52 protein-coding genes, 4 tRNA genes and 1 pseudogene are annotated in these 54,446 nt (G+C 49.4%); 28 read left to right on the top strand and 29 right to left on the bottom strand.

What is annotated here, in order from left to right:
• The first annotated feature begins 63 nt into the window (after nt 1-63).
• The 5 genes from HMPREF3052_RS11065 to HMPREF3052_RS11050 all read left to right on the top strand — a co-directional run bounded on the left by HMPREF3052_RS11065 (nt 64) and on the right by HMPREF3052_RS11050 (nt 2,712).
• Nucleotides 64-139, top strand: a tRNA-Gly gene (locus HMPREF3052_RS11065).
• Between the two features lie 36 nt (nt 140-175).
• A tRNA-Cys gene (locus tag HMPREF3052_RS11060) sits at nt 176-249 on the top strand.
• A gap of 10 nt (nt 250-259) precedes the next feature.
• A tRNA-Cys gene (locus HMPREF3052_RS11850) sits at nt 260-337 on the top strand.
• A 21-nt stretch (nt 338-358) separates the two neighbouring features.
• Nucleotides 359-448, top strand: a tRNA-Leu gene (locus HMPREF3052_RS11055).
• 347 nt (nt 449-795) lie between these two features.
• A complete protein-coding gene (locus HMPREF3052_RS11050; RefSeq protein ID WP_283126986.1) occupies nt 796-2,712 on the top strand; it encodes an LTA synthase family protein in 1,917 nt (638 codons plus the stop codon).
• A gap of 99 nt (nt 2,713-2,811) precedes the next feature.
• Here HMPREF3052_RS11050 and rfaD read toward each other — a convergent pair whose 3' ends face one another.
• From rfaD to lpxK, 12 genes are all read right to left on the bottom strand, one after another.
• Nucleotides 2,812-3,816 carry an ADP-glyceromanno-heptose 6-epimerase gene (gene rfaD, locus HMPREF3052_RS11045; RefSeq protein ID WP_070749855.1) on the bottom strand — a complete coding sequence of 335 codons (1,005 nt, stop codon included), beginning with the start codon at nt 3,814-3,816 and terminating at the stop codon, nt 2,812-2,814.
• A gap of 140 nt (nt 3,817-3,956) precedes the next feature.
• A complete protein-coding gene (gene rfaE1 / locus HMPREF3052_RS11040) occupies nt 3,957-4,919 on the bottom strand; it encodes a D-glycero-beta-D-manno-heptose-7-phosphate kinase (protein WP_070633408.1) in 963 nt (320 codons plus the stop codon).
• A 41-nt stretch (nt 4,920-4,960) separates the two neighbouring features.
• Nucleotides 4,961-5,632, bottom strand: coding sequence for an NAD(P)H-binding protein (locus tag HMPREF3052_RS11035; RefSeq protein ID WP_070749854.1), 672 nt, complete (start codon nt 5,630-5,632; stop codon nt 4,961-4,963).
• A gap of 13 nt (nt 5,633-5,645) precedes the next feature.
• Nucleotides 5,646-6,377 (bottom strand): orotidine-5'-phosphate decarboxylase, encoded by a 732-nt coding sequence (gene pyrF, locus HMPREF3052_RS11030; RefSeq protein ID WP_070749852.1) that lies wholly within the window; start codon nt 6,375-6,377, stop codon nt 5,646-5,648.
• 110 nt (nt 6,378-6,487) lie between these two features.
• Entirely contained in the window at nt 6,488-7,135 is a 648-nt protein-coding gene (gene adk, locus HMPREF3052_RS11025) for an adenylate kinase (protein ID WP_070749850.1), read from the bottom strand.
• 71 nt (nt 7,136-7,206) lie between these two features.
• On the bottom strand, nt 7,207-7,725 hold the full coding sequence (locus HMPREF3052_RS11020) for a hypothetical protein (protein WP_049351207.1): 519 nt from the start codon (nt 7,723-7,725) through the stop codon (nt 7,207-7,209).
• Nucleotides 7,726-7,746: 21 nt separating this feature from the next.
• Nucleotides 7,747-8,505 (bottom strand): 3-deoxy-manno-octulosonate cytidylyltransferase, encoded by a 759-nt coding sequence (gene kdsB, locus HMPREF3052_RS11015; protein ID WP_070749849.1) that lies wholly within the window; start codon nt 8,503-8,505, stop codon nt 7,747-7,749.
• Nucleotides 8,502-8,684 carry a Trm112 family protein gene (locus tag HMPREF3052_RS11010; RefSeq protein WP_049329252.1) on the bottom strand — a complete coding sequence of 61 codons (183 nt, stop codon included), beginning with the start codon at nt 8,682-8,684 and terminating at the stop codon, nt 8,502-8,504. The genes kdsB and HMPREF3052_RS11010 overlap by 4 nt, the downstream gene beginning before the upstream one ends.
• Nucleotides 8,685-8,938: 254 nt before the next feature.
• On the bottom strand, nt 8,939-9,364 hold the full coding sequence (locus tag HMPREF3052_RS11005) for a DUF2059 domain-containing protein (RefSeq protein WP_283126985.1): 426 nt from the start codon (nt 9,362-9,364) through the stop codon (nt 8,939-8,941).
• Nucleotides 9,365-9,412: 48 nt separating this feature from the next.
• Nucleotides 9,413-9,829, bottom strand: a complete 417-nt coding sequence (locus HMPREF3052_RS12115; protein ID WP_283126984.1) for a hypothetical protein — start codon at nt 9,827-9,829, stop codon at nt 9,413-9,415.
• Nucleotides 9,814-10,077: a hypothetical protein gene (locus tag HMPREF3052_RS12110; RefSeq protein ID WP_283126983.1), complete on the bottom strand. Its 264-nt coding sequence runs from the start codon at nt 10,075-10,077 to the stop codon at nt 9,814-9,816. Before HMPREF3052_RS12110 ends, HMPREF3052_RS12115 begins: the two co-directional genes overlap by 16 nt.
• Before the next feature lie 64 nt (nt 10,078-10,141).
• Nucleotides 10,142-11,152: a tetraacyldisaccharide 4'-kinase gene (lpxK, locus tag HMPREF3052_RS10995; protein ID WP_070749845.1), complete on the bottom strand. Its 1,011-nt coding sequence runs from the start codon at nt 11,150-11,152 to the stop codon at nt 10,142-10,144.
• A gap of 181 nt (nt 11,153-11,333) precedes the next feature.
• Between lpxK and xseA the strand changes: the two genes are divergently transcribed.
• The 3 genes from xseA (at nt 11,334) to HMPREF3052_RS10980 (ending at nt 14,397) form a co-directional block, all read left to right on the top strand.
• Nucleotides 11,334-12,683, top strand: a complete 1,350-nt coding sequence (gene xseA, locus HMPREF3052_RS10990) for an exodeoxyribonuclease VII large subunit (RefSeq protein WP_070749843.1) — start codon at nt 11,334-11,336, stop codon at nt 12,681-12,683.
• Nucleotides 12,684-12,806: 123 nt separating this feature from the next.
• Nucleotides 12,807-13,586 (top strand): CDP-diacylglycerol--serine O-phosphatidyltransferase, encoded by a 780-nt coding sequence (gene pssA / locus HMPREF3052_RS10985; RefSeq protein WP_070749841.1) that lies wholly within the window; start codon nt 12,807-12,809, stop codon nt 13,584-13,586.
• A 1-nt stretch (nt 13,587) separates the two neighbouring features.
• Entirely contained in the window at nt 13,588-14,397 is an 810-nt protein-coding gene (locus HMPREF3052_RS10980) for a sulfite exporter TauE/SafE family protein (protein WP_070749839.1), read from the top strand.
• A gap of 85 nt (nt 14,398-14,482) precedes the next feature.
• On the opposite strand, the gene HMPREF3052_RS10975 is transcribed toward HMPREF3052_RS10980, so the two are convergent.
• From HMPREF3052_RS10975 to HMPREF3052_RS10950, 6 genes are all read right to left on the bottom strand, one after another.
• Nucleotides 14,483-15,163, bottom strand: a complete 681-nt coding sequence (locus HMPREF3052_RS10975; protein WP_070749838.1) for a sulfite exporter TauE/SafE family protein — start codon at nt 15,161-15,163, stop codon at nt 14,483-14,485.
• A gap of 110 nt (nt 15,164-15,273) precedes the next feature.
• Nucleotides 15,274-16,314, bottom strand: a complete 1,041-nt coding sequence (locus tag HMPREF3052_RS10970; protein WP_004520828.1) for an ABC transporter permease — start codon at nt 16,312-16,314, stop codon at nt 15,274-15,276.
• Nucleotides 16,315-16,350: 36 nt separating this feature from the next.
• Nucleotides 16,351-17,406 (bottom strand): ABC transporter permease subunit, encoded by a 1,056-nt coding sequence (locus HMPREF3052_RS10965; protein ID WP_070749837.1) that lies wholly within the window; start codon nt 17,404-17,406, stop codon nt 16,351-16,353.
• A 99-nt stretch (nt 17,407-17,505) separates the two neighbouring features.
• Nucleotides 17,506-18,435, bottom strand: a complete 930-nt coding sequence (locus HMPREF3052_RS10960) for a CobW family GTP-binding protein (RefSeq protein ID WP_070749836.1) — start codon at nt 18,433-18,435, stop codon at nt 17,506-17,508.
• On the bottom strand, nt 18,423-18,896 hold the full coding sequence (locus HMPREF3052_RS10955) for a Fur family transcriptional regulator (RefSeq protein WP_070749835.1): 474 nt from the start codon (nt 18,894-18,896) through the stop codon (nt 18,423-18,425). Before HMPREF3052_RS10955 ends, HMPREF3052_RS10960 begins: the two co-directional genes overlap by 13 nt.
• 113 nt (nt 18,897-19,009) lie before the next feature.
• Nucleotides 19,010-19,834 carry an SDR family oxidoreductase gene (locus HMPREF3052_RS10950; protein WP_070633432.1) on the bottom strand — a complete coding sequence of 275 codons (825 nt, stop codon included), beginning with the start codon at nt 19,832-19,834 and terminating at the stop codon, nt 19,010-19,012.
• Between the two features lie 132 nt (nt 19,835-19,966).
• Between HMPREF3052_RS10950 and HMPREF3052_RS10945 the strand changes: the two genes are divergently transcribed.
• Both HMPREF3052_RS10945 and HMPREF3052_RS10940 read left to right on the top strand, forming a co-directional pair.
• Nucleotides 19,967-20,428: a c-type cytochrome gene (locus tag HMPREF3052_RS10945; RefSeq protein WP_070749834.1), complete on the top strand. Its 462-nt coding sequence runs from the start codon at nt 19,967-19,969 to the stop codon at nt 20,426-20,428.
• A 386-nt stretch (nt 20,429-20,814) separates the two neighbouring features.
• A complete protein-coding gene (locus HMPREF3052_RS10940; protein WP_070749833.1) occupies nt 20,815-23,577 on the top strand; it encodes a TonB-dependent receptor domain-containing protein in 2,763 nt (920 codons plus the stop codon).
• Between the two features lie 150 nt (nt 23,578-23,727).
• Here the strand turns inward: HMPREF3052_RS10940 and HMPREF3052_RS10935 are convergent, their stop codons facing one another.
• On the bottom strand, nt 23,728-24,924 hold the full coding sequence (locus HMPREF3052_RS10935; RefSeq protein ID WP_070749832.1) for an acetate kinase: 1,197 nt from the start codon (nt 24,922-24,924) through the stop codon (nt 23,728-23,730).
• Nucleotides 24,925-25,159: 235 nt separating this feature from the next.
• Between HMPREF3052_RS10935 and HMPREF3052_RS10930 the strand changes: the two genes are divergently transcribed.
• The 9 genes from HMPREF3052_RS10930 (at nt 25,160) to trxA (ending at nt 33,408) form a co-directional block, all read left to right on the top strand.
• Nucleotides 25,160-25,465, top strand: coding sequence for an HLGFF motif protein (locus HMPREF3052_RS10930; RefSeq protein WP_003746064.1), 306 nt, complete (start codon nt 25,160-25,162; stop codon nt 25,463-25,465).
• Nucleotides 25,465-25,653 (top strand): cbb3-type cytochrome oxidase assembly protein CcoS, encoded by a 189-nt coding sequence (gene ccoS, locus HMPREF3052_RS10925; RefSeq protein ID WP_003681462.1) that lies wholly within the window; start codon nt 25,465-25,467, stop codon nt 25,651-25,653. The genes HMPREF3052_RS10930 and ccoS overlap by 1 nt, the downstream gene beginning before the upstream one ends.
• Nucleotides 25,650-26,966, top strand: coding sequence for an MFS transporter (locus HMPREF3052_RS10920; RefSeq protein WP_070749831.1), 1,317 nt, complete (start codon nt 25,650-25,652; stop codon nt 26,964-26,966). Before ccoS ends, HMPREF3052_RS10920 begins: the two co-directional genes overlap by 4 nt.
• 322 nt (nt 26,967-27,288) lie before the next feature.
• A complete protein-coding gene (locus HMPREF3052_RS10915; protein ID WP_070749830.1) occupies nt 27,289-28,269 on the top strand; it encodes a DNA polymerase III subunit delta' in 981 nt (326 codons plus the stop codon).
• A gap of 10 nt (nt 28,270-28,279) precedes the next feature.
• Nucleotides 28,280-28,633: a PilZ domain-containing protein gene (locus HMPREF3052_RS10910; RefSeq protein ID WP_003682949.1), complete on the top strand. Its 354-nt coding sequence runs from the start codon at nt 28,280-28,282 to the stop codon at nt 28,631-28,633.
• 4 nt (nt 28,634-28,637) lie between these two features.
• Nucleotides 28,638-29,423 (top strand): TatD family hydrolase, encoded by a 786-nt coding sequence (locus HMPREF3052_RS10905; protein ID WP_070749829.1) that lies wholly within the window; start codon nt 28,638-28,640, stop codon nt 29,421-29,423.
• A 326-nt stretch (nt 29,424-29,749) separates the two neighbouring features.
• Nucleotides 29,750-31,303: a fatty acid--CoA ligase gene (locus HMPREF3052_RS10900; protein WP_070749828.1), complete on the top strand. Its 1,554-nt coding sequence runs from the start codon at nt 29,750-29,752 to the stop codon at nt 31,301-31,303.
• Between the two features lie 81 nt (nt 31,304-31,384).
• Entirely contained in the window at nt 31,385-32,950 is a 1,566-nt protein-coding gene (locus tag HMPREF3052_RS10895) for an ABC transporter ATP-binding protein (RefSeq protein WP_070749827.1), read from the top strand.
• A 125-nt stretch (nt 32,951-33,075) separates the two neighbouring features.
• Entirely contained in the window at nt 33,076-33,408 is a 333-nt protein-coding gene (gene trxA / locus HMPREF3052_RS10890) for a thioredoxin TrxA (RefSeq protein WP_003681479.1), read from the top strand.
• 62 nt (nt 33,409-33,470) lie between these two features.
• Here the strand turns inward: trxA and HMPREF3052_RS10885 are convergent, their stop codons facing one another.
• The 6 genes from HMPREF3052_RS10885 to HMPREF3052_RS10860 form a co-directional block, all read right to left on the bottom strand.
• On the bottom strand, nt 33,471-33,788 hold the full coding sequence (locus tag HMPREF3052_RS10885) for a DUF2322 family protein (protein ID WP_070749826.1): 318 nt from the start codon (nt 33,786-33,788) through the stop codon (nt 33,471-33,473).
• A gap of 97 nt (nt 33,789-33,885) precedes the next feature.
• Nucleotides 33,886-34,512, bottom strand: a complete 627-nt coding sequence (upp, locus tag HMPREF3052_RS10880; protein ID WP_070749825.1) for a uracil phosphoribosyltransferase — start codon at nt 34,510-34,512, stop codon at nt 33,886-33,888.
• A 148-nt stretch (nt 34,513-34,660) separates the two neighbouring features.
• Nucleotides 34,661-34,972 (bottom strand): Grx4 family monothiol glutaredoxin, encoded by a 312-nt coding sequence (gene grxD / locus HMPREF3052_RS10875; RefSeq protein WP_003681608.1) that lies wholly within the window; start codon nt 34,970-34,972, stop codon nt 34,661-34,663.
• An 87-nt stretch (nt 34,973-35,059) separates the two neighbouring features.
• Nucleotides 35,060-36,310, bottom strand: a complete 1,251-nt coding sequence (locus HMPREF3052_RS10870; RefSeq protein WP_070749824.1) for a glutamate-5-semialdehyde dehydrogenase — start codon at nt 36,308-36,310, stop codon at nt 35,060-35,062.
• 9 nt (nt 36,311-36,319) lie between these two features.
• A complete protein-coding gene (gene proB, locus HMPREF3052_RS10865) occupies nt 36,320-37,123 on the bottom strand; it encodes a glutamate 5-kinase (RefSeq protein ID WP_070749823.1) in 804 nt (267 codons plus the stop codon).
• Nucleotides 37,124-37,387: 264 nt separating this feature from the next.
• On the bottom strand, nt 37,388-38,173 hold the full coding sequence (locus HMPREF3052_RS10860; RefSeq protein ID WP_070749822.1) for an inositol monophosphatase family protein: 786 nt from the start codon (nt 38,171-38,173) through the stop codon (nt 37,388-37,390).
• A 175-nt stretch (nt 38,174-38,348) separates the two neighbouring features.
• On the opposite strand from HMPREF3052_RS10860, the gene HMPREF3052_RS10855 reads away from it, so the two are divergent.
• The 6 genes from HMPREF3052_RS10855 to HMPREF3052_RS10830 all read left to right on the top strand — a co-directional run bounded on the left by HMPREF3052_RS10855 (nt 38,349) and on the right by HMPREF3052_RS10830 (nt 46,477).
• Entirely contained in the window at nt 38,349-39,164 is an 816-nt protein-coding gene (locus tag HMPREF3052_RS10855; protein WP_070749870.1) for an RNA methyltransferase, read from the top strand.
• A gap of 40 nt (nt 39,165-39,204) precedes the next feature.
• A complete protein-coding gene (locus tag HMPREF3052_RS10850) occupies nt 39,205-40,074 on the top strand; it encodes a DUF1853 family protein (protein WP_070749821.1) in 870 nt (289 codons plus the stop codon).
• 35 nt (nt 40,075-40,109) lie between these two features.
• The gene (locus HMPREF3052_RS10845) at nt 40,110-41,369 is read left to right on the top strand and encodes an RsmB/NOP family class I SAM-dependent RNA methyltransferase (protein ID WP_070749820.1); all 1,260 of its coding nucleotides are present in this window, start codon (nt 40,110-40,112) and stop codon (nt 41,367-41,369) included.
• A gap of 303 nt (nt 41,370-41,672) precedes the next feature.
• Nucleotides 41,673-42,902, top strand: coding sequence for a TolC family protein (locus HMPREF3052_RS10840; RefSeq protein ID WP_070749819.1), 1,230 nt, complete (start codon nt 41,673-41,675; stop codon nt 42,900-42,902).
• A gap of 43 nt (nt 42,903-42,945) precedes the next feature.
• Nucleotides 42,946-45,159: a type I secretion system permease/ATPase gene (locus HMPREF3052_RS10835; RefSeq protein ID WP_070749818.1), complete on the top strand. Its 2,214-nt coding sequence runs from the start codon at nt 42,946-42,948 to the stop codon at nt 45,157-45,159.
• Nucleotides 45,160-45,247: 88 nt separating this feature from the next.
• The gene (locus HMPREF3052_RS10830; protein WP_049329225.1) at nt 45,248-46,477 is read left to right on the top strand and encodes an HlyD family type I secretion periplasmic adaptor subunit; all 1,230 of its coding nucleotides are present in this window, start codon (nt 45,248-45,250) and stop codon (nt 46,475-46,477) included.
• A 61-nt stretch (nt 46,478-46,538) separates the two neighbouring features.
• On the opposite strand, the gene pheA is transcribed toward HMPREF3052_RS10830, so the two are convergent.
• A complete protein-coding gene (pheA, locus tag HMPREF3052_RS10825; protein ID WP_070749817.1) occupies nt 46,539-47,627 on the bottom strand; it encodes a prephenate dehydratase in 1,089 nt (362 codons plus the stop codon).
• A 171-nt stretch (nt 47,628-47,798) separates the two neighbouring features.
• Between pheA and tsaE the strand changes: the two genes are divergently transcribed.
• Complete coding sequence (tsaE, locus tag HMPREF3052_RS10820; protein ID WP_070749816.1) at nt 47,799-48,269, top strand: tRNA (adenosine(37)-N6)-threonylcarbamoyltransferase complex ATPase subunit type 1 TsaE; 471 nt, start codon at nt 47,799-47,801, stop codon at nt 48,267-48,269.
• A complete protein-coding gene (locus HMPREF3052_RS10815) occupies nt 48,257-49,504 on the top strand; it encodes an N-acetylmuramoyl-L-alanine amidase (protein WP_070749815.1) in 1,248 nt (415 codons plus the stop codon). Before tsaE ends, HMPREF3052_RS10815 begins: the two co-directional genes overlap by 13 nt.
• A 65-nt stretch (nt 49,505-49,569) precedes the next feature.
• On the opposite strand, the gene HMPREF3052_RS10810 is transcribed toward HMPREF3052_RS10815, so the two are convergent.
• On the bottom strand, nt 49,570-50,181 hold the full coding sequence (locus HMPREF3052_RS10810) for a DUF4230 domain-containing protein (RefSeq protein ID WP_083318835.1): 612 nt from the start codon (nt 50,179-50,181) through the stop codon (nt 49,570-49,572).
• Nucleotides 50,182-50,367: 186 nt separating this feature from the next.
• Here HMPREF3052_RS10810 and ribBA point away from each other — a divergent pair, with 186 nt between their 5' ends.
• Complete coding sequence (gene ribBA / locus HMPREF3052_RS10805; RefSeq protein WP_191620638.1) at nt 50,368-51,711, top strand: bifunctional 3,4-dihydroxy-2-butanone-4-phosphate synthase/GTP cyclohydrolase II; 1,344 nt, start codon at nt 50,368-50,370, stop codon at nt 51,709-51,711.
• A gap of 215 nt (nt 51,712-51,926) precedes the next feature.
• Here ribBA and HMPREF3052_RS10800 read toward each other — a convergent pair.
• Nucleotides 51,927-52,543: pseudogene (locus tag HMPREF3052_RS10800) on the bottom strand (IS5 family transposase); the annotation flags it as partial.
• A 228-nt stretch (nt 52,544-52,771) separates the two neighbouring features.
• The coding region (locus HMPREF3052_RS10795) for a transferrin-binding protein-like solute binding protein (RefSeq protein ID WP_070749813.1) at nt 52,772-54,446 on the bottom strand (1,675 nt) is incomplete at its 5' end.

Genomic DNA, 54,446 nt, shown 5'->3' with positions numbered 1-54,446 from the left:
CGCGAGTTCGAGACTCGTTTCCCGCTCCATCTTGATTACTTGTTGATTGTTCTTTTTCAATATGCGGGAATAGCTCAGTTGGTAGAGCGCAACCTTGCCAAGGTTGAGGTCGCGAGTTCGAGACTCGTTTCCCGCTCCAGTTTCAATACTACAAACACTCCAAAGTAGTTTATTTGGCGAGATAGCAAAGTGGTTATGCAGCGGATTGCAAATCCGTCTACGCCGGTTCGATTCCGACTCTCGCCTCCATCCATTTCATGGCGGGGTGGCAGAGTGTTTATGCTATAAGGGGTGCAACCCTTATATAGGCCGGTTCAAATCCGCGCCCCCGCCTCCAATCTCTCGATTTATTGTCTACGCCCGGGTGGTGAAATAGGTAGACACAACGGACTTAAAATCCGTCGGCCCTAAACCGGCCGTGCCGGTTCGATTCCGGCTCCGGGCACCATTTACCGCTTTTAAGCGGTTATTTTTTTATCTAGTACCCACGCCTAATAATAGAAAAGATAGCCCATTAACAGCTTTGTAGTTATAAATACCCACTATTCTATCTAGGACAAGAAATTCATTTAAACCAGTCTATCTCCTTTCCAAACTCAAATCATCATATCATATGATTTCTATAAAAATTATATGCTAGTTTAAAACCCTTAAAAGGTTATAAAATAACGCCGTTTTAAATACTTATTACATATCTAAAAAATGTCTCGTCTACTTACCTACAAAAAAATTCTATGTAATTCTTTTTCATTATGGCTTTGCACTGTTCTAATTCTTTTTATTGAACGATGTTTAATGTCACAATATTATCTATCAGATGATATCCGTAGTCGTTATTCCGAGGATATTATCCAGCTTATGCTCAAAGGGTTATTATTTGATATCAAAGCTGCTTCTGTATTAACGGCATTACCATTTTTACTGGGATTATTCAGCTTATTAAATTCAAAAACTGTTGTAGCATATGGACGGATTCAAGCTCTATTGTCTACAGTATTGTTATCTATCGTTTCTGCTCTGGCTATAGGGAATTGGTTTTATTATGGAGTCTACGAACGCCAATTCGATGTTTTTATTTTTGGTCTTGCAGAGGAAGATACTGTAGCCGTACTCAAAACTATTTGGTCCGATTTCCCAATTATTTGGGGATTAATTGCTTTAGCCATAGCAGTAACCCTTTTTTGGAAATGTTTTTCCCAAATTAACAGATACTCTTTTTCTGCTACTACTACAAGCAAAGCAACTTGGGTTGCTATCATAATGATACCTATCTTAATCTTAAGTATTGGTATACGTGGTTCGTTTGGTAAATTCCCTTTACGTCAAACTTCCATGCAAATTTCAACCTTACCGCAAATAAATAAATTAGTTCCCAATGCACTAATTTCTTTAAATTGGGCTTTTGCAGAACATCGAAACAGTAATAATTTTATCGAGGTTACCGATTCAGATGGTATTGAACTGATGAATCGTCTACAAAATCAAAAAGCTGATGCCAATTTAAATCGCTTATTTACACAAACTAATAAAAATTTGATTGTTGAACAACATAAGCCCAACGTTGTATTTGCTGTTATGGAAAGTATGAGCACTCACTTGCTTTCTCTAAATACGCCTGAACGAGATCTATTAGGTGAATTAGATAAACATTGGAAAGAAGATTGGGTTTATTCACGTTTTATCTCTGAGGGTGATGGCACTAGCGACTCACTACACCGTTTTTTTATTCGTAGCCCACGCCTTAACCTTAGCCAATCTGCTGCTAAAAATAAAACTTTTCCTGGAAACATGTTTAAACCATATCTTGATGCAGGATATCGTATTGTGTATATCACTGCCGGTAATGGGGGGTGGCGTGATTTTGATAGTTTTCTGCGTCATTTGGGTGTACATGAAATTATTGATGAAAATGCGATCAAAGCACGCTACCCTGAAGCCCAATCCAGCACATGGGGAGTACCTGATGAATTTATGTTCCGATATGCAGAAGACGAGTTGAAACAAGCAAAAAAAAATAATACCCCCGTATTCGTCATGATGCTATCAGTAACTAATCACCCCCCATATCAATTACCTAAACCTAACCCAACTAAAGATTTTCATCTCACTGAGCAAGAAAAACAGCGACTTTCCAGTCTAGCAACAGGAAAAGAATTGAATGAGATTTTTAACACATTCCGATATAGCAACGACCAACTTGGACGCTTCATTAGTCATACAAAATCTATTGCACCGGATACTATTATTGCTGCAACTGGAGACCATAATATGCGAGCAATCAGTTATCCTGCACCTAATGAAATTGCCCTTGGCCACAGTGTACCATTCTATCTTTATGTTCCACCTACTTACCGCTCCAATGCAGAATATCATCCTGAGCGGGCAGGCTCACATAAAGACATTTTGCCAACGTTATATAATCTTAGCCTATCAGAAATACCTTATTATCAAACCGGTTGTAATTTGACTGCACCTACTGTTGATTCCTCATGGTGTGGCTATGGTTATAATCCTGAAGTTTTAATCACCAAACATGGTTTTTATAATTTAAACAATCAGGAGTTCCATCGTTGGGATAATCAGGGGCTGCAAACAGCAGAAGCTGAAATCAGCCAACCACCTGCTGAAGATATACCTTTTATTGAACGAGGTAGTGTTTACACTCAATTTTTAGATTGGCAAATTAACCGTATTGCAACTACCCATCACTAAGAATACAACTAAATTTTTATACTATCTTAGTAAAATAAAACCGACTTACCCAAACAGGTAAGTCGGTTTTATTCTCAGACAACATTACTGTACTATTTATTAAACCAAGTTCTCCAGCATCCATTTAACGTAACGGCTGACACCTTGTTTTACATCCAAGAATTCTTCTTTATACCCGGCTTCGCGCAGCTTGGTGATATCCGCTTGAGTAAAGCTCTGATATTTGCCTTTAAGTGCATCGGGGAATGGGATATAACGGATAAGTTCTTCTTCAACCAACTCTTTCAAACTCATTTCAGGTTTGCCTTCGGCTGCACGGCAGGCGTTGACGGTTGCGGCGGCAAGTTCGTTAAATTGTTGGCTACGGCCTGTACCGAGATTGAAGATGCCTGAAAGCTCAGAATGGTCGAAGAAGTAAAGGTTAACTTTGGCCACGTCTTCTACGCTGACAAAGTCGCGTGTTTGCTCGCCATTGCCGTAGCCGTCATTTGCACCAAACAGATTAACATAACCATGCTCGCGGTATTGGTGGAAATGGTGGAAGGCGACTGACGCCATACGGCCTTTGTGTTGCTCCTGTTGTCCGTAAACATTGAAGTAGCGGAATCCGACAACTTGGGCTGTTAGACCTTCCTTCATACGACGACGCAATACTTGGTCAAACAAGAATTTAGAGTAGCCATATACATTGAGCGGTTTTTCCAGTTCGCGCTCTTCGCGGAATATTTCGCCCTTGCCATACACTGCGGCGCTGGAAGCATAAAGGAATGGAATACGTTCATCCTGACACCAGTCCAAGAGATCGAGCGTGTACTGGTAGTTGTTATCCATCATGTAAAGGCCGTCATGATTCATGGTATCGGAACATGCACCTTGATGGAAAACAGCTTCAATATCGTCGTAAGGCAGAAAATGGCCGCGCACTTGGCGGATAAATTCGTGTTTATCGAGATAATGGGCAATTTCACACTCGGCAAGGTTTTTAAATTTTTCGCCTTTGCTCAGATTGTCGACGGCAACAATGTCGGTAATACCGCGTTGGTTAAGTGCTTTGACGATGTTGCTGCCGATAAAGCCGGCCGCGCCTGTTACGATAATGGTCATAATGAATTTCCTTTATTTTGATTTTTCAGACGGCCTTGAAGAAATCATGCCGTCTGAAAATAAAAACTTGTCTGTCTGGATTATTTTCCAACTGTATTTTCAGACGGCCTTTAGGTTTTAAGGCCGTCTGGAAACAGCAATTACTGCTCTTCTAATGCCTTAGTCAATTCGGCAAACGAGCAAACCGCCGTACCAAGTTTCGCTACGACAACCCCTGCCGCAGTATTGGCAAGGTGCATTGCTTCAGGCATGGTATAACCAGCGGCCAAACCCAAACCCACTCCGGCAATAACGGTATCACCCGCACCGGATACATCATAGACTTCTTGAGCCCGTGTAGGCTGATAAATCGGCTCGCCCTCATTGAACAGGGTCATACCCTCTTCGCTTCGGGTCAGCAAAATCGCGGTCAAGTCGAGATGACGGCGCAAATTTTGGGCTTTTTCGGTCAAATCGTTTTCATTTTTCCAGCTGCCCACCACTTCTTTCAACTCTGCACGGTTAGGCGTAATCAGCGTAGCGCCGGCGTATTTTTCGTAATCATCGCCTTTCGGGTCGATTAAAACGGGTTTACCGGCCTGTTTCGCCCAATCGATCATATCGGAAATATGCGACAAACCGCCCTTGCCGTAATCTGAAAAAATAATGGCATCGTATTCAGGCAACACTTCTCGATATTGATGCTTGATTTGTTCCAACACCTCACGATGAGGCGATTCTTCAAAATCAAGTCGGATAAGCTGCTGATTGCGGGCAACAACGCGCAATTTAACAGTAGTCGCAATTTGCTTGTCGCGCATCAGATAGGAAGAAACGCCGTCTTGCACCATCAATGCGTCTAACGCATCTGCAGCTTCATCATCGCCGGTCACGGACAACAGCCCTACTTTACCGCCCAATGAGGCGATATTACGCGCAACGTTCGCCGCTCCGCCCGCGCGTTGGTCGATACGGGCGATTTTCGCCACCGGTACGGGGGCTTCGGGCGAAATACGGGACACGTCGCCAAACCAATAGCGGTCAAGCATTACGTCGCCGACAACAAGGACTTTGGCTTGTGCAAAACGGGATTTGAGGGTTTCTTGTTGGAACTTGGTTACCATACTGGCTCCATTAAAATCTCTGTGTAAGGCTTGTTATCAGATTATTGATCTAACAGCCTAAAAATATCTTGAGGCTCATATACCTGCATATGGTTTTTCGAGTACGACGCCTGTTCATGAGATGACAACAACGCTGCTTTCAGCATGGCTTGTGCCAATTTTTCGACAGCAAGCGGACGTTGGCTTTTCAGCATGCTGATGCGGTTGAGTACGCGAAAAATCCGTTCGGCAATTTTCTCACCCAATCGATCGCTATTCGGACGAATCAATAAGGGCGGGCGGAAAATAATAAGGTGCGGAAAATTCAAAGCGATAATTGCTTGTTCCAATTCGCCCTTCATCCGTTGATAAAACAGGCGCGAAGCAGAATTTGCACCGGAAGCAGAAACCAAAACCAAAGCATTGACGCCGTTTTGTCTGGCTGCTTTGGCAAATTCAAGATTCGCCTCATAATCGATTGCCCATTGCGCTTCTTTACTGCCAGCCGCTTTCAGAGTTGTCCCCAAGCAGGCAAACAATACATCGCCCTGCACTTCTTCGCACCAATTATCAGGATGAGAAAAATCAATCTGATGGCTATTTAGCTTTTGGTGGGTAAATTCAGGATGTCTGCGACCAAAACAGTCGATAGACTCAACCTCTGAACTGGCTGCAAGCAGAGGCAACAAAGATTTCCCTGTCGCTCCTGTGGCACCAATTATAATCGCCTTCATACTTCAAACGGCCTTAAGCGTTGGCTACTCGATTGACTTCACGCAATACCGCTACCGGATCGGCAGCTTTGGTTACCGGGCGACCCATTACCAAATAGGTTGAACCGGCAGCCAATGCTTCGGCTGGTGTCATAATACGGCGTTGGTCGTCGTTATTGCCGGCAACGTCCAAACGGATGCCCGGTGTGACCAAGACAAAATCCTGTCCCAATTCGCAACGCAGCGGCGCGGCTTCTTGAGCGGAACATACCACGCCGTCCAAGCCTGAACTTTGCGCCAGTTTCGCCAAGCGGATGACTTGTTCTTCAGGAGCAATGTTCAAACCGATTTCTGCCAAGTCGCTTTGTTCCATGCTGGTCAACACGGTTACGCCGATCAAGAGCGGCTTGGTTTGATATCCGGCAACGGCTTCTGCTGCGGCTTCCATCATGCGGCGGCCACCGGAAGCGTGCATATCGACCATCCAAACGCCCATATCGGCGGCAACTTTACAGGCCTGTGCGACTGTGTGGGGAATATCGTGGTATTTCAAATCGAGGAAAAGTTTGAAACCTTGATTGATTAAGCTTTCCGCTAAATTACGGCCGGTTGCGGTAAACAGCTCTTTGCCGATTTTGATTTGACACAGTGTCGGGTCAAGATTGCGGACAAATCTGAGCGTATCTTTTTCGTTGGCAAAATCAAGGGCGACGATAACGGGAGTGCGTTGTTGCTGAGTTTGGAAGTCGGAGATCAAGGGATTCATAAGATGCCTGCGGATAAACGGTTATAGCTTCGATTTTAACAGCTTTTGTACACAAAAGGCCGTCTGAAAATATTTTTTCAGACGGCCTCATGATTTTACTTCGGCAAAACTTATTTGCCCAAACCTTTCAATACTTCGGCTTTCACGGCCTCTACCGGTTGAGTGCCGTCAACCTTGATGTATTTCGGTGCATGTTCGCCTTCCAGTTTGCTGTAAAAATCAACCAAAACTTCGGTTTGCTCATGGTAAACGGCAAGGCGTTTTTTCACGGTTTCTTCTTCGTCGTCGTCGCGTTGAATCAAATCTTCGCCGGTTACGTCGTCTTTGCCTTCGACTTTAGGCGGATTGTAGGTAACATGGTAAGTACGGCCCGAAGCCAAGTGAACGCGGCGGCCGCTCATGCGGTCGACAATCACGCTGTCGGGTACGTCGATTTCAACGACCGCGTCCAAATCCACGCCCGCTTCAACCATGGCTTCGGCTTGTGCCAATGTGCGTGGGAAACCGTCAAACAGGAAACCGTTTTTGCAGTCGTCTTGGGCAATGCGCTCTTTAACCATGCCGATAATGATGTCATCGCGTACCAAACCGCCTTCATCAATGATTTTTTTTGCTTCCAAACCCAGCGGAGTGCCTGCTTTGATGGCGGCGCGGAGCATGTCGCCGGTAGAAATTTGAGGAATGCCGAATGCAGCAGTGATGAATTGAGCCTGTGTGCCTTTGCCGGCGCCTGGCGCGCCCAACAATAATACTTTCATGATGAGTCCTTTTGGTTGACGGATTTAATGTTCAGATAATTTTACACGGCTTGTGTTTATCGTTCAAAACTTCAGACGGCCTCTTTCTGGCCGAAATGCTTCCATGCATCGTCGTGCATTTCGATAAACCATGAGTCTTCCGGGAATCGCTCTATCGCGTCTTTCAAAGTGGAAAGCAAGTTTTGCGATAAGGCTTTCGCCAAATATTCTTCTTCATTGGCTTCGGCCGCTTTGTCAGGCTGCTGCGCCAAACCGATTGCACGGGTTTGATGGCCATGAGCCAAGTAGTTGAGTGCAATGATTTTTTGTGCCCAAAGCTGCGGAATATCGGGATTATCTTGCAGCAATACTGACAAAATTGATACAGCAACGGTCAAGCGTCCGCCGTTCATACGCAAGTCCAACGACTGATTGGGCGGCAAAGTGCTGAGCATTTCTGCCATGCGGAACCAAAACTCGCCGCTGGCCTGTTCCGGCGCCTCTATTTTAAGCATGTCATAGTTGAATTCTTGTTCGTCATCTCTTACCAGCTTCTCCACGTCGGCAAGCAATTTTTGTTCTTCACGGCTCAAATAGCGGAAATCATTCATGTCTTTTCCTTTCAGACGGCCTTAAGCTTTAAACGCAACACGTACTCTGTCCAAATCTTCCTGCGTATCCACACCGGCAGCAGGCGCTTCTTGGGTGATTTCAACAGCAATCGGATAACCGTGCCACAGGACGCGCAACTGTTCCAGCGATTCGATGGTTTCCAAAGGAGAAACATCCATTTCGGAATAGCGTTGCAGGAAGCCTGCACGATAGGCATAAATGCCGATGTGGCGCAAAACGGCTGTTTCGGAAGGCAATTCGCGTTTTTCGGCGCGCATGGCGTCGCGCGGATAAGGAATCGGGGCACGGCTGAAATAGATGGCGTTGCGGTTTTTGTCGAGGATGACTTTGACGACATTGGGATTCATAAACTCGTCAAAATCGTGCAATTCATGGGCGGCGGTTGCCATTTGCACATTGTTTTCAACCAAAACTTCGGCTGTACGGTTGATGAGCTTGGGGTCGATTAAAGGCTCATCGCCTTGTACGTTCACAACAATCAGATGCTGCGGCAGTTTCAGCGTATTGGCCGCTTCGGCAAGGCGCGTTGTACCGCTTTCATGTTGATTGGAAGTCATGACCACTTCGACGCCATGCGCCTGACAGGCCGTCTGAATATCGGGATGGTCGGTGGCAACGACAACACGCGCGGCCTTGCTTTTCGCCGCTTGTTCGGCGACACGCACAACCATCGGTTTACCGTGAATATCGGCCAAAGCCTTACCCGGCAGACGTGAAGAATCCAACCGCGCCGGAATCAATACGACAAATTCGGTCATGCTTTCAGTTCCTCTTCGCTCAACGGGCGCGCTTCGTTTTCCAACATATAAGGGATGCCGTCACGAATAGGATAAGCCAGCTTCGCCTGACGGCTCCACAATTCCTGTTTGTCTTGATGGTATTCGAGTTTGCCTTTGGTCACAGGACAAACGAGGATGTCTAAGAATTTTTTTTCCATGGGGTTTACTTTCAGGTTTGATAGTTTTAGCGAAAATCACTTTGCTCGTTTTGGCGAAACTTGCTACGCTTGTTTTCAGACGGCCTCAAGCGGCATCATTTTTTCTGTGCCGTTTTCTTTGCTTGCCGCGTACAGACTTGGTCAGGATTTTTGCCGTTGCACATGATCTGACGGATTTCACGGGCTAAGTTTTCGTTTTGACTGGATTTTTCGTATTTTTCGGTGATGATACTCAATATTAGACAATATTAGATTCATTGTGATCTCAAAATAGCACGGCGTTTTAGTAAGTATAATTGCCCCACTGCCGTGCCGTAAAAGTCAATCAATCTATTGACTTCTTCCTGAGTATAAACCGCCTTTATACCGTCTAAAGCTGCTTTATGTACCTGGGTATTCTCTTGTAATGCATTAATTTCGTTAATTAATTGATTTGTATATTTTTTAAGGACCTCTTCTAACTGTGGACGCTTATCTTTGGGCACATCTTTCAAAAAATCCTGTATCTTCGGATCAGAAAGTACAATACCTCCAACGCTTTGGAGAGACTGGTCTAACAGAGCATCCATCTTCTGCACTTCAAACAACCGCTCCAGCGACGCATCACTGGGCGGCGCGGCAAACGCATTGGCACACAAGGCCAAAGCAGCAAAAGGCAACAATAAAGTTTTCAATTTCATTTTTTCTACCTACTTAATAAATATCAATATTTTCAGACGGCCTGCACATTATTTGTCACATTCCGAAGAATGTTTATTGCCCTTACACAAAATATCGCGCGTTTGCGCCTCAAAAGCGGGCGTATATTTCCTGCTTGCGTTGATATAGTTGTTGCTCATCGTCTTTTCAACAATCTCATCATTCAATTTGTCGAAACGTTCCATCTTTTCAAATGCAGACTTACCGGCCCCATGCTCAAATACTTTTACTATGCTATCCACGTCTGCTTGGCTCAGCACATTGTCAATATCTCCGCCATGCTGTCTGAGATGATTGATTTTTTTCAAAATACCCTTGCCCCGAGGGGAAGAGAAGAAGCTGTTGAGTACATCGACTTCTTCTTGTGTAAATACTTTCTGTACGGCACGCTTTTCTTCATCCAACCATTGCTTTTTCAACTCAGGGCGGCTCAAATCGTCTTGCATGTTTTCATATAACGGCTGATGACCGCCTTCATCTGCGCTTTTTGAGCTTTGGGCGTCATCGTTAACAAGCGCTCATTGTCCTCTTTATTCACCATCTCCAAAGAACGTTGCACTTTCTCGCTATAATTACTGCTTATCCCTTGAATCTCCAACCATTTCATTGCAGATTCATCACTTGGTTTAGCAGCTAAGCTTTGAGTGGATACAAATAAAGCTGCGCAAGCGACCAACAAATATTTTAACTTCATGATTTACTCCTATCGCGTAGTTTGAAGATCATCTTTAAAACATCTGTAAAACATCTATAAGCATTTAGATTGAAACATTCGCGGATACAAACGCCGCCAAGTCCGGCTCAATTATCGCATAAACAGGCAAGACCCACACATGATTCAGGCCGTGGCCGTCTGAAAATTTGACTGCATCCTTTTCCGTGATAATCACCACATCTGCGTCCGGCAAATCCGCTGCCGTAATATCTGCATGATCAGGCAAGGCAACGGTTTGTTTCAAAGCAATATTCATGCTTTGCAACGTATTGAAAAAACGCTCCGGCTTAGCGATACCGGCGACGGCGGCGACGATTTGATTTCCTAAGCCCGCCAAATCCAATTTTTCAGACGGCCTGTTCAAACGGTAAATCTGCCCTGTTTCAATATGGCTGGCAAACATATTTTCAGACGGCCTGAATGCCATATCTGCTTGCCCCCCGCTGACGACGACCGCATCAACGGAAGCCAATCGAGACAAAGGTTCGCGCAGGCTGCCGTTGGGCAGTAAATCCAAATTGGTGCGACCAGTATCTGCCACTGGAAATACGGCAATTTCCATATCGCGTTGCAAGGCATAATGTTGCAAGCCGTCGTCGGCCACAATCAATTCAAGCTCAGGATGCGCCGCAAGCAATGCCCTGCCTGCGTCTGCACGGCTACTGCCTACCGCCGTCAGCGCACCGGTTTGACGAAACAGCAATAAAGGCTCGTCGCCTGCATCTGCCGCACTGCTGGCTGTATTCAATACATGAACCGCCTTGCTCTTGCGCCCGTAACCTTGGCTGATGATGCCGACCTTAACGCCCTTTTCCTGCAAACCCGACACCAGCGCGGCGACTATCGGCGTTTTCCCTGTTCCGCCTGCATGGATATTGCCGACCACCACCACAGGCACAGGTAATTTTTCGCTTTTCAGACGGCCTGAAACAAAATCATCGCGCCGTTTCACCGCAATTTTGGCAAACAGCTTGGACAATGGTTTTAACAGCAAAGACAAAAACGGATTGGGGGATTGCCAATGGCGTTCGATAATTTGGTGGAGTTTGGGCATACACACGGCTTTTGAGGCGAAAATCAAACGATAATATAACACAAGCCCGCCCAGACAAGGCCGTCTGAACATGCGGCTTTGATAATATTAAAACAAAGGGCGCAAGTTTCATGAAAACGAATACAACGAATGGCTCTAAAACCCTTATAATTCAGCTTTCAAAAATTTTTCCCGTTTCACAATGTCCGAACTTTTCGCGCCCTCCTCCATTTCCGTATCCGAGCTCAACGCCCTTGCCAAAGCCTTGCTGGAAGACCATCTTGCAGGCTTATGGATTGCCGGCGAAGTATCCAACCTGACCCGTGCCGCCAGCGGACATTATTATTTCTCGCTCAAAGACAGCCGCGCTCAGGTACGTTGCGCGATGTTTAGGGGTGCGGCCATGCGTTTGGCAAAGCCTTTGAAAGAAGGCGACCATATCGAAGTATCCGGAAAAATCAGTATTTATGAAGCGCGGGGTGAATTTCAAATTACCGTAAATGAGGTGCGGCTCAAAGGTTTGGGGCAGCTTTACGAAGCCTATGAACGATTGAAGGCACAGTTGCAGGCGGAAGGCGCGTTTTCAGCGGAACGCAAAAAACCGTTGCCTGCCCGTCCGCAATGTATCGGCATCGTCACCAGTCTGGCGGCGGCGGCTTTGCGCGATGTCGTGACCACCTTAAACCGCCGCGCACCCGAAATCCCCGTTATCGTTTATCCAACGTCCGTTCAAGGCACAGGCAGCGAGTTGCAAATTGCCCAAGCGATTAAAACCGCTTCGCAACGCGCCGAGTGCGATGTGTTGATTGTCTGTCGCGGCGGCGGCAGCATTGAAGACTTGTGGGCGTTTAATGAAGAGCCGGTCGTACGCGCCATCGAAGCCTGCTCAATTCCCGTCGTCAGCGGCGTAGGACACGAAACCGATTTCACACTCGCCGATTTTGTCGCCGACGTGCGCGCGCCCACGCCGACCGGCGCGGCGGAACTGGTCAGCCCCAACCGCCAAGAATCACTACATCGCCTCGCCCAAGCGCAAGGCCGTCTGAAAACCGTTTTGGAACAACGCTATTTCGATGCCAGCCAAAAACTCGACTGGCTGGCGCGGCAAATCCGTCATCCGCGCCAAAAACTTGACGAGCAGCGTGCCTCAATCAGCAAGCTGGCGCAAATGCTGTCTTACTCGATGACGCAAAACCTCCGCACCCATACCGCCCGTTTTGAACGCCAAACCCAAACCCTGAAACATTGCCGACCTGATGTTTCTGGTTACACACAAAATATCGACCGCTTTCAGACGACCTTGTCGCATTCCTTCCGCCAGCTGCTTACCCACCGCCGTCAAAGCCTGACCGCCCAAGCCGCATTGCTCGAAGCCGTATCGCCGCAGCATATTCTGGAGCGCGGCTTTTCGGTCGTCAAAAACACTCGCGGACAAGTCATCCGCAATGCCGATACGTTGAAACAAGGACAAAAACTGCACATCACTTTTGCCGACGGCGAAACCGACGTACGCGTGACCAAAGAGCAGGCGCAGGGCGAGTTGTTTGACTGACAAAATAAAGGCCGTCTGAAACTTTATGCGATTGAAGTGAAACTATGTCTGCCTTTTAAAAATCCTTAACCAACCAATGCGGTATAATGCCTCATCTGCACACGCAGCATATACGGAAACATTATGGACAACTCACAAAATACAGAAAATCCGATTCCTCCACGCAACTCTATCCGCAAAAACAGCATTTACCTGCTACCCAATTCCTTTACCATCGCCGCACTGTTTTGCGCCTTCTTCGCCATTACCCAGTCCATGCACGGACGTTATGAAACAGCGGCGATTGCAGTTTTCCTTTCCATGCTGCTCGACGGCATGGACGGACGCGTTGCCCGTTTGACCAACAGCCAGAGCGCGTTCGGCGAACAGCTCGACAGCCTTGCCGATATGGTCAGCTTCGGCGTGGCGCCTGCCCTGATTGCCTACAAATGGCAACTTTGGCAGTTTGGCAAAATCGGTTATTCCGTCGCCTTTATCTACTGCGCCTGCGCCGCCCTGCGTTTGGCGCTGTTTAACACGCTCATCGGAAAAGTCGATAAACGCTGGTTTATCGGCGTTCCAAGCCCGACCGCCGCTGCGTTGATTGTCGGCCTGATTTGGGTCAACCACAGCATCGAACGCTTCCCCGGCGTGCATTGGTGGGCATTGGGCATTACCCTGTTTGCCGGTATTTCCATGATTGTGCAGATTCCGTTTTGGAGCTTCAAAGAAATCAACATCCGCCGCCAAGTGCCGTTTATGGGCATGGTATTGGCCGTGTTGGTATTGCTGCTCATCAACTGGAAGCCTTCGCTCGTCCTCTTCTTATTCTTCCTCGGTTACAGCCTGTCCGGTTATGTGATGGCAGTCATCCGCTGGTTTAAAAAACGCCGCAAGGCACACAAACACGACAAGGCCGTCTGAAATGTGGTCTTGGGACATCATCCTTCCCCTGCTCGCCGTCGGCAGCGCGGCTGGCTTTATTGCCGGACTATTCGGCGTAGGCGGCGGCACGTTAATTGTTCCCGTTGTCTTATGGGCGTTACAGCTGCAAGGCATAGGCGGCCACCCCTATGCCCAGCATCTAGCCATCGGCACTTCCTTTGCCGTCATGGTGTTTACTACCTTCTCCAGTATGTACGCCCAACATAAAAAGCACGCCATCGATTGGGCGACCGTCCGCCGGATGACGCCGGGCATGATACTCGGCGTACTCCTCGGCGCGGTGTCGGCAAAATATATGCCGACGCTGGCTTTGCAGGTTTTCTTTATTGCATTTCTTGCCTTTATCGCACTAAAAACCCTACGCGATTCCAAACCCAAACCTTCACGCACCCTGCCTACCCTCCCCGGCCTGACAGCCGTCGGCACGCTTTTTGGGGCTGCTTCGAGTTGGGTCGGTATCGGCGGCGGTTCACTATCCGTTCCATTTCTGCTGTATTGCAACTTTCCGGCGCACCGTGCCATCGGCACATCTTCAGGTCTGGCATGGCCGATTGCGATTGCCGGCACCATCGGCTATTTTGCCAACGGTTTGCATATTGCCAACCTGCCTGAAGGCGCGGCAGGCTTTATCTATCTTCCAGCCGTGGCCATATTGAGCGTTGCTACCATCCTCTTTGCGCCACTCGGCGTAAAAACGGCGCACAAGCTGCCTGCCCGAAAACTCAAAATCGCCTTCGGCATTATGTTGTTGCTGATTGCAGCCAAGATGGCTTGGAATTTGATACATTAATTTTTCTTGTGAAAAAAGCCGTCTGAAAATCTTTCAGACGGCCTTTTAAATTGCAAAACAACAAACTAAATAAATCCCCTTTACCTTACCCGATTTGCCCCATTGCAAATACGGCCAAGCGCCATATCGCCCATCCTGCCACCAACAATCCGGCGCACAACCGAACCATGCGTTTTTGCAGAAAGGTTTTCAACTGCGCTGCAAATATGCCCATCGCGAGCAAGTTCGGCAAGGTCCCCAATGCAAACGCCAGCATATACAGCCCGCCGTGCAAGGCATTGCCGCTGCCCAAAGCATACAAAGACGCGCTGTACACCAAACCGCAAGGCAGCCAGCCCCAAAGCACGCCCACGCCGAAACAGGCAGGCACTGATTTAATCGGCAGCAATTTGTTCAGTAAAGGATTCAGGCGTTTCCATATCGGTTTGCCGATGCGTTCGATTTTGGTTGCGGCAGTGGAAATACCGGCAAGATAGAGACCGAGCAAAAGCAGCAAGATATTGGCGGCAATATACAAACCGTTTTGAACCGCGCGCGTATCGTCCAAGGAAATGCCGACCTGCCCGACCAAACCGACCAACAGACCGATGACGACATAGCTGCTGATGCGCCCCAAGTTCAACAATACAATCAGCCCGATTCGGTTTAAATGGGGCGGCAGTTGCAAAGCGAATGCGCTGCTCAAGCCGCCGCACATGCCAACGCAATGCGTTCCGCCAAAAAAGCCGAGCAGAAAAAGAGTAAGAAATGTGATTTCTTGATTCATGGTTTTTAATGATTCAAACGAATGGATGAGGCCGTCTGAAACTTTTCAGACGGCCCTGAGAATGCAGGATAAGCTTTTCCGCCCACCCTCTTCACGCTTTAGAAAAGCAATTAACTGCGTGCGCGTACGTCAAATGCCTGACGCAAACCTTCGCCAATCATGACCAGCAAAAGCAGCATCACCGTCAGCGTGGCAACGGCAGACAGGCCGATCCACCACGCGTCCAAGTTGTCTTTGCCTTGCGCCAGCAACTCGCCCAAACTTGCCTGTGAAGCAGGTACGCCCAAGCCCAAGAAGTCCAAACTGGTCAGAGCGAGTACCGCACCGGAAATACGGAAAGGCAGAAAGGCCAATACCGGTGTCAAGCTGTTGGGCAGGATATGGCGCCACATGATTTCACGGTTGCCCACGCCCATCGCGCGCGCCGCCAAAACGTAATCTGTCTGACGGTTTTTCAAAAACTCGGCGCGGACATAGTCGGACAAGCCCATCCAGCCGAAAAGCGACAGCAACACCAGCAAAATCAACAGCCCCGGATTAAAGAACGAAGACAGGATAATCAAGAGGTACAACTCCGGCATACCGCCCCAAACCTCGATAAAACGCTGCATCAGAAGGTCGGTTTTGCCGCCGAAATAACCCTGCACCGCGCCTGCAACCACGCCGATTACGGTAGTCACCACAGTCAACACCAAGGCAAACAATAGCGAATCGCGGAAACCGTAAACCAAGCGCGCCAACAGGTCGCGGCCGCGGTCGTCCGTTCCCAAAATATGCCGTTCGGACGGTTTGGCCGGATCAGGTGCCGTATCAAAATCGTTCAAGGTATCGGCATCGTAAGGATTGGGCAGGTAAAGGGCAAAATTGCCGTCTGAAGTGATGTTGTGGCGGATAAGCGGATCCAGATAATCCGCAGGCGTATCGAAATCGCCGCCAAATGTGGTTTCGTTATATTCGTTTACCAAGGGGAAGAAATACTCGCCCTGATAGCGTATCCACAAAGGTTTGTCGTTGCTCCACAAAGGTGCAAGCAAAGTGACGACAAATAAAACGGCCAAAATCCGTAAAGCCAACCAACCGCGCTTATGCTGCTTAAATGCTTGCCAAGTAGGGTTTGAAGTAGATTTTTTCTTTTTCATGGTTCGAAACATTCTTTAATAATGGATTGAAGATATTTTCAGACGGCCTTATTTCTGTCCGCCAAAGTGAATACGCGGATCGACCCATGAATAAGAAATATCCGACACCAATTTAGCCAACAACCCCATCAGCGTGAACACATACAGCGTACCCATTACGACAGGATAATCCCGTTTCATCACTGCCTCGTAAGACAGCAAACCCAACCCATCCAGCGAGAACAACGTTTCAATCAACAGGCTTCCGGTAAAGAATGCGCCGATAAATGCGGCCGGGAAACCGGTAATCAGAGGAATCATGGCGTTGCGGAAAATATGTTTCCACAAAATCTGTTTCTCAGGCAAGCCCTTGGCTCGTGCGGTATAAACATATTGACGGCGGATTTCTTCAAGGAACACATTTTTCGTCAATACGGTCATCACCGCCAAGTTACCTGCCACCGAAGCGGTAATCGGCAAAGCCATATGCCACAAATAATCTTTGACTTTACCTGCCCAAGAGAGCGTATCGAAATCATCACCGACCAAGCCTCCCTGTGGGAACCAGGCAAAAAAGCTGCCGCCGCCAAACAACACCAGCAACACCAAACCCAATACAAACGGCGGTACGGTATAACCGACCAAAATAATCATACCCGTAACCGTATCAAATCGGCTGCCATCCCTGACCGCCTTGGCAATACCCAACGGAATACATATCAAATAAGTTAAGAAGAATGTCCACAAACCCAAACTCATCGATACCGGCATTTTCTCTTTCACCAGCTCAAATACGGTTTGGTGGTGGAAAAAGCTCTCGCCCAAATCGAAACGGGCGAATTTCCATACCATATCGACAAAACGCGTCACAGGCGGCTTGTCGAAACCGTACAAAGCATTCAGCGCGGCCAAATCTTCCGCACTGATGCGGTTGCCGTTTTTAGCCAAAGTTCCGGGCATACTGTGACCTGCTGTTTCGCCGCCAACTGCACCCTGCGTCAGCTGCTGAACCATCTGCTCCACCGGTCCGCCCGGCACGAATTGGATAACGGCAAAAGTAATCGCCAAAATCCCCAACAACGTGGGAATCAAAAGGAGCAAACGTTGAAAGATATAACGCCACATGGTTAAGTGTTCCTCTATTTTTTTTGATTTAAAGGCCGTCTGAAACCGCTGACTTCAGACGGCATATAGTAACGGATTAATAAGCGTTTGGCCGATGATTTACTTCTCCAACGCCTCCTGCAATTTCTTCTCAATCAAATCCGCGTCAAACGATTTGGCAATCAATTCAAAGCGGGAATCACGGCGCCATGAAACTTGGTTTGCACCCCATTGACCGTCCACCCAGTTGAGCCACACCCATGTGCCGAGCACTTGGAACACGCCTTTGGCGCGGACGAGGCCGTCTGTAAATTTAGGCAGGTCGTTGAAGAAATCGGTCAGTTTTTCGCCGTCGAAATCACGTCCGGCAGGGAAAGTGAAGCCTTGAGACTGGAAGCCCATGGTGTTGTCCGGCAGGGCTTTGAGGCGGTAGCGCGATTTTTCGACAACGGGAATATCAAGCCATTGGATGTCGAGTTGCGCGTTTTGGACTTCAACCACTTTGGCTTTGGGCGGGAACAGTTTTGCCGCTTTGTCGTGAAATTCGGCAAGCTGTTCGGGGGTACATAAATCGGTTTTGCTGGCGACCAATACGTCGCAGATGCCGATTTGGTCTTTATACAATGCCTGCTGCGCGTAATCGGGGTTGATGAACTGGCGCGGATCGACGACGGTAAAGACAGCGCCGATTTCCAAAAGGCTGTCCAGCGGTTTGGCTTTCAATTCGTCGATAACGCTGGCGGCGTGCGCCAGACCGCTGGCTTCAATCATCAAGCGGTCGGGTTGGGCATCGCGCAGCATTTTTTGTACGGTCGTACCCATTTGCGCGCCGGCAGTACAGCACAAACAGCCGCCGGCGATTTCTGCCACGGGGATGCCGTTGTCGCTCAATACCGCGCCGTCAATACCGATTTCGCCAAACTCGTTGACGATGATGACCCATTTTTCGTTCGGGTCTTTTTGCGCCATCAGACTTTTGAGGGCTGTGGTTTTGCCTGTTCCGAGGAAGCCTGAAATCAGGTGGACTTTGGTCTTTTTTACTTCTGACATTTTTTACAAATTCCTGTTAAAACAACATGTTCTTCTTTTAATGAGAAACCGGTTTCGGCCACGCCTGCACGCAATGCCGCCCATTCTTGGCTCAAGGTCTGCTCATCCGCCGTACCGCATTCGGTACAAACCAAAATAAACGCGCTGTGGTGCGCTTCGGCTTCTTCGTAGTCATGGCAATGGTCGTTGCACTCATGCTGCGCGTGGCTGCACAAAATATAGCCGTTGACCGCCGCCACTTTGTGCAAAACGCCCTGCTCCGCCCAAAAATCAAGGGCGCGGTAGGCCGTCGGCGGCGCAACCACACCCTCGCTTTGCTGCTGCATCTGCGACAGAACGTTGTAGGCTTTAATCACGCCGCTTTGTTTCAAAACAATATCAAGCACTTGCTCGCGCAATGCGGTTACCTGCACGCCATCGCGCTGCGCTTGTTCTAAGATTTTTTGTTTGATTGCGTTCATAACTGAAACAGCCTTTCAGACGGCCTTGTTAATAAAAAATTACATTATAACGTGTTTGTTCAATTTCAGATAACAAAGAGGCCGTCTGAAATGTTCAGACGGCCTGATGCCGATTACTTAAACCAAGATTTAATTTTTCCAAACAAAGACATGCTTTGTTTTTCAAACGTTTCTTCCTTCACCGGAGCTGGCTCATCGCGGTAAACTTTCATGCCTGCAAAGGTCTGGGCAACCGGCATGATTTCGATGGAATTGACGTTCATCCGCGCCGGACGCTGATAGAGCCATAAAGCGGTATCGGCAATATCTTGCGGCTGGATAAACTCGACATTCTCATAAACCTCGGCCGCACGCTGATCGTCGCCTTTGAAACGGACGTTGGAAAACTCGGTATCGCCGCATAAGCCCGGTTCGATATTGGTAATGCGGATGTTTTTATCTGCCAATTCGGCGCGCAGGTTCATACTGAATTGGCGCACAAAAGCCTTGGTCGCGCCATAGACATTACTGCCGGAATAAGCATAACTGCCGGCAATCGAACCCAAATTGATGATGTAGCCCTGTTTGCGCGCTACCATCTGCGGCAAAATCTGGCGGGTCAGAAAAGTCAGGCCGATGATATTGGTTTGAATCATGGTTTCCCAATCGCCAAAATCGGCTTTATCGGCGGAATCCAGACCCAAAGCCAAACCTGCATTGTTGATCAGGCAATCGATTTCGGATAAATGCTCGGGCAGGCTGTTCAAAGCGTTTTGAATCGACTCCGTACGCGAAACATCCATTTCCAACGGGTAAAACTGCTCGCCCAATTCCTCTGCCAACTGCTGCAATTTGTCTTCACGCCTTGCCGCACCGATGACATGATAGCCTGCCGCGACAAAGGTGCGGCACATTGCCGCGCCGAATCCTGCCGATGCCCCGGTAATCAAAATTGCCATATCGTTTCCTTTCTATACTCGTTTCAGACTTGGGTTTAAGGTATGATAACGCCTTATCAGACGGCCTGAGCGTTTGGCCGGCTGATTCTAAATTTAACGATAATCATATCATCACAATAGGACACACTCCATATGAAAACCCGTTTTATCCCAGTTGCGCTGGCAGCCGTGGCGCTTACCCTTTCCGCCTGCGGCGGCAGCGGTGCGCCTTCCCAGCCTAAAGGCCCGATTTCCGAAGACCGTACGGCCGCATTCAAAACTATGATGCCTGAGTTTACCCGTATGGGCAAAATGGTCAAAGACGAAGAGCCTTACGACGTTGAGAAATTCAAACAAGCTGCAGCCACTTTTGCTGAAAACAGCAAAAAACCGTTCACCCTGTTTGAATCCGACCCTCAAGGCAACGGCCGCGCCCTGCCTGCCATCTGGACAGACACAGCCACATTCAAAGCCGAAGAAGAAAAATTCGTCGCAGCAGTTGAGAAACTCAACGCCGCCGCCCAAACCGGCAAACTGGAAGAAATCAAAGCCGCTTACGGCGAAACCGGTGCAACCTGTAAATCCTGCCACGACACATTCCGCGGTCCGGAATAAGGCTTAAAGCAATAAAGGCCGTCTGAAATATCATTTTCAGACGGCCTTTTCTTCAACTGCCTTCAAACCTTTCTATATCGACTTTATATTTTGCATTTCATGTTTTTTACCGGTTTCATTTGAAACCGACGGCTCAATTCACATATCACAATCAAATTTTCTTCTTTCGTCTGTTTAAATCCAATTAAATCTTCCCTCTTCCCTGCTAATAAAATTCAAATTCAGACCCGCTTTATCTTTTCAGCCATATTCATTATATGCGTTTGAGTTATCCCCTAAAACAAGAATCTGTTTTATTTTTTAATAAATAAAATTCATTATTAAAATATTTGTAAAGTTTAATAATATGTTATAAAGTAATGAACTTCGTTTCTGAGGTAACTATTATGAATCCGAATTTCAAATTAAACCTACTGACATTATCTTTACTGGCTATAACAAGTATCGCACACGCAGAAGACGAGGTTTCAACTCAAGAGCTTGATGAAATTCAAGTCAAAGGCAGACACATTGCCAAAGAGAAAAAAGTTTTTACCGAAGGCCAAGCCAAAAGTTCGCGTGAACGCGTTTATCAATCCAGCGAAAACATCGATACCATCGTTCGGAGCATGCCCGGCGTTTTTACCCAACAAGACAAGGGATCGGGGGTATTGGCGGTCAATATTCGTGGCGATAGCGGTTTGGGACGCGTCAATACGATGGTTGACGGCGTCACCCAAACCTTCTATTCCACTTCTGCCGATGCCGGACGCAGCGGCAGCTCTTCGCAATTCGGTACGGCACTGGATCCCAATTTTATTGCCGGCGTGGATGTAACCAAAGGCAGTTTCTCGGGTGCCAACGGCATCAATGCCTTATCCGGTACAGCCAATTTCCGTACTTTACGGGTAGATGATGTGGTACACGGAAACAATACCTTCGGCCTTTTGACCAAAGGATTGACCGGCACAAACAGCACCAAAAGCAACTTTATGGCAACCGGAGCGGTACAAAAATGGTTTGACAGCGGTGCACGCCTTGGCGCGTTATATGGCTACAGCCACCGTAATGTCGAGCAAAACTATAAAGTGGGCGGCGGCGGTCAGCGTATCGGCAATTTTGGCGAAGAATATTTGGACCGTAAAAAACAAGAATATTTTGAAAGCAACTTATTAAAATTCGACCAAGGGCAAAATCGTTGGGTTCGCGACTTTTCCAAGCGCAACGCAGCCGGTAAAAGCTATTGGGACTACCCTTTCTCCAAAAAATATAACGATCCTGAAGTTTTGCAAAGAGAATATGTCGATGATTTGGAAAGAGGCTGGAAAGAGAATTTGGCACCGCAATGGGATCTGACTCCAATCGATCCTACCAGCCTGCAACAACGCTCAAACAGCCATTTGGTCAAAGTGGAATACGAAAATGACAACAACAAGCTGGACCTTCAGCTTCGTACCATGAACAACCGCATCGGCAGCCGCAAAGTAGAAAACCGCAACTACCAAGCCAATTACAATTTAAACATTGGCGATTATGTCGATTTAAACGTATTGGCCGCCCATAATCTGGGAAAACAAAAATATCCGAAAAACTCACGTTTTTCGGGATGGGGGCTGCTTGATTATTTGGAAACCAAAAACACAGCCAATCTTTTGGATATCAACAACAGCTTTTCTTTCAAACTTCCCCAAAAAACAGATTTAAAAGCCACCGTCGGTTTCAATTTCTTTAAAAACCAATACAGTAAAAACCGCTTTCCGGAAGAGCTGAGCCTGTTTTACAACGGCCCGGATCAAGATGCCGGCCTGTACAGCTTTTTAGGCCGCTTCAAAGGTGACAAAGGAATATTTCCTCAGAAATCAACCATATTGCAACCTTCAGGCCAGCAAAAATTCAATACGTTCTATTTTGATACTTCCTTGAAAAAAGGCATTTATCAATTGAATTACAGCGCCAATATGGTCAACTACCGCTACAAAGGCGAATATACCGACTACTTCAATACCCAAGAAGACTTTAAAAAAGCATTTGGAGAAGATTCTGAAATTTATAAACAGCATTGCACGCCAAGCTGCGACCTTTACGAACCGGTTTATACCAAATCCGGTAAAAAGCATGCGGTAAACCATTCGGTGGCATTAAACATCAATGTCAACGACTACTTTATGCCGTTTATCAGCTATTCGCGTACGCATAGAATGCCGAATATTCAAGAAATGTATTTTTCACAAATCGGCGACTCGGGCGTCAATACCGCCCTTAAGCCGGAACAGGCCAATACTTACCAAATAGGCTTCAATACCTTCAAAAAAGGGATTTTCAAGCCAGACGATGTATTAGGTTTCAAACTGGTCGCCTATCGCAGCAGGATAAACAACTATATCCACAATGTTTATGGCAAATGGTGGGATTTGGATAAAGCACCCAGCTGGGTAACCAGTACCGGCCTGAAATACTCTATCCAGCATCGAAACTATGCCAAACCTGTCCATAAAAATGGTTTGGAAGTGGAAATGAACTATGATTTCGGCCGCTTTTTTACAACCCTGTCTTACGCATATCAAAAAACCAACCAACCGACCAATTATAGCGATGCCAGCGAATCGCCCCGCAACTCTTCTAAAGAAGACCAAATCAAACAGGGCTACGGCTTAAGCAAAATTTCACGCCTACCCCGAGATTACGGTCGGTTTGAATTAGGGTCCCGATGGTTGGGCAACAAATTGACCGTCGGCGGCATTATGCGCTATTACGGCAAAAGTACACGGGCGACTACTGAGGAGGAATTTGTTGACGGTACAACCGGTGACAATACCTACTCTTCATGGAAAACGGGCGGAAGGGTGATCAAAAAAACAGAAAGCATCAACAGACAGCCGCTGATTTTTGATTTCTATGCCAATTACGAACCGAAGAAAAACCTTATCCTTCGTTTCGACATTCAAAATGCGTTCAATAAGCGCTATATCGATCCTTTGGATGCCGCAAATGATGCCGCAACCCAGCGCTATTTCAGCGTATTTGAAAGAAAAGGCGGTTTAGATGATGAGGAAGTCGAATGCGATGCCAACGGTTTATGCAATGGCAAATATGGCGGTACGACACGCTCCGTCTTGAACAACTACGCACGAGGCAGGACTTTGCTGTTTACCATCAGCTATAAGTTCTAAACCTATCCGTCAGCATTCTTAATATTGCACTGGTTAAAAAGCCGGTAAACATAATGTTTGCCGGCTTTTTTCAATATGTTCTCAAAATTTTCTTCATCTATACACGATAAAAAAACCTGCCCTTTCGGGCAGGTTTTCAATAATGACGGATTACAGGCCGCTCAGACGGGCAGTATCGTGTGCAATCATCAATTCTTCGTTGGTAGGAATCACAACGGCAACAGCTTTACTGTCGGCAGTGGTAATTACACCGGCATTACCGAAGCGGGCTTTCAGGTTGGCTTCTTGGTCGATGTACAGACCGAGGAAGCCCAAGTAGCCCAATACGCGTTCGCGAATGATGTCGGAGTTTTCGCCGATGCCGCCAGTGAATACCAATGCGTCCAAACCGCCGGCTGCTACTGCCATGCTGCCGATATATTTAGCTAAGCGGTAGATGAAGATTTCCAGGGCCAGTTTGGCACCTGCGTGGCCGTTGGCAGCTTCTTCTTCGATGGTACGGCAGTCGTTAGACAAACCGGAGATACCGAGCAGGCCTGATTTTTTGTTCAGCATGTCGGTAATTTGGGCGATGGTCATGTTTGCGTTTTCAGCCAAGAAGCTGAAAACTGAAGGGTCGATATCGCCGCTGCGGGTACCCATTACCAAGCCTTCCAGCGGAGTCAGTCCCATGCTGGTATCGCGTGATTCGCCATTGGCGACGGCGGTAATAGATGCACCGTTACCCAAGTGGGCAATGACCATGCGCAGGTCTTTTTTGTCTTTACCTAGGAAGCGTGCAGTTTCGTCAGAAACGAAGCGGTAGCTGGTACCGTGTGCACCATAACGGCGCAAGCCGTATTTTTCATACAATTCATGTGGAACAGCATATTTGTAAGCGTGTTCAGGCATGGTTTGGTGGAATGCAGTGTCGAATACGACAACGTTCGGCAGGCCTTTGAAGATGCTTTGTGCGGCACGCAGACCCAAAAGGTGCGCGGGGTTGTGCAGCGGAGCGAGCGGGATACATTTTTCGATGCCGGCGATGACTTCGTCGTCAACGAGGATGGATTCGCTGTACAACTCGCCGCCGCTGACAACGCGGTGACCGATGGCGCCGATGCGGCTGTCGAGGCCGTGGGCTTTGAGTTCTTCCATCAGGGCTTCAACTGCACCGGTGTGGTCGGGCTTGGCAGACAGGTCGACTTTGTGTTTTTCGCCGTTGAATTTGAAGGTGATGTAGGCATCAGGCAGATTGAGTTTTTCTGCCAGGCAGCTCAGCAATACTTCGCCGCTGTCGTTATCCAATACGGCACCTTTGAGGGAAGAGCTGCCGCAGTTCAAAACCAAGATTAATTTTTGTGTCATTTTATGCTCCTTGAGGTTTCAGACGGCATTTTTTGTCGGGACCTTACTGCTGCTCCGGCTATGTTGCACCCTTGTGGGACGTAGTGGGTAGCGGTCTGAACAGATTAACAAAGTAAACGCCGTATTCTAACAAAAAATGTAATCGGCTGCTTGACTTAATATTTGATGTAAAATGGACGGAATTTTATTTTAGGCCGTCTGAAAAAAATGACGGCGGTTTTGAAGATTTCCCGATATGCATTATTTCAGTATCCACACTCAAGACGGTGAACACGCCGGATTTTTTATTATGTTGGCAGACGATGAATCACAAAATCCGCCACAAAGCGGACGCTTCGCAATCAAGTTGCAAAGCGAAGATGCAGCCGCAGCGGCGGTATTGTCTCCTTTTGAGCAAACCGATATCCCACAATACTGGCGCGTGGTTAAAGACCGTATCGAATTGTTTTTCGACGATAAAAATATCGGCGCGTTGCGCAACGAATACCTGACCATCAGCGGTAAAACCTTTATCCTGACCGATTTGACCGGAGCGATGTAATGGAAAGTATGTTTATCCTTGTCCCCATCAGCATTATTTTGGCCTTTATCATCGGCTGGTTTTTCTGGTGGTCGGGTAAAAACGGACAGTTTGACGACCTTGAAGGACCTGCGCACCGCATTTTGATGGACGACGACTCCACTGAAAAACTGATCGAAAAAGACGAAGACAAAGAATCCAAACAATGAGCCTTAAAAAAGATAATCTGAATTTCCACACGACCCGCCGTTTTGCGCCGCTCTTTGGGACGCAGTTTTTGGGCGCGTTTAACGATAATATGTTTAAAACCGCATTATTCGTGATGATCAGTTTTTACGGTTTGGGCAAAAACAACTTGCTGCCGCCCAGCCAAATGCTAAACTTGGGCGCAATGCTGTTTATCCTGCCCTACTTCCTGTTTTCCGCGCTCTCTGGGCAGCTGAGCAACAAATTCGATAAAGCCGTTTTGGCGCGTTGGATCAAGCTGTTGGAAATCATCATCATGGCAGTGGCGGCGTATGGCTTCTACATCCAATCCGCACCTTTGCTTTTAATCTGCCTGTTTTGCATGGGCACGCAATCGACCTTGTTCGGTCCGCTGAAATACGCGATTTTGCCCGATTACCTCAACGACAAAGAACTGATTATGGGCAACAGCCTGATTGAATCGGGTACGTTTATCGCCATTTTGCTTGGCCAACTTTTGGGCACGGCAGTCGCAGGCGTTCCGCCGTATATTGTTGGCGGTTTGGTATTATTGGTCGCCGTCGGCGGCACGATGACCAGCCTGTTTATGCCGTCTGTACCCGCTAAAATGCCGGACACAAAAATCGAATGGAACATCATCAAAGGCACGAATTCACTGATTCGTGAAGCGGCGGCCGATCGTCCCGTATTCACGTCCATCATCGGTATTTCATGGTTTTGGTTTATCGGCTCGGTTTATACCACCCAACTGCCGACGTTCACGCAAATCCATTTGGGCGGCAACGATAATGTGTTCAACCTGATGTTGGCGCTGTTCTCCATCGGCATTGCCATCGGCTCGGTGTTATGCGCCAAACTCAGCCATGAGTGCCTGATTTTGGGCTTGGTTACCATCGGCACTCTGGGTCTGACCGTCTGTGGATTATTGCTGGTGTGGCTGACCCACGGCCAACGCTTTACCGAATTAAACGGCATTATTTGGTTTTTATCACAAGTCCAAGCGTATCCAATTATGCTGGTGATGTCGGCTATCGGCTTTTTCGGCGGCTTCTTCTCCGTACCGCTCTACACTTGGCTGCAAACCGCCAGCAGCGAAACCTTCCGCGCCCACGCCGTCGCCGCCAACAACATCATCAACGGCGTGTTTATGGTATCGGCCGCTATTTTGAGCGCGGTTTTGCTGATGTTGTTCGACAGTATTACGCTGCTGTATTTGATTGTTGCCGTGGGTAATCTTCCGTTGATTGTTTACCTCATCAAACGGGAACCAAAATTTATCGGGGATTTGACCGCTTTGTTGAAAATCAGCAAATAAGGCCGTCTGAAATGTATCCCCACCATGCACATTTTCACTGTTCAATCGCGTGGACAGCTTGTGCATAAATCAGATTACTGTCTGATTTAAAATTAAAAAACACATCTGCCTAAATTTTAAGCACAATTTCACCTCAAAACAAAATGCACATTTTCCCCAAACAAGCGTGTGCAAAGGCTGTGAATAAGTCAGCTTAATAGTTGATATTTCAAAGTAAAAATATATTTAATTAATTTTTAGGCAGTTTATTAAAGGCCGTCTGAAACCTTTTTCAGACGGCCTGAGAGTATAATAACCACCTACCTTATAGTTCCCAAACGATATGATTTATCCATGGCATGAAACCCAATGGCAACAGCTCGCCGCCCATTGGCAAAACCGTCCTAACGCCTGGCTGTTTACCGGCAAAGAAAATACCGGTAAAACCGAGTTTGCCCGCTTTGTCGCGCAGGCATTGCTGTGCGAATCGCCCAAGTCCGGTCATGAACCCTGCGGCGAGTGTGCTTCGTGCCATTTGTTCAGCCAAAACACCCATCCCGACTTTTACGAACTCACGCCGGAAATTCCCGAAGGCGAGGCAACGGGACGCAAACTCCTACAAATCAAAATTGATGCCGTGCGCGATATTGTGGAAAACATTTACCTGACCGCTGTCCGCGGCGGCCTGCGCGTAGTATTGGTGCATCCGGCTGAAAGCATGAATACACAGGCAGCAAACGGTTTGTTGAAAGCTCTGGAAGAGCCGCCGCAACACGTCGTTTTCCTGCTCGTTACCCATGCGCGCGACAAACTCCTGCCCACCATCAAAAGCCGTTGCCGCCAGATGGTACTGCCCTCGCCTACCCATGCGCAGGCTGCGGCATATCTGCGCCAACAGGGCGTGGAAAATGCCGAAGCCTTATTAGCATTCCACAGCGGCGCTCCTTTATTCACGCCGACTCCCGAATTGGACGCATTACGCGAAGAGTTGCTGACACTGCTGACTGCCCCGCGCCTGTTGGCCATACTCGACTACGCCGCCGCGTTCGACAAACAAAAGCAACCGCTGGCCGTTTTCATCGACTGGCTGCAAAAGTGGCTGATGGATGTCGGCTTGGCACAACAAAACATGGCGCCGCTTTATTATCCGCACCATGCCCAAGCCCTGCTTCAGACGGCCTCTAAAACCGATTCACGCAAGCTGTTTGCCCTATTGAGCCGTCTGAACGCGCTCAACCCTTACGGATACCATACCTTGAGTGTTAAAATGCAGCTTGAGTATCTGCTTATCGAATATTTAGATTTTTGGCAAAACAAACCCTAACAGGTAATAAATGATGAATAAAAAAGACATTCCGGCGAAGATGTTGGCCTTGCAACTCAAAGACCCCAATCTGCTGTACAACTGCTATATGCCGTTTTTAGAACACGGCGGCCTGTTCGTACCGACCGATGACGTATTCTCCCTAGGCGAAGACATCCTCTTGGCCGTAGAAATCGCCGACTATCCCAAACGCTTCCTGCCCACCAAAGTCGTTTGGATCAATCCGGCGCGCACTTCAGCCCACCGTCCCAAAGGCGTAGGCCTTGCATTCTCCGAACACGAAAGCTGCCTGCAGGCCAAAAATCTGATTGAAGCCGAGCTTGGCCCGCGCCTGCGCAGCGACCGTACTACTTTTACCCTGTAATACCATGTATTTAATCGATTCACATTGCCATCTCAACTTTGACGGCTTAAAAGACCGCCTGCCCGAAGTCTTTGCCAATATGGAAGCGCAAAGCGTCAAGCAGGCGCTTGCCATCAGCGTCAGTAAACAAAGTTTTGCCGAAGTCTTCGACATTGCTCAGGCAAACGACCACATCTACTGCACCATCGGCATACATCCCGACAGCCAAGAAGCGGAAGAATTTACCATTGCCGAAATGGTAGAAGCGGCCAAACATCCGAAAATCGTCGGTATTGGCGAAACCGGCTTGGACTATTACTGGTGCAAAGGCGATTTGTCATGGCAACATCAACGCTTTGCCGACCATATCCAAGCCGCCAACGAAAGCGACCTGCCCGTTATCGTCCACACGCGCGATGCAGCCGAAGACACGTTGCGGATTTTAAAAGAATGCCACACCAACTCCGGCGTGATTCACTGCTTCTCTGAAGACGTCGCCTTTGCCAAAGCCGCTTTGGATTTGGGCATGTATATCTCCTTCTCCGGCATTGTGACGTTTAAAAACGCGCCGCTGATACAGGAAGCCGCCAAATACGTCCCTGCTGATAGAATCTTGGTAGAAACCGATGCGCCTTTCCTCGCGCCAGTTCCCAAACGCGGCAAACAAAACGAGCCTTCCTACGTCCGCTATACGGCCGAGTTCTTAGCCAATCTGCGCGGCGAGAGCTTGGAAACATTAGCACAAAACACCAGCGACAATTTCTATCGCCTGTTTAAGAAAGTACCCGATGGCCGTCTGAACAACGGCTAGGTCTAGAGCCTCTAACATTGGCTCTGCCTAACCGTCAGCCGGGCTCTGCCTCAAACACAGCGGTAAACTCGAAATGATCCGAGACAGAAACGAAAACAAAATCAGCTTGTACTATCTTCCGAACGGCCAGACTTTTGAAGAATGGGAATATTCCCATCAACACAATAAATAATTTTAAATTCAAAATATTGCTTTCCTAAGCCCAGCAAAGCTCAAGGCCGTCTGAAAGTATTTTCAGACGGCCTCTTGCTTATTTTACCGATAGGATGTAAAACCTATCCTTCGAAATAAACGGTTCATCGAAACCGTACATCAATCGACACAATATGGACACAAACTCCGAAATGCACACCCACCCTAATTTTTACGCTATGCTGACTGCAGCCTGCCAAAAAAACGGTAAAGGCACGGTCATTTTCAACGACAAAGAAAAAATCAGCTATTCCTCCCTCAAACGCGAAGTAGAAACCGTCGCCGCCTATTTGCAACACGAAGGCGTACAATATGGCGACAGGGTCGCCCTTGTCGTTTCCAACTCTCCCGAATTTATTGCCGCCTATTTCGCCATTACTTCCATCGGCGCGGTAGCCGTCCCACTCAACGTCTTTTTGAAAAGCGAAGAATTTTCCTACATCCTTAATGACTGCGGCGCACGCTTTATGTTCGCCTCCGCGCCGTTGGCCAAAGAACTCAAAAACATCAAAGCCAAAACCAAAATCAATAAAATCATCTGGATTGGTGAAACCAACGCCGCCAGTGGCGATGACAGCTATTTCGATGCCGCGCGTACATTCCCCGGCAAGCCGAATCTGAGCCGTCAGCCGTCAGCCAACGATTTGGCGCACATTATCTACACCTCCGGCACAACCGGCCACCCCAAAGGCGCATTAATCAGTTACAGCAACCTGTTTTTCAACCTTTCGGGTATAGAACAAATTTTCCAAATTTCGCAAAAAGACCGCTTTGTCGTCTTCTTGCCCATGTTCCACAGCTTTACGCTGACCGCCATGGTTTTACTGCCGATATATCAAGCCTGCTCGATTATTTTGGTCAAATCCGTTTTCCCGTTCTCCAATGTGTTGAAACAGGTTTTGCTTAAACGCGCCACCATTTTCCTCGGCGTACCAGCTATTTACACTGCCATGAGCAAAGCCAAAATCCCTTGGTATTTCAGATGGTTCAACCGCGTCCGCCTGTTTATCAGCGGCGGCGCGCCTCTGGCCGGACAAACCATTGACGACTTTAAAGCCAAATTCCCGCGCGCCAAATTGCTGGAAGGCTACGGCTTGAGCGAATGCTCGCCCGTTGTGGCCGTCAATACGCCCGAACGCCAAAAAACCGCCAGCGTCGGCGTCGCCCTGCCCGGCTTGACCGTGAAAGCCGTCGATGACGAATTGATCGAAGTGCCGCGCGGCGAAGTGGGCGAACTCATCATCAAAGGCGGCTCGGTGATGCAAGGCTACCTCAATATGCCTGACGCCACAGATGAAACCATTGTCAACGGTTGGCTGAAAACCGGCGACTTCGTCACCATAGACGAAGACGGCTTCATCTTCATCGTCGACCGCAAAAAAGACCTGATTATCTCCAAAGGCCAAAACGTCTATCCACGCGAAATCGAAGAAGCCATTTACAAACTCGAAGCTGTGGAAGCCGCCGCCGTAATCGGCGTGAAAGACCAATACGCCGATGAAGAAATCATTGCCTTTATCCAACTCAAAGAAGGCATGAAGCTGGAAGAAGCCGAAGTCCGCAGCCACCTGCGCGGCCTGTTGGCAAACTTTAAAATCCCCAAACAAGTCATCTTCCAAGACGAGCTGCCGCGCAATGCCACCGGCAAAGTGTTAAAACGCAAACTCAAAGAACAGTTTCAAGACTAAACCGCTGTTTCAGACGGTCCCTTGATTCATGCAGGCCGTCTGAAAACCTGTCATCAACAAACTTTTCAGACGGCCACGACCATGACGACACCTATACTCGAAATCGAAAACCTAAACGGCTCCTTTCCGAGCAAGCAAGTCCTGCACGATATCAACCTGACCTTGCAACCCGGCCGCAAACTGGCATTGGTCGGCGAGAGTGGCAGCGGCAAAACCGTATTGTCGCAAGGCATTATGCGCCTCAATCCGATGGTTACCTTTGAAGGCAGTCTGAAATATTGCGGAACCGATCTGCTGACCCAGCCCGAACGCGCCCTGCAAAAACTGCGCGGCCGCGAAATCGGCATGGTGTTTCAAGAACCCATGACCGCCCTTAACCCCGTCATGCGTGTCGGCGAACAAATCGCCGAAGTCCTGTCCCTGCATTTGGGTTTGGATAAAAAACAGGCATGGGCGCGCGCTATCGAACTCCTGGACGAAACCGGCATCCACCAGCCCGAGCAAAAAGCCCAGGCCTACCCTTTCCAACTTTCCGGCGGCCAACGCCAACGCGCCATGATTGCCATGGCCGTATCAGCCCAGCCCAAGCTTCTGATTGCCGACGAACCAACCACCGCTTTGGACGTTGCCGTTCAAGCCCAAATCCTCGACCTGCTCTCACGCCTGCAGGAAGAACACGGCATGACCATGCTCTACATTACGCACGACTTGAACCTTGTGCGCCGTTTTGCCGACGATGTCGCCGTTATGCGTAACGGCCGTATCCTCGAAACCGGCAAAGCAGCCGAAGTCTTTGCCAATCCGCAGCACGAATACACCAAAATGTTGCTCAACGCCGGCACAACGCGACGCGTGGCTCCTTTGCCTGAAAACCCTGCCACCGTCCTTAAGGCCGAACAAATCGCCTTCTCCATCAAAGAATCAGACGGCTGGTTTAAGAAACGCGACAAAACCATTCTCAACCCCATTTCTTTCGATCTCAAATCGGGGGAGACATTGGGCATCATCGGCGAAAGTGGTTGCGGCAAAACCACGCTGGCAAAAGCCGTTATGCACCTTATCGATTCCGAAGGTAGCCTGAACATCAACGGCGAGCCATGGAAACGCGAATTGAGACGCGAAATCCAAATGGTGTTCCAAGACCCGTTCGGCGCATTCAATCCGCGCATGAACGTCTTTGATACCGTTTCCGAAGCCTTGCGCGTTCACGAGCCAAGTATGCCGCGCGAAGAAATGCGCCGCCGCGTCGAAGAAGTCCTCAAACAAGTCGGCCTACCCGAAGATGCACTCGAACGCTATCCGCACGCATTCTCCGGCGGCCAGCGCCAACGCCTCGCCATCGCCCGCGCCATCATTGTCCGCCCAAAAATCCTCGTATTGGACGAACCAACCAGCGCGCTTGATGTCCAATGGCAACAACAAATCCTTGAATTACTCAGCAACCTGCAAAAAGAATACGGCCTCGCCTTCATCATCATCAGCCACGACCTCGCGGTTATCCGCGCCATTTCCCACCGCGTGATGGTGTTGAAAGACGGCAAAATCGTTGAAGAAGGCGAATGCGAAAATGTGTTTGCCAATCCAAGCAGCGACTATACGTGCCATTTGATTGCACACTCCGGCCACATGGTTCAAGAGGCCGTCTGAATCTTTAAGGATTACGATAGACGCATTTCAAAAAAACTATTGCCGGGTGGCGGCACTTGAAATTTTCCCTGTCTGCCACTATTCTGAACAACATCTTTATTAATCCCGATTTGAAAGGAAATAACATGAGCAGCGAATTGATTATCCACGCCAGCGATGCCAGCTTCGAACAAGACGTTTTGAAATCCGACGTACCTGTATTGCTGGACTTCTGGGCACCATGGTGCGGCCCTTGCAAAATGATTGCCCCAATCTTGGACGACATCGCCTCCGAATTCCAAGGCCGTCTGAAAGTCGTTAAAATCAACATCGACGACAATGAAGCCACTCCTGCCAAATTCGGCGTTCGCGGCATCCCTACCCTGATGGTGTTCAAAAACGGTGAAAACGTTGCAACCAAAGTCGGCGCATTGGCTAAAGGTCAACTGACTGCATTCGTTGAAGCCTCTATCGCTTAAGGCTTTAAGCATATAAAAAGGCCGTCTGGAAATTGTTTTCAGACGGCCTTTTTTTGTATTCATTAAGCAGCCAATGGTTTCAAAGTCAGGCTGATATTTTCAGCTTTCACTTTAAACAGCAAATCAATATTCGGATGTTTGCCAGGATTGGCTTCGGCATCAGCAACATGTTCGGCAAACCATGCCAGGCCGCGTTCTGCCGCCACTGCGTCCAGCTTGCCGTCAAACTCTTGCGCCAAAGCATGATAAAGCTTAAGCGAGCCTTGTTTGCCGGGCGCATTGGGAATGTGATGAACCACATTGCCCTCTTTATCGAGAATATCCAAGCCGCTCAAATGGTCGATGGCAGGCATGGTGGCCAGATTATCTTGGAAGCTCATGATTGTCCTTTCTGATGTGGGTTTTAAAGTAAACCATATAACAAGGCCGTCTGAAAGTTGATGTTTGACACTTTTCAGACGGCCTTAAACATTTCAATTAACGTGTACCGAAAATCTTATCGCCGGCATCACCCAAGCCTGGGATGATGTAGCCGTGTTCGTTCAAGTGGCTGTCGAGCGCGGCAGTGTAGATGGTTACATCAGGATGCGCGTCATTGACGGCTTTCACGCCTTCCGGAGCGGCAACCAATACCAATGCTTTGATATTGCTGCAACCTTTGGCTTTCAGCAAGTCGATGGTCGCAACCATAGAGCCGCCGGTCGCCAACATTGGGTCGATAATCAGTGCGGGACGTTCGTCCATGCTGTCAACGAATTTCTCAAAGTAAGAAACAGGTTTCAGCGTTTCTTCATCGCGCTGCAAGCCGACAACGCTGATTTTAGCGGTAGGAATCAGGTCGAGTACGCCGTCGAGCATACCCAAACCGGCACGCAAAATAGGGACAACGGTCAAGGTTTTGCCTTTGATACGGTCGCCTTCGATAGAGCCACACCAACCGTCGATGATGTATTTTTCGGTTTCAAAGTCGCGGCTGGCTTCATATGCCATCAGGCGTGCCAGCTCGGTAGTGAGCGTACGGAATTTATAAGTGCTGCATTCTGCCTCGCGCATCAAAGTCAGTTTGTGGCGGACGAGGGGATGATTGATGACGGTAACGTTCATTTTCTGTATTTCCGAGTTTCGTTGACGGAGTGAATTATACTTTTTTTCACGAATGGCGGAAAGGGTATGTTTCGTGCGAAAGGCCGTCTGAATCAGGGTTTCAGACGGCCTTTGTCAACAATTTTACATTACGGAATATTGTAGATGATTAAGCTTTCAGCAATTCTTGCAATTCGCCGGCCTCGTACATTTCCATCAAAATGTCAGAACCGCCGACAAATTCGCCGTTAACGTACAGTTGAGGAATGGTCGGCCAGTCGCTGTATTCTTTAATGCCTTGGCGTACGGCATCGTTTTCCAATACGTTGACAGTCACATAGTCGGTGCAACCTGCCGCATTCAGGATTTGTACGGCACGGGAAGAGAAGCCGCATTGTGGGAACTGCTTCGTACCTTTCATGAACAATACGACGCGGTGGGTGGTTACGACTTCTTTGATTTGATCGTGGATAGAGGACATGTGTGTTCCTTTTACTAAATCGGTTGTTCGGGGAAAATCAAATTTCCCGCCATTATACGCAAATTGATGGAGTTGAGGGGGCCTTTCTCAACGTCGGATCTGACCGTTGCCGTTGATATAGAATTTGGTCGAAGTCAGCGCTTCCAAGCCCATCGGGCCGCGGGCGTGCATTTTTTGGGTGGAAATACCGATTTCCGCGCCCAATCCGAAAACAAAGCCGTCGGTAAACCGAGTGGACGCATTGACATAAACCGCCGCCGCATCAATGCTTTCTTGGAAAAACTCGGCATGGGCAATGCTTTGGGTCACAATCGCTTCCGAGTGATGCGTCGTGTGGTCGTTAATCCAATCGACGGCTTCTTCCACCGATTTCACTGTCTTGACCGACATAATATAGTCAAGAAACTCGGTACTGTAATCTTCCTCGGTTGCCAAAACAGCATTTTTAAACATACGCAATGCTTCCTGATCGGCTCTAAATTCGACCGGATGCACTTTGGCAACGGCTTCTTCCAGTTTGGGCAAAAACGCTTCTGCTATCTTTTCATGAACAACCAAAGATTCAGCGGCATTGCACACGCTCGGACGTTGCGTTTTGGCATTCACGACGATATCGACCGCCATCTCCAAATCGGCACTGTCATCCACATAAATATGGCAATTACCGACCCCGGTTTCAATGACGGGAACTTTCGATTTCTCTTTCACCGTCTGAATCAAGCGCGCGCCGCCGCGCGGAATCAGTACATCAATATAATCGACTGCCTGCATCAATTCCTCGGCGGCGGCATGACTGGTATCTTCAATCAGCTGCACCACATCGGCATCCATTCCCGCTTTTACCAAAGTCTGCCTGATGACGGCAATCAATGCGGTGTTGGAATGGATGGCATCGCGACCGCCGCGCAAAATAATGGCATTGCCGGTTTTAAAGGCCAGAGAAAACGCATCGACCGAAACATTCGGGCGGCTTTCAAAAATCATGGCGACCACACCCAAAGGCACGCGTTTTTGAACAATCTTCAAACCGTCCAAATTGGTATAGCCGCGGACAACCTTCCCAATCGGGTCCTGCAAATCGGCAACCTGCCCAACACCTTCCGCAATGCCTTTGATGCGTTCGTGATTCAAGCGCAGCCTGTCGAGCATAATGTCCGAAATACCGTTTTCTTTTGCAGCGGCCAAATCGCGGGCATTTTCTGCCAAAATCATCTCAGCCTGTTCAACCAATGCTGCCGCAACCTGACGCAGCAGATTGTTTTTTTCTACGCTTCCCAAGCTGATTAACGTTTTACTGGCTTTTTGAGCATTCTTGCCCAACTGTTCGATATAGCTCATCAGACCTCCCTATTTCTCTTGTGCAAACCACGTTCCGATAGGCGCGCCATCTAAAACCTGAAGGATATCGCGCGGATTGGCACTGTTCATCAACACCATCTGGCCGTGATGTTCAAACATCATCTGCGCGCTCTTAATCTTACTGAGCATGCCGCCCGTACCAAACTTACTGCTCGAGCCGCCGGCAGAAGCAATAATTTCTTCGGTAATATCGGCCACATGGCTGCGTAGCTTGGCATCGGCGTGAACAGCCGGATTTTTATCAAACAAACCGTCAATATCGGACAACATAATCAGCAAATCGGCTTTAACGATTTTCGCCACAACTGCCGACAAACGGTCGTTATCGCCAAATTTGGTCGCATGGTCCATCTCGTCCACGCTGACCGCATCGTTCTCATTGACAATGGGGATAACGCCGATGGAAAGCAGGGATTCAAAAGCATTGGTAACGTTTGCCAAACTTTCCGGATATTCGACCACATCACGCGTCAGCAGGATTTGCGATACCGTCATCCGATAATGGGAAAAAATCTGCGAATAAAGGCTCATCATAGCCACTTGGCCGACGCTGGAAACAGCCTGCTGCTGCGCCATTTCCGCCGGACGTTTTTCCATGTTGAGGACATTCAGCCCAAAACCCATTGCACCGGAAGACACCAGCACAATTTCTTTGCCCTTACTGACCAAGCTGGAAATGACAAAGGCCAGTTGGTCGATTTTTGCCAAATTGATTTTGCCGTTTGGCAACACCAAAGAACTGGTTCCAATCTTAATGACAATGCGTTTTACTGCTTCAAAATCTCGTTTCATTATTCTCCTCTGCTTTCTATTTTTATGATTGCATACGGCATTATTTCAGCCAAACGTATCTACATCATAACTGCGAAGCAATAGAAAATACAGACAAAATTAAAAAACGCTTCCTTTAAAAGCCATATTTTCAGCTTTTATCCGAATTCGTTAACAACAAAACAAAAGGCCGTCTGAAGCCCAATTTCAGGTTTCAGACGGCCTTTTACCGATTATTGAGAACATGACCTGCCACGATAAATACAGACCGTTCCCTACAAACGCTTATTGGTGATCAGAAATAATTTTCAGCATTTGCGCCAATACTTTAGGATTAGCCGCAACGATGTCGCCGCTTTCCAGCCAACCTTCATCACCGGACATATCGGTAACGATGCCGCCTGCTTCTTGGACAATCAATGCACCGGCGGCAATATCCCAAGGCTTGAGGTTGAACTCGAAGAAACCGTCCAAACGGCCGACCGCAACGGCACACAAATCCAAAGAAGCCGCGCCTTCACGACGGCCGCCGGCGGTTTTTGCCAAGAAATCTTTCAAAATCGCCAGATACTTGTCCATCATGCTTTGATCGACAACAGGGAAGCCGGTGCCGATCAGGCAGCGGTTCAATTCGATGCGGTTGGAAACGCGGATGCGGCGGTCATTGAGCAACGCGCCTTTGCCGCGGGAAGCCATGTATACGTCGTTGCGCTCAGGTGCGTATACCAAAGCTTCTTGCAACACGCCTTTGTGCAGGAGTGCCATAGAGATAGCGTATTGAGGATGGCCGTGGAGGAAATTGGTTGTGCCGTCGAGCGGGTCGATAATCCATTCGTACTCGGCGGTGGCTTTACCGTGGGAGCCGCCTTCTTCGCAAGTGATTTTGTGATGCGGATAGGCTTCTTTAAGCGCTTCCACCAAAATCATTTCGGAGCTGCGGTCAACATCGGAAACGAAGTCGTTGAATGCTTTGCTGTCTACTTTGACGGCATCCAGATTGCCGGCGGCGCGAATCATCATTTGCCCTGCTTTACGGGCGGCTTTGAAAGCGGTATTTAAAAACGGATTCATGGTTTTCTTCCTAATTCAGGTAAAATACGCCCTAATGCGCCGAACAAGGCACACAAGAAGCTGTTAATCGTTTCCGATGCTGTTAAAGAACATTTCAGACGGCATGGAAAAAGGCCGTCTGAAAACAAAAAGATGGCGTATTATACCTGATTCCCGTACAAACAGAAAACAAAACATGACTTCCGAAAAACCTGCCCTGCCCGTTTATCTGGACAACATCCGCATCATCCTCACGCGCACCAGCCATCCCGCCAATATCGGTTCTGCCGCGCGCGCCATGAAAACAATGGGCCTGCACAAACTGACCATCGTCGCCCCCAATCTGATGGCAACGCCGATGACGGAAAATTCGCCCGTATTCGATCCGGAGCATCCGCAATCGTTTAAATTACCGGAAGAAAGTTTCATCCTCGCTTCCGGCGCGGCGGACGTTTTGGAAAATGCCACCATTGCCGCTTCTTTGGACGAAGCCCTTGCCGACACCACCATCGCCTGCGCCCTGACCAGCCGCCGCCGCGAAATTACTGCACCGCTGCAAACACCGCGCGACTTGGTGCCCGAATTACTACAGGCTGCCAACCGTGGCGAGAAAGTGGCACTGGTTTTCGGCAACGAAACTTTCGGCTTGAGCATTGAAGAAGTCCAAGCCTGCAACCGACTGATGACCATCAACGGCAATCCCGACTATTTCTCGCTCAACCTTGCCCAAGCCGTGCAGGTCGTGTGTTATGAAATCTTCAGCCAAACCGATTCGCCCATGACCCATCTTCAACAGGAAGACCACGCCGCGACCCACGAGCAAATCAAAGGCATGGTCGCCCACATGGAAAGCGTGATGAACGACATCGGCTTTTTCAACCGCCGCAACGGTGAGCGCCTGATGCGCCGTATGCAGAGCCTGTTCGGACGTGCCAATACGCAAACCGAAGACATCGATATCCTGCGCGGTTTTTTCAATACCGTCAGCCACCGTATCCATAAAAAAGACTGATTTAAGGCCGTCTGAAAACGTTACAGGTTTTTCAGACGGCATGACTGATATTCGGATAAGCATGAATTACGCCCTAGACGCATTATGGTGGAAACTCACCAGCCAACCCGTCCGCGACCTCGCCTCGCTGCTGACTGCGCCGCCTTTGTGGCAAAGCGGTTGCGAATTGAGCGTGCGCGAACTATTGGGGGAACTCGGTTTCCGCTACCTTTTGGCATTGGACGCCGATCCCGCGCCGCTGATGGATCACCTTGCCCAACGCGCCTCGTTCGGCCACCGTCTCGGCATTTATGCCGAAGAGCTGCTGGCTTTTTGGTTTGCCAACGCCCCACATGCTAAGCTGCACGCATACAACCTGCCCGTTTTTTCAGACGGCCAAACTTTAGGCGCCGCGGATTTTGTCGTTTCGCTTAATCAAAAGCCCTACCATATCGAGCTGGCGTGTAAATACTACGGCGGAGACCAAGTGCAAAACCTGCGCGGCCTTAATCCTAAAGACACGCTGACAGACAAAGCCGCCAAACTGGTACAGCAATCTAAACTGCTGCATACGCCGCAAGGCAAAGCGACCTTAGCCGCACAAGGCCTGCCGGAGAATCCGCTTCCTGCTTCCATCGTGCGCGGCATCGGATTTTTCCCACAAGGTTTCCATGCTTTTGAGCCGCCGCTTAATCCATACGGTTGGCGCGGCATCTATATTCAAGATTGGGCGGAATACGGGTTTGAACGCCAAGAAGCACGCTACCATTTGCTCGACCGTATGGCCTACCTCGCGCCTGCTCGTGTCGCCGAAACCGAAACATTGAACGAAACCGAAATCCGCCGTATCGACCAAGGCTTGATTGCCGTTTTGGAATTACGGCCGGACGGCTTTTGGCACGAAATCGAACGCATCATGAAGGCCGTCTGAAACTATTTACCAACTTTAAGAGAACCCATTACATTATGAACGCCGCACAACTCGACCATACCGCCAAAGTTTTGGCTGAAATGCTGACTTTCAAACAGCCTTCCGATGCCGTCCTCTCCGCCTATTTCCGCGAACACAAAAAGCTCGGCCGCCAAGACCGCCACGAAATCGCCGAAACAGCCTTTGCCGCACTGCGCCACTATCAAAAAATCAGCACTGCCCTGCGCCGTCCGCACGCGCAACCGCGCAAAGCCGCACTTGCCGCACTGGTTCTCGGCAGAAGCACCAACATCAGCCAAATCAAAGACCTGCTTGATGAAGAAGAAACAGAGTTCCTCGGCAATTTGAAAGCCCGTAAAACCGAGTTTTCAGACGGCCTGAATACCGCCGCAGAATTGCCGCAATGGCTGGTGGAACAACTGCAACAGCATTGGAGCGAAGAAGAAATCCTCGCCTTCGGCCGCAGCATCAACCAACCTGCCCCGCTCGACATCCGCGTCAATACTTTGAAAGGCAAACGCGATAAAGTGCTGCCTCTGTTGCAAGCCGAAAGTGCCGATGCAGAGGCCACGCCTTATTCGCCTTGGGGCATCCGCCTGAAAAACAAAATCGCGCTTAACAAACATGAGCTGTTTTTGGACGGCACGCTGGAAGTCCAAGACGAAGGCAGCCAGCTGCTCGCCTTATTGGTGGGCGCAAAACGTGGCGAAATCATTGTCGATTTCTGTGCCGGAGCCGGCGGTAAAACCTTGGCTGTCGGCGCACAAATGGCCAACAAAGGCAGAATCTACGCCTTCGACATTGCCGAAAAACGCCTTGCCAACCTCAAACCGCGCATGACCCGCGCCGGACTGACCAACATCCACCCCGAACGCATCAGCAGCGAACACGACACCCGCATCGCCCGACTGGCAGGTAAAGCAGACCGTGTGTTGGTGGACGCCCCTTGCTCCGGTTTGGGTACTTTACGCCGCAATCCCGACCTCAAATACCGCCAATCCGCCGAGACCGTGGCCAACCTTTTAGAACAGCAACACAGCATCCTCGATGCCGCCTCAAAATTAGTGAAACCGCAAGGCCGTTTGGTGTACGCCACTTGCAGCGTATTGCCGGAAGAAAATGAGTTGCAAGTCGAACGTTTCCTGTCCGAACACCCCGAATTTGAACTCGTCAACTGCGCCGAACTGCTGCAAAGCCTGAAGATTGATTTGGATACCGGAAAATACCTGCGCCTCAACTCCGGAGAACACCAAACCGACGGCTTTTTTGCCACTGTATTGCAACGCAAGGATTAAAATTGAAAAAGGCTGTCTGAAATCCTTTCAGACGGCCTTTTTGATAGATTTTTTACATTAAAATCATTAAATACGATAGTCGCGCTCTGCAATAATATACTTTAAGGCATGTATCTCGACCTTTTATCAGAATATTGTGAAAAGCTGGAAAAAATGCTTTATGCTTTGTAAATGTATGCGTTCTCGTTCAAAATTCGCCCGGTCATGCCTCAGGCGATACCCGATACGGACAACGATAATATATAAATCATTTGGTTAAAAATCATGTCGCATAGTTATTCTTCCCCCACAAAGCCCCGTTTCTTGTCATCGGCCGTTGCCGTTGCCTGCTGTCTGTTGCCGTTTCAGACGGCCTCTGCATACAGCCTGCAAGACATCCTCAGGGACGCTTTAGTCAGCGACCCGATTGTGCGTGAAGCCAAAGCCACTCAAGAAGCAGCGCAAAGCACGACCAAAGCCACGCGTGCGCGTCATTATCCTGTCGTGACCCTGACCGGCACGAAAGTGCTGGCGCAACACAATAAATATTCCAGCAACGATATGAAAGACGGTGTTGGCGTGCGTGGCAGCGTAAACATCTACTCATGGGGAGCGATTGAAGCCGCCGTCCGCCGCGACCGCAGCCGCGAAGAATACTATCAACACAAATACACCGAAAGCCAAGAGCAGCTGGGCAGCGATATCGGCCGCCTCTATCTGAGCGCATTGCGTGCAAAAGAAACCCTAGTCCTCAACGAACAGACTTTGGCGCGCCACAACAACCTCTTAAAAGACTTGGACACCATCGTCAAATATGATGCCGGCCGCCGTTCCGAGCTGATTGAAGCGCGCGCGCGCCAACTGCAAGTGGCAAACATTATCGCCCAACAACGCCGCACCATGGATTTGGCACTGAGCCGCCTGTCCCGCTATACCTCGCGCCAGCTGACTGCCAACGACTTGGAAGATCCGTTTAAAAACGACACGGCGAAATCCATCAGCGAACGCTTCAACAACCCCAACCGCAACAACAATCCGTCCTATCAGGCGCAATTGGCCGAACGCGACAGCGTCCGTGCCGATTTGGACGCTTCCAAAGCCGAACGCCTGCCTGCCCTCAATTTGGAAGGCAGTGCAACGCGTAACACCAGACAGCTTTATTTAAACGTTGCATGGAATGTGTTGGATATTGCCGCAAGACACAATGTAGAACGCAATGCCAAATCATTGATCGCCGCAGAAGCCAAGTCCGAACAAATCCTGCGCGACATGAACGAACGCGTTAAAACATCCGCCATCGATATGCAGGAAAGCGAACAGCGTACCGTGCTGACGGCGCAACACATCGCCGCCCAAAAAGAAGTCATCAAAGTGTACGAATTGCAGTTTAAAATCGCCCGACGTACGCTGACTGACGTTTTGAGCGCATACAGCGAGTTATCCTCCATCGAGCAGGATTACGTTGCCGCCCGCAACGATTTCCGCGATGCGGCGCTCGACTATTTAAATACCCAGGCCAAAATCTCCGCTTGGGTCGGTTTGGCACAAAAATAAAGCCATATCCGCCGGTTAAACCAAAAACATTACGCGAAAAAATATGAAAGCCATCATTGAACACATCGTTTTAGTGACCCGCCTTTTGGGTGCGCCCGTATCCGAAGCCGCTTTATCCGCCGAAGTCGTACGCGACAAAAAGCTCAAAGTCAACTATCACTCACTGGTCGAAGTCCTGCGCAGCCACGGCTTTGAAAATACCTTATCCAAACGCAATCTGGAAGACATCCCCTCGCTTGCCGTGCCTGCCATGATTATCCTGCACAACGAAGAGGCTGCGGTCATCACCCAAATCGAAGGTTCCGGCCAAGAGCGCAAATACCATATCCGCCAGGTTGACGGTTTGGAACAGGAACTCAGCCATGAGCAGCTCTCCGGCCTGTATTTGGGCTACTGCTGGTTTATCAAACCCAAAATGGCGACCGATATGCGCTCGGAGTTGCCTGAATACCATCTGCCCAAAGCATGGTTTTGGAAAGTCATTTGGCGTTTCCGCAGCTACTACTACCAAGTCATCTTGGCTACCATTATCATCAACTTTCTTGCGCTCGTCAGCTCCCTGTATGTGATGAACGTGTACGACCGTGTGATTCCCAACCAGGCCTATGAAACCTTGTGGGTATTGAGCATCGGCGTGGTCTTGGCGATTTTGTTTGAATTTGCCGCCAAGATGATTCGCGGCCACTTGACCGATATTGCCGGTAAAAAAGCCGATTTGATCATCAGCTCCGCCCTGTTCCGCCGCGTGATGGCATTGCGTCTGGCAGACCGTCCAGCTTCTTCCGGTTCATACGCCAGCAACCTGCGCGAATTTGAAGCCGTGCGCGAGTTCATGACCAGTGCCAGCTTGTTGACTATTGTCGACTTGCCTTTCCTGTTGCTGTTTATCTTCGTGATTTCCATGGTCGGCGGCAAACTGGCACTCGTTCCCTTGACCATCATTCCGATTGTCGTGATTGTCGGTTTTGTCGTACAACGCCCGCTCTCTCGCCACATCAACGAATCGATGAAAGAAGGTTCGCAACGTTCCGGCCTTGCCGTTGAAGCCATCGAAGGCATCGAAACCCTGAAAACCAACAACGCCACATCTTGGGCGCAACAACGTTGGGACGAATACACCGCCAAAACTTCCGCTTCTTCCATCAAAGTCAAAGACACCAGCAACTTCATGGTCAACTTTGCCGTTGCCATGCAACAGCTCAATACTGTCTTTTTGGTCGTCGTCGGTACCTATCTGATTCATGCCGACAACCATGCAGAACGCATCACCATGGGTGCATTGATTGCCTCCGTGATTCTGTCCGGCCGCGCCTTGGCGCCATTGGCACAAATCGCCGGTCTGGCGACCCGCTTCCAACAAGCCAAACTTGCCCTCAAAGGCGTAAACGACATCGTTACCCGCCCTATCGAGCGCAATCCGGAACGAAAATACATTACTTTGGACAACGTCCAAGGCAGTATTACCTTTGAAAACGTATCGTTCAAATATCAAGCCGACAACAACAGCGCCGTCGAAGATTTGCGCCTGACCATCAAACCGGGCGAAAAAGTCGGTATTTTGGGCCGCATCGGCAGCGGTAAAAGCACCATGCTCAAACTGGCCAGCGGTCTGTACGACACTGAAAAAGGCAACGTTACCCTTGACGGAGTCGATATGCGCCAGCTTGACCCCAACTTCCTGCGCGATCAAGTCCTGCTGCTGAGCCAATCGCCACGCCTGTTCCTCGGCACATTGCGTGAAAACATGGACTTGGCACGTACCGGCAGCTACTCTACCGACCAAGACTTACTGACTGCGCTCAACCGTTTCGGCCTCGACAAAATCATCCGCAACCATCCGCGTGGTTTGGATATGCCTTTGGGTGAAGACGGTTTGGGCTTATCCGGCGGTCAAAAACAAATCATCGCCCTGGCGCGCATGACCTTGCGCAACCCGAGAGTCGTCTTGCTGGACGAGCCGACCACCAGCCTGGATCAAGCCACTGAGCGTATGGCGCTCAATGCCATTGCCCAATGGGGCCGCAACCGCACCATGCTTTTGGTGACCCACCGTCCGCAAGTGCTGCAAATCGTCAACCGAATCATTGTGATGGACAATGGCAAAGTCGTGATGGACGGCCCGCGTGATCTGGTATTGCAAAAACTCATGCAAAACGAACAGGCCAAAGCAGCCAACGTCAAACAACAGCAACAAGCTGCTGCAGTCAAACAGCAGCAAAAACAAGCTGCCGCCGCCCCTCAATCGGCAGCACAATAAAGCAAAAGGCCGTCTGAAACCTACTTACCCTTTCAGACGGCCTGCCCTAATGGTTAAAATCCACCAAACACAATAAAGATACACGATTATGAGCCGCGAAAACAACGTCAAATCCAAAGACCTACACCTCATCAACGACCTCAATGCCGCCCTTCAAAAAGAAAAACACAGCGGCCAATTTTGGGTCATCATCCTATTCTTCCTTTTCCTGATTGTCTTCGTCGTCTGGGCATACAACAGCCCTGTCGAAGAAGTGACCCGCGGCAACGGCAATATCATTCCCAGCAGCCGTGAGCAAGTAATCCAAAGCCTCGACCCCGGCATCGTAACCGAAATCATGGTTAAAGAAGGCGACATGGTCGAGAAAGATCAGATTCTGATGAAACTCGACGACACGCGCAGCTCTGCCGTTTTACGAGAAAGCGAAGCCAAAGTCGAAAACCTCGAAGCCACTATTGCCCGTCTTAAAGCCGAAGCCTACGGCATCAAGCTTTCCTTCCCTGACAGCGTGGGCCCTGAGCTTCGCCGTCGCGAAATTGCCGCCTACAAAGCACGCCGTCAAGCCATGACCGATGCCGTCAGCGGCCTCTCCCAAAGCAAGGCCGCGCTTGACCGCGAAATCGCCATTACCGCACCGATGGTTGCCGAAGGCGTGGTTTCCGAAGTCGAACTTTTAAGAATGCGCCGCGATTCCGCAGACTTGGCTACCCAAATCTCCGAACGCCGCAACCGCTACAAAGCCGATGCCAACAACGAACTCTTGCAAGCCGAATCCGAGCTGGCGCAATCCAAAGAAAACGTTGCCATGCGTGCCGATCCGGTTGAACGCTCGCAAATCCGTGCGCCTATGCGCGGCATCGTCAAAGGCATAAAAGTCACCACCATCGGCGGCGTTGTGAATGCAGGCGAAGACATCATGCAAATCATCCCCGTTGACGACAAACTGCTGGTCGAAGCCTATATCCGTCCGCAAGACATCGCCTTTATCCGCGCAGGCCAACCTGCATTGGTTAAAGTCAGTGCCTATGACTACTCCATCTACGGCGGTTTAGAAGGTAAAGTTACCCTCGTCGGCGCCGATACCGTCAGCAACTCCATGCAAAACCGTGCCAACGACTTGAAACTTGACCCGAACCAAGTCTATTACCGTGTTCTCGTCCAAACTGAAAACAACTCCCTGAAAGACAAAAACGGCAAACCTATGCCGATTATTCCGGGCATGGTTGCAACGGTGGACATCAAAACTGGTGAAAAAACCATCTTCCAATACCTGATCAAACCAATTACGCGTATGAAACAAGCGTTAAGCGAACGCTAATCGATAAAACGATAAAAGGCCGTCTGAATATTTTCAGACGGCCTTTTATACCCAATAATCCTTACAAAACAACGGTCGGATAAGAGCCGACAACTTTCACGAAGGAAGCGCGTTCGCCCAAAAGCTGCAAGGCTTTTTGGACATTTTCATCGCTTTGATGGCCTTCGATATCGATGAAGAACAGGTATTCCCACAAAACCGATTTGCTTGGGCGGCTTTCAAATTTGGTCATGGAAATACCCAACTCGGTGAAAGGTTGCAACAAAGAAGTAACGGCACCGGCACGGTTGGGCGCGGATACGACCAAAGAGGTTTTATCATTGCCGCTGCGGCCGGTTTCTTGATGGCCCATCACCAAGAAGCGCGTGGTGTTGTTTGGTTCGTCTTCGATACACTCGGCGGCAAAGCTCAACTGATAAATTTCCGCGGCGATACGTCCAGCAACGGCGGCCACATTCGGGCTGTCAGATTCGGCAACCAAACGCGCTGCTTCGGCATTGCTGGCTACGGCGATACGCTCGGCATTGGGCAGGTTGCGGCCGAGCCAGTCATTGCATTGCGCCAAGGCTTGGGCATGGGCGAAAACTTTGGTAATGCCGCCGATTTCGTGGCTGTCTTTACGCAGCAGGTTGTGATGGATGCGGACAACCACTTCGCCGCAAGCTTTCAAAGCGGTTACAGCCAGCAAGTCCAAAGTTCGCCCCACCGAGCCCTCGGTCGAATTTTCTACCGGCGCCACCAAATAATCGGCTTGACGCGTTTCAACTTGTTTGAAGCAGTTGTCGATGGTGGTACACGCCATGGTGTGTGCGGCGTGGCCGAAATGTTTGATGGCGGCTTGCTGGGTAAATGTTCCCTTCGGGCCCAAATAGGCAATCGTCAACGGACGCTCCACTGCCAAACATTCGCTCATAATCTCACGAAACAGCCGGGTGACCGATTCATCCGGCAAAGGGCCGCGGTTCAAATCCTGAATCCGGCGCAAAACGACGACTTCCCGTTCAGGACGGTACACCGCGCCTGTCCCTTTCAATTCGCCGATAGCATGCGCATGACCGGCGCGCTCGTTGAGCAAACGGAGGATTTCCGCATCGATGCTGTCGATGGCATTGCGGTGCGGCAATAATTGTTCGTCTATGGATAAAGGCATAAGCTGTCTCGCAATTTTGTGAGGGATATTTTCATTTTAACATTAAAGGCCGTCTGAATTCCGTTTTCAGACGGCCTCAACACTATCTTTATCTAACTTTATCGTCTATCAGGTTTGCAAACGCCGCCAATTCCATCATAATTAAGCCTTTCGAACGACAAGGCCTATTCCATGCACTCAAACGGACTGTACACCCGTTTTCTGCCCGATGAAGAAGCAACCCTGAAACTGGGTGAAGAATGGAGCAAGCAGCTTGCCGCTCCGCTGACCATCTACCTTGAAGGCGGGCTGGGTGCAGGCAAAACCACGCTGACACGTGGGATTTTGCGCGGACTGGGACATACGGGCGCAGTCAAAAGCCCGACTTACACCATTGTCGAATCTTATCCGCTGGATACATTCACCCTCCACCATTTCGACCTCTACCGCTTTACCATGCCCGAGGAATGGGAAGATGCCGGTTTGGACGAATTGTTTGCGCCCGACAGCATCTGCCTCATCGAATGGCCGCAGCAAGGCGGGGAATTCACGCCTCCGGCAGACATTACCATTACATTGACGTACACCGATAAGGGCAGAACCTGCACCTTTTCCGCCCACACAAACCAAGGCCGAAAAAGTTTAGAATTATGGTCAAATTAACTAGAAGATACATTCTCCGTCAAGGCACAGGACTATTTCTCACCCTCACGCCCGTTGGTGCCGCATTAGCTAAACCGGCCTCTCCTGCGCAATTCCTTGCCGTCCGCATTTGGCCGGCGCACGCCTACACACGCGTCACCCTTGAGAGCAACCACTCAATGAAATACCAACATTTTATGTTGGACAACCCCAGCCGGTTGGTCGTGGATATTCAAGGAGCGGAAATCAACAGCGTCCTGCAAGGCATTTCCAGCAAAGTACTGTCTAATGACCCTTTTATCCGCAGCATTCGCGCCGGTCAAAATACGCCCAACACCGTGCGTATCGTTATCGACCTCAAACAAAGCACTCATCCTCAAGTCTTTGCACTCGCACCCGTCGGCAACTTCAAAAACCGCTTGGTTATCGACCTCTATCCGCACGGCGCAGATGCCAACGACCCGATGATGGCCTTGCTCAACGGCAATATCCCCAAACAACGTCCGAATACCAATATCGCATACGACACCCCTGCCCCTAAAAGCAATCGCGGCAGCGGCGGCAACCGCCGTCCTGTGATTATGATCGACCCCGGTCATGGCGGCGAAGACCCTGGCGCAATCGGCCCGAGCGGCCTCAAAGAAAAAAACGTCGTACTCTCCATCGCCCGCGAAACCAAAAAACGCCTCGAAGCCTTGGGTTACAACGTATTCATGACGCGCAACGAAGACATCTTTATCCCATTGGGCGTACGCGTTGCCAAAGGCCGTGCACGCAATGCAGACGTATTCGTCTCCATCCACGCCGATGCCTTTACCAGCCCGTCCGCTCGCGGTACCGGCGTATATATGCTCAATACCAAAGGCGCTACCAGCTCGGCGGCAAAATTCCTTGCCCAAACCCAAAACAACGCCGACGCCATCGGCGGCGTACAAACCAGCGGCAACCCCAATGTCGACAACGCCATTTTGGACATGACCCAAACCGCGACCCTGCGCGACAGCCGCAAGCTCGGCCATTCCGTCTTGACCGAATTAGGCAAACTCAACCAACTGCACAAAGGCCGCGTTGACGAAGCCAACTTTGCCGTCCTCCGCGCGCCGGATGTTCCGTCCATTTTGGTGGAAACCGCCTTCCTCTCCAACCCTACCGAAGAGCGGCTGCTCGGTAGCGAGTCCTTCCGACAACAATGCGCCCAAGCCATTGCCACCGGTATTCAAAAATACATCAATACCGCCGTTTTACGACGCGGATAATGGCTTGATGAAACAACGGCCGTCTGAAAATTTTTCAGACGGCCTCATCTTTTCAAGCAATCTATTTAACCGCACTTCCCTACCGCAGCCGGATAGACGGACACCTTCGTCTGCGTCAATGCAAACAGGTTTTCCAACTGTGTTTGCGCCTGACGGTTGGCATGTTCCAAAATCTCAGCCTTACACGTGCTTCGCAATACCTGCCGTTTCGCCTCTTCCTGTACCGTCTTAAATACAGACTTATCCATAGGCAGCAAATTAAACGAGCCGGTCTGAATATCGTACACTTCGATATTTTCCAAATCCACGCTCAAGATTTCCACCGCCGGCAGACTGATAATTACCTTATCGTCCACAATATTGACATTGTCCGCGCCCAACTTGTCCAAATCCAAACCGGCCAACACCTTACCGCGCACAATAAAAATACCGCTTTGCGAATCCTGCCACAGCCTGCGCCAATCCCCTTTTTTCTCCGTACGGATAATCGTATCGATATAAAATGCCGTACTTTCCAAGCGGTTCATCTGCTTAATCTGCATCAAAACCCCCTCACGGGACAAAACCTGATGTTCTTCGTTCTGACCATACAGGGCATAAAACCAGCCGCCCGCAGCCGTCAGCGCACACAACACCAGCACGACCAATCCGCGCCCAAGCATTTTCATTTCAAACATCCCCCGTTAAAATAATCATCAAAAGATTCCCCATATTCTCCCAAAACCGTCAATTTCAAGCCCTACCCAGGCCGTCAGAAACATTAAAACTTATTACCAAAAAGTAATAAAAAATCTCAACAAACAAAGTTTGCCTTTTGGTAAAGACAAGACTACAATCCATTACACACAATTCAATTTCATCTCATCATGAATACCACCGACCTGCGCCGCCACAACCTGCGGCAATGGATAACACAACACCACAACGGCCAGCAGACCAAGTTTGCCCAAGCCATCGCCATCAACCAAGGCGAGCTGTCCGCCCTGCTGAAAAACAAATCTTTCGGCGAGAAAAAAGCCCGAAAAATCGAGCAGGCAGCCAATATGCCTGACATGTGGCTGGATCAAGACCACCAAGACCGCCACGCCCCCACCACCAGCCAAGAAAGAAATACCATGTCCCACATCTCCACCATCCCCGAAATCCTAGCAGACATCAAAGCAGGCAAAATGGTCATCATCACCGATGCCGAAGACCGCGAAAACGAAGGCGACTTGCTGATGGCCGCCCAATTCGTTACCCCTGAAGCCATCAACTTCATGATTAAACACGCACGCGGCCTGGTCTGCCTGCCGATGGACGGTGAAATGGTCGAAAAACTCGGCCTGCCCATGATGACCCAGAAAAACGGCGCGCAATACGGCACCAACTTTACCGTCTCCATCGAAGCCGCCCACGGCATTACCACCGGCATTTCCGCCGCCGATCGCGCCCTGACTATTCAAACCGCCGTTTCCCCATCCGCTAAACCAGAAGACATCGTCCAACCCGGCCACATCTTCCCACTGCGTGCCCAAAAAGGCGGCGTACTCGTCCGCGCAGGACACACAGAAGCCGGCGTTGACCTGGCACAAATGAACGGCCTGATTCCCGCCGCCGTCATCTGCGAAATCATCAACGACGACGGCACCATGGCGCGCATGCCCGAACTGATGAAATTCGCCGAAGAACACAATCTCAAAATCGGCACCATTACCGACCTCATCGAATACCGCAGCCGTACCGAAAGCCTACTCGAAGACATGGGTAACGCACCCGTACAAACCCCGTGGGGCGAGTTCCAACAACACGTTTACGTCGACAAACTCTCCGGCGAAACCCACCTCGCCCTCGTCAAAGGCACACCAACCGCCGACGAAGAAACCCTTGTCCGCGTCCACGAACCCTTCAGCGTAATGGACTTCATCCAAGCCAACCCGCGCCATTCATGGTCATTGCCCAAAGCCCTTGAGCGCATCCAACAAGCCGAAAGCGGCGTAGTCATCCTCTTGCACCGTACCGAAGACGGCGCCACCCTACTCGACCGCACCCTGCCCAAAGGCGCAAACCAAGCCTACAAATGGGACAGCAAAAGCTACGGCATAGGCGCACAAATCCTCGCCGGCCTCAACGTCAAAAAACTGCGCGTCCTCGGCCAGCCGTCATCCTTCACCGGCCTCACCGGCTTCGGCCTCGAAGTCGTCGGTTTTGAAGAAGCTGAAAAATAATCTTGCTTGATTGATTCTCAAAGCAAATGAAACAAAAGGCCGTCTGAACATCATTTTTCAGACGGCCTGAGACCTTTGCAAAATTCCTTTTTCCCCGACAGCCGAAACCTAAACAAAGATTTTCGGCTGTTTTTGTTTCAAATATCCACTGATTCTACTCAAATACCCCCTTAATCCCCCTTGGATACCTGATTAATCAGGCATCTGGCCGCCTTTTAGGCAACTACAGGCGCACTTAGCCTGTTGGCGGCCTTCAACAGGTTTAAACACATCGCCTTCAGATGGCTTTGCGCACTCACTTTAATCAGCCCGAAATAGGCTGCCCGGGCATAGCGGAATTTACGGTGCAGCGTACCGAAGCTTTGTTCGACTACATAACGGGTTTTCGATAAATACCGGTTACGTTTGGTTTGCGCTTCCGTCAGCGGACGGTTGCGGTGGGCTTTGCGCATAATGCCGTCCTGCAACTGACGCTTTTTCAGATGTTGCCGATTTTCCTTACTGTCGTAGCCTTTGTCGGCATAGACGGTCGTGCCTTCGGCAATACCCTCCAACAAAGGGGACAGGTGGTTGCACTCATGGGTATTGGCGGGAGTGATGTGCAATTTCCCGATATAGCCTTCTTCATCGGTACGGGTATGTTGTTTGTAACCGAGTTTGTAGAGGCCGTTTTTCTTTGTCCAACGGGCATCTTCATCTTTGCTCGGTGTGGTTTGGCCGCTGACTTGTCCTTCTTCATCGACTTCTATAGCCTGACGCTGTTTGCTGCCGGCAGTTTGAATAATGGTGGCGTCAATGACGGCGGCGGATGCTTTCTCTATTTGAGACCTTTGCAAAATTCCCCAAAATCCCCTAAATTCCTACCAAGACATTTAGGGGATTTTGGGGAATTTTGCAAAGGTCTCAGATTATCTGAAAATAAGATTCAAGGTTTTCAGACGACCTTTTAGCGGGTAAATTGCTCTCTAGATTGTTGTTACCGTAAAAGGTCGTCTGAAAATCCTACCCACTCAAAAACAAACCGCCTTTTCAGGCGGTTGTTTTCAGCTTAAACAGACGGTTATTGTTTTTTACCGCCGAATACACCGAAGGCATTGTTACTTTTATCTTCTTTGTCATGATAACTGTATCGCCCAGCCATTTCGGCAGCTTTGTCACCGTAGAATCCGCCGGTTACAGAGCCTTGTGCATCTGAAGTCCATTTACCATTAAAGCTGCTACCTGTAATACCTGCGGTAAAGGCTCGTTCATTCATGAACCATCTGTCACCACTATTGATTTTACCTGCGATAGTCTTGGTATCGAAGTTGACATCTGCGGTAAACGAACCGGTGGTACGGTAGGTGTTGCCGGCATCCACCCAGTTTTCCTTATCATCCAAGTTGCGGGCACGGAAATTCAACACCTCGCCTGCGTATTTAGCCGTACCGGACGGTAGAGAGGTACTCATTACCCCCTGAACAAACAAGGAGTAGGCATTATCGGCAAGTTTTGCCGCACCGAAGACAACATTGCTCAAATTGCCTGAAGCAACAAACGATTTGTAGTCCGAACCCAATTCAGTTTGATGGAGCTTGTTGGTAACAGGTGCCAAAGCGATTGCCGTACCGTTGATAATGACTTTGGTCAAGTCCGCGATATTCGATAAGACGTATTGCTCGCCTGTTTCACCTTTTTTCAATTCGGTTGCGGCGGCATCAACTGTAGGTTTGGTTACGGGCGCATCAGGTTTGGCAACCGGCGCATCAGGCTGTCCACCTGCTTGATCTGCCGCATCTTGGCGTTTTGCACCAAACACACCGCGCGCCACTACGTCTTCATCACGTTGGTTTTTGCCTGCCGCACTATATGTACCGGCAAGTTGGTCTGCCTTCGCGCCAAAGAATCCGCCTTGCATCGTACCTTGCTTGTTGGAGAAGGTGTTGCCGTGCAAATCGCCATTGAAAGACAGATTTTCCGCCATATCGCGCGCATTGGATTTGACGACACCTGCAATCCTGTTGCCACCACTACCACCGCCAACCGTTTGATCGGAATAGCGGTTGATGCTGACATTGATGGTTTTTTGGTCGAAATTGACTTTTGCGGTAACATCGGTTGCTTTGGCGGCAGGATACAGATTGGCCAGCTTGGCTTGCGAACCGGTTTCAAAAATTTCTTGCAGATCTCTTGTATTGATCGGCAGTCCGTTTTGGAAATGCAGGCCGATGCCTTTATAGGTTGCATCCCCTCTTTGGGCTGCAACGGTATCACTGCCTGATGGTGTGCCTTGGACAAACAACGCCTGTTTCACATCACGCAGATCGCTGACATCGGCAACACCGCCGTAACGAACGTCAGGCAACAGGTCGCCGCTGTGTATCGCATATTGTGCTGCATCAGCTTTACCGCCGTTCATACTTTTTTCGCCCAACGTGAACTCACCTGCTTTAACGTCTTTGGTATTAATGGCGACACCATCAAGTACGACGCTGTTTTTATCCGAGGCAGTCGGAGCTTCGGTTTTGGCATATTCCAAATCGCCGGTTTCACGTTTTTTCGCTACCAAGACACCGCCATCCAAAGCCTTGCCCATTACTTTGCCTTCGCCGCCAAAACCTTGACCTGAATTGGCCTCATTGGCTTTCTTAGCTTCCTCAGCTTTCTTAGCTTCCTCAGCTTTCTTGACCTCTTCAGCTTTCTTAGCTTCCTCAGCTTTCTTGGCCTCTTCAGCTTTCTTGGCTTCTTCAGCTTTC

Origin of the sequence: Neisseria sp. HMSC056A03 (assembly GCF_001815685.1) — a bacterium.
Taxonomy (GTDB): domain Bacteria; phylum Pseudomonadota; class Gammaproteobacteria; order Burkholderiales; family Neisseriaceae; genus Neisseria; species Neisseria subflava.
This window is presented reverse-complemented; position numbering and strand designations above follow the sequence as displayed.

Excerpts from the sequence above, each read along its gene's own strand:
- proB (WP_070749823.1), bottom strand. The coding sequence starts at position 37,123 with ATGAAACGAGATTTTGAAGCAGTAAAACGCATTGTCATTAAGATTGGA.
- HMPREF3052_RS10975 (WP_070749838.1), bottom strand. The coding sequence starts at position 15,163 with ATGAATCAAGAAATCACATTTCTTACTCTTTTTCTGCTCGGCTTTTTT.
- HMPREF3052_RS10965 (WP_070749837.1), bottom strand. The coding sequence starts at position 17,406 with ATGTGGCGTTATATCTTTCAACGTTTGCTCCTTTTGATTCCCACGTTG.
- trxA (WP_003681479.1), top strand. The coding sequence starts at position 33,076 with ATGAGCAGCGAATTGATTATCCACGCCAGCGATGCCAGCTTCGAACAA.
- grxD (WP_003681608.1), bottom strand. The coding sequence starts at position 34,972 with ATGTCCTCTATCCACGATCAAATCAAAGAAGTCGTAACCACCCACCGC.
- HMPREF3052_RS12110 (WP_283126983.1), bottom strand. The coding sequence starts at position 10,077 with ATGAAGTTAAAATATTTGTTGGTCGCTTGCGCAGCTTTATTTGTATCC.
- pheA (WP_070749817.1), bottom strand. The coding sequence starts at position 47,627 with ATGCCTTTATCCATAGACGAACAATTATTGCCGCACCGCAATGCCATC.
- HMPREF3052_RS10970 (WP_004520828.1), bottom strand. The coding sequence starts at position 16,314 with ATGTTTCGAACCATGAAAAAGAAAAAATCTACTTCAAACCCTACTTGG.
- HMPREF3052_RS11020 (WP_049351207.1), bottom strand. The coding sequence starts at position 7,725 with ATGAATGATTTCCGCTATTTGAGCCGTGAAGAACAAAAATTGCTTGCC.
- HMPREF3052_RS10835 (WP_070749818.1), top strand. The coding sequence starts at position 42,946 with ATGAAAGCCATCATTGAACACATCGTTTTAGTGACCCGCCTTTTGGGT.
- adk (WP_070749850.1), bottom strand. The coding sequence starts at position 7,135 with ATGAAAGTATTATTGTTGGGCGCGCCAGGCGCCGGCAAAGGCACACAG.
- HMPREF3052_RS10915 (WP_070749830.1), top strand. The coding sequence starts at position 27,289 with ATGATTTATCCATGGCATGAAACCCAATGGCAACAGCTCGCCGCCCAT.
- rfaE1 (WP_070633408.1), bottom strand. The coding sequence starts at position 4,919 with ATGGTAACCAAGTTCCAACAAGAAACCCTCAAATCCCGTTTTGCACAA.
- HMPREF3052_RS10870 (WP_070749824.1), bottom strand. The coding sequence starts at position 36,310 with ATGAGCTATATCGAACAGTTGGGCAAGAATGCTCAAAAAGCCAGTAAA.
- HMPREF3052_RS12115 (WP_283126984.1), bottom strand. The coding sequence starts at position 9,829 with ATGCAAGACGATTTGAGCCGCCCTGAGTTGAAAAAGCAATGGTTGGAT.
- HMPREF3052_RS10885 (WP_070749826.1), bottom strand. The coding sequence starts at position 33,788 with ATGAGCTTCCAAGATAATCTGGCCACCATGCCTGCCATCGACCATTTG.
- HMPREF3052_RS10920 (WP_070749831.1), top strand. The coding sequence starts at position 25,650 with ATGAGCCTTAAAAAAGATAATCTGAATTTCCACACGACCCGCCGTTTT.
- HMPREF3052_RS10945 (WP_070749834.1), top strand. The coding sequence starts at position 19,967 with ATGAAAACCCGTTTTATCCCAGTTGCGCTGGCAGCCGTGGCGCTTACC.
- HMPREF3052_RS10855 (WP_070749870.1), top strand. The coding sequence starts at position 38,349 with ATGACTTCCGAAAAACCTGCCCTGCCCGTTTATCTGGACAACATCCGC.
- HMPREF3052_RS10940 (WP_070749833.1), top strand. The coding sequence starts at position 20,815 with ATGAATCCGAATTTCAAATTAAACCTACTGACATTATCTTTACTGGCT.
- HMPREF3052_RS10905 (WP_070749829.1), top strand. The coding sequence starts at position 28,638 with ATGTATTTAATCGATTCACATTGCCATCTCAACTTTGACGGCTTAAAA.
- HMPREF3052_RS10950 (WP_070633432.1), bottom strand. The coding sequence starts at position 19,834 with ATGGCAATTTTGATTACCGGGGCATCGGCAGGATTCGGCGCGGCAATG.
- HMPREF3052_RS10895 (WP_070749827.1), top strand. The coding sequence starts at position 31,385 with ATGACGACACCTATACTCGAAATCGAAAACCTAAACGGCTCCTTTCCG.
- HMPREF3052_RS11005 (WP_283126985.1), bottom strand. The coding sequence starts at position 9,364 with ATGAAATTGAAAACTTTATTGTTGCCTTTTGCTGCTTTGGCCTTGTGT.
- HMPREF3052_RS11010 (WP_049329252.1), bottom strand. The coding sequence starts at position 8,684 with ATGGAAAAAAAATTCTTAGACATCCTCGTTTGTCCTGTGACCAAAGGC.
- pssA (WP_070749841.1), top strand. The coding sequence starts at position 12,807 with ATGGACAACTCACAAAATACAGAAAATCCGATTCCTCCACGCAACTCT.
- HMPREF3052_RS10845 (WP_070749820.1), top strand. The coding sequence starts at position 40,110 with ATGAACGCCGCACAACTCGACCATACCGCCAAAGTTTTGGCTGAAATG.
- upp (WP_070749825.1), bottom strand. The coding sequence starts at position 34,512 with ATGAACGTTACCGTCATCAATCATCCCCTCGTCCGCCACAAACTGACT.
- HMPREF3052_RS10930 (WP_003746064.1), top strand. The coding sequence starts at position 25,160 with ATGCATTATTTCAGTATCCACACTCAAGACGGTGAACACGCCGGATTT.
- HMPREF3052_RS10980 (WP_070749839.1), top strand. The coding sequence starts at position 13,588 with ATGTGGTCTTGGGACATCATCCTTCCCCTGCTCGCCGTCGGCAGCGCG.
- HMPREF3052_RS10910 (WP_003682949.1), top strand. The coding sequence starts at position 28,280 with ATGATGAATAAAAAAGACATTCCGGCGAAGATGTTGGCCTTGCAACTC.
- xseA (WP_070749843.1), top strand. The coding sequence starts at position 11,334 with ATGTCCGAACTTTTCGCGCCCTCCTCCATTTCCGTATCCGAGCTCAAC.
- pyrF (WP_070749852.1), bottom strand. The coding sequence starts at position 6,377 with ATGAATCCCTTGATCTCCGACTTCCAAACTCAGCAACAACGCACTCCC.
- rfaD (WP_070749855.1), bottom strand. The coding sequence starts at position 3,816 with ATGACCATTATCGTAACAGGCGCGGCCGGCTTTATCGGCAGCAACATC.
- HMPREF3052_RS11035 (WP_070749854.1), bottom strand. The coding sequence starts at position 5,632 with ATGAAGGCGATTATAATTGGTGCCACAGGAGCGACAGGGAAATCTTTG.
- tsaE (WP_070749816.1), top strand. The coding sequence starts at position 47,799 with ATGCACTCAAACGGACTGTACACCCGTTTTCTGCCCGATGAAGAAGCA.
- ccoS (WP_003681462.1), top strand. The coding sequence starts at position 25,465 with ATGGAAAGTATGTTTATCCTTGTCCCCATCAGCATTATTTTGGCCTTT.
- HMPREF3052_RS10815 (WP_070749815.1), top strand. The coding sequence starts at position 48,257 with ATGGTCAAATTAACTAGAAGATACATTCTCCGTCAAGGCACAGGACTA.
- HMPREF3052_RS10810 (WP_083318835.1), bottom strand. The coding sequence starts at position 50,181 with ATGTTTGAAATGAAAATGCTTGGGCGCGGATTGGTCGTGCTGGTGTTG.
- HMPREF3052_RS10935 (WP_070749832.1), bottom strand. The coding sequence starts at position 24,924 with ATGACACAAAAATTAATCTTGGTTTTGAACTGCGGCAGCTCTTCCCTC.
- HMPREF3052_RS10830 (WP_049329225.1), top strand. The coding sequence starts at position 45,248 with ATGAGCCGCGAAAACAACGTCAAATCCAAAGACCTACACCTCATCAAC.
- HMPREF3052_RS11050 (WP_283126986.1), top strand. The coding sequence starts at position 796 with ATGTCACAATATTATCTATCAGATGATATCCGTAGTCGTTATTCCGAG.
- HMPREF3052_RS10960 (WP_070749836.1), bottom strand. The coding sequence starts at position 18,435 with ATGTCAGAAGTAAAAAAGACCAAAGTCCACCTGATTTCAGGCTTCCTC.
- HMPREF3052_RS10860 (WP_070749822.1), bottom strand. The coding sequence starts at position 38,173 with ATGAATCCGTTTTTAAATACCGCTTTCAAAGCCGCCCGTAAAGCAGGG.
- HMPREF3052_RS10900 (WP_070749828.1), top strand. The coding sequence starts at position 29,750 with ATGGACACAAACTCCGAAATGCACACCCACCCTAATTTTTACGCTATG.
- lpxK (WP_070749845.1), bottom strand. The coding sequence starts at position 11,152 with ATGCCCAAACTCCACCAAATTATCGAACGCCATTGGCAATCCCCCAAT.
- HMPREF3052_RS10850 (WP_070749821.1), top strand. The coding sequence starts at position 39,205 with ATGACTGATATTCGGATAAGCATGAATTACGCCCTAGACGCATTATGG.
- kdsB (WP_070749849.1), bottom strand. The coding sequence starts at position 8,505 with ATGACCGAATTTGTCGTATTGATTCCGGCGCGGTTGGATTCTTCACGT.
- HMPREF3052_RS10955 (WP_070749835.1), bottom strand. The coding sequence starts at position 18,896 with ATGAACGCAATCAAACAAAAAATCTTAGAACAAGCGCAGCGCGATGGC.